Source organism: Candidatus Methylomirabilota bacterium, from assembly GCA_035315345.1.
GTDB lineage: Bacteria > Methylomirabilota > Methylomirabilia > Rokubacteriales > CSP1-6 > CAMLFJ01.
On the sequence record DATFYA010000212.1, the window covers coordinates 1 to 42,839 of the forward strand.

Here is a 42,839-nt window from a genome sequence, read left to right on the forward strand (position 1 = left end):
GTCGAGCAGCTTGGCCAGCTCGTCATCGTACTTCGTCCGGCCCACGCCGGGCACCACCGCGTAGTCCCGACAGGTGGTATCCGCGGCCGTCTGCAGCGCGGTGGTCGCCGTCTTGGGCAGCGGGTCGAGCAGGCGCACCACGTCGAACTGGTCGACGTGGGTGAGCGGTCCCTTCGTCAGCTGGATCTGGGTGGTGCCGCGAAAGAGCTGGATCGCGCCGCTGTCGATCAGCACCGGTATCTGCCACTCGACGAGGCCGCGCCCGCGCAGCGCATGCCGCAGCGAGCTGGGCTTCTGGATCCGCCAGTCCGGCACGTGACGCTAGGCGGTCGGCATGGTCTCGTCGAACGCGATGTCCAGCGCGCTCGTCGGCGTGTACTCGTACCATTGGCCGATCAACGACGCCTCCGCCCAGCTGGTGATGTCGGCAGCCTCGCCCTCCCCGTCGGGCTCGCCGTCGGAGCCCAGCGTGAACAACTCGAAGTCGGTGTAGGCGCCGGGGCTGCGGTACTGGTACGGACGGCCCCATGGGTCGGCCGGCGGCACCGGCCCCAACGGGGCCAGCGCGGCGAGCCCCTGAGCGGTGGTCGGGTAGCCCCCGTTGTTTTGCTTGAAGCGCTCCAGCAGCGCGATGATGCCCTGCATCTCGTCCCACGCCTTCAGTTGCAGCGGCGTGAGCAGCGGGCGGGCATTGTCCACCGTGTTGGCGGAACGAATGCCCGGGTAGTTGGTATTGGCATAGGCCTGCATCTCGGTGGCGATGGTCATGTACGGGTGCGTGTCGGGCAGGCCGTCGAGGGTGCCGGTCTCGAGGAACGAGACGAAATCGCGCTCGAAGCCGGGCCGGATCGTCAGCACCACCCGGGCGCTGCCCGACTTGAGGAACACGCGGTGCAGGAAATCCGGGTGGTCCAGATACTTCTTGAACTCCCAGCGCGCCGTGTGTGACCAGAAGTACGGGTACAAGAAGAACAGCATGTTCTCCCACTCGATGGCCTGGTGCAGGAACTTGATGACCTCGCCGTGGGCGAGCACCAGGCCCCACAGCGACGCGTCCAGCACCGCGCCGTTCGGTCCGTAGAGATCGGGCGGCAGGCCCGGCGGCACGAAGGTGAAGGTCGGGCCGAAGAGCCAGCGCAGGACGTGCTTCATCACTTCCTCGCGCTCGATCTTGCGCAGGCTCAGCGCGTCCTGCGCGCTCAGCTCCTCCTGTAGCTGGGCGAGGCGGTCCTTCAGCATGGTCCGGTTCTGCTCGTAGCGGGCCTGCGCCGCCTCGCGCAGCGTTCCCCACACGCGCTGGCGCCAGGCGTCGTACGCGGCCCCGCTGAGGCCGAACCAGAGCTTCAGCTGGATGTCGAAGGCCGAGACCCACTTGGTGCCCACCGACATGGTCAGCGCGCCGCCCACCCCGAGCCACGTGTTCAGATCCGGCCGGATCTCGAAGTGGTAGTCCTCGTCCGTCCACGCCCACCACCGCCAGTTATTGGACCAGCCACGCACCACGTAGCCGTCGGGCACCGCGACCTCGAAGGTGGTGTAGTCGCTGTCGTTGGACGAGTCCTTGTTGGGCCAGTTGCGGGTGAAGGCCTTCGTGACCGGGATCTCATCGGCCGGCGGCGGCTCGACCGGCACGCCGTACTGCGCGGCCAGATCGAGGTAGTTGTCGCGGGTGATCTGCTTCGGGGTCAGGTCGAAGCGCGCCCAGGGCAGGCTCGCGGTCGACTCCCCGAACCCTTCCTGGAGCGCCGCCGTCACCGCCTTCAGCTCGACGAGCTTGGAGAGGATGTCGGAGCCCGGCTCGGGGATGGTCAGGTCGTACGTCATGCGCAGGCCGTAGCGGTAGAGATCCACCCGCCACTTGCGCACCAGCTGGTAGTAGTCCACGCGGGTGGTACGGTCGTCGAACGGGTTCTTGATCAGGCGCACCGCCTGATCCTCCGTCCCCGAGGCGGAGGCCACCTTGAACGAGGTCTTGTGCTCCTTCTTGGAGCGCGAGGACGCCTTGCGGGTCAGCTCGTTGCTCTGGTTGCGCGCGGTCTGCTGCGAGACGCTGGCGCTGTTCGAGACGTTGTAGTTCGCGGTGGTCGAGATGCTGACCGGCCCCCACCCGCCCGAGGCGGTGACCCCGAGGTCGAACCCGCTGGTGTGCTGCTGCTGGTTCGTGGTCGACTGGGTCAGCTCGCTCTTCTCGGTGACGCCCTCCTCGCTGAAGGCCTCGATGAAGTCGGTGACGATGCGCTCGAACTCCTCGGAGGTGTTCGACCACTCCTTGTGGGTGATGTTCACCTGCTCGCCCGGAGACAGCGGCACCGAGTACTTCAGCTCGCCGCGCTCGATGCCGGCCGGGATGAAGGAGAGGCGCTCGAGGTGCAGCATGCCCACCGGCTCGATCTGCAGCCGCTGCTCGAAGGCGTAGTTGGCGTCCTTCGTCGCGGTCACCAGGGCGAGGGCCGACGCGCGGAACTGGGCCAGCGTATAGGTGGCCGCGCCCGGCCCGATGCGCGCGGCCAGCGCCATCGTGTGCTCGGCCTGCGCCTTCTGCACGTCGTTGGCGGCGGCCCAGGCCATCAGCCGTCCGACCGCGATCGGCGGCGCCATGGGGGCGACCGCCGGCTCCGGCTTCGCCGGCGGCTGCACCACGAAGGCCCCCGCCGTCGCGATCTGGCCGATCGAGTCGGCGGCGGCGCGCGCCCGCCTGGCCGCCGTGCGGGCGGCTGGGCCGGTGAGGGCCGCGGGCTGACTCTCGTAGCGGTACACCTGGGCGCCGGGCGCGCCGGGCAGCACCATCTGCGGGTCCAGCGTGTACTCGCGCGGGATGGTGGACTGCGCGCCGGGCCGCGTGCCGCCGCTCGGGCCGGTCGTGGCCTCGTAGCGAGCGAGAATCGCGGCGTGGCTGCCGATGGTCTGCTCGACGGCTTGCTGGCGGACGGCCTGCAGCTCGGCCCCGAAGCGCAGCAGCAGGCGCGCGGGCACTGCGGCCATGCGCTCCATCATGGACAGCGGCAGCGAGGCGCTCGGCGACTCGGGCGACTCGGCGACGACGGCCTGGATGGTCTCCAGGTGCACGCGGTCGGGCTCGGGCAGCGGCGGCTCGCCGGTGGTCAGCCGCCGGATGACGACCGCCATCTCCTGTACCGTCGGGCGCAGCGCGGCCAGGTAGGCCCACTTGTCGAGCGCGCGCCCGGGCTCGTGCACGGGTGGGCGCGGGGTCTTGATCGGCGTGTACGTGGCCCGTGGCAGGCTGCGCTTGGAATGCTCGAGATCGGCCATGGCTCTCTCTCCGCGAGCGTCCCCATCGAGCACGACGCCCGCCCCGCCGTCGATACTGCGCCGGCTCCGACGCGGGCGTCAAGGCGGCAGGTGGCCCGCGTTGCTTGACTCCGCCTCCGCCCTCGACTAGGCTCGCCAGCATTCCCGGACCGAGGACACGCCGACCATGTCCGCCGACGAGCATCGCTCTGCCGCCACGCCACGACGCGCCGCCAAGCTCGTCGGCGTCGACGTGGGCGGCACCTTCACCGACCTGGTGCTGGTCGACGAGACCACCGGCGAGGTACGGGTGGCCAAGGTCCCGACCACGGTGGCCAACCAGGCCGGCGGGGTGCAGGCGGCGCTGGCCTCCGTCGACACGCGGGCCGCCGACATCGAAGTGATCGTGCACGGGACGACCACCGCCACCAACGCCCTGCTCGAGCGGAAAGGCGCGCGCACCGGGCTCATCACCACGCGCGGCTTCCGCGACGTGCTGGAGCTGGGACGCCGCACCCGGCCGACGCCCTACGGGCTCAAGGGCACGTTCGAGGCGCTGATCCCGCGCGACCTGCGCCTGGAAGTCGACGAGCGCGTGGACGCCGAGGGGCTGGTGGTCACGCCGCTGGCCCTCGACCAGGTGCGCGAGGCCGTCGCCACGCTGCGCGCGCGGGGCGTCGAGGCGCTCGTCATCCACTTCATGCACTCCTATCTCAACGACGCGCACGAGCGGCAGGCGCGCGAGGCCGCGGCGGCGCTCTGGCCCAACGCCTACCTCACCGCCGGGGCCGCGCTGCTGCCCGAGTACCGCGAGTTCGAGCGCGGAACGACCGCGGCCATCAACGGCTTCGTGCAGCCGGTGATCGACCGGTACCTGCGCACCCTGGCCGGCGAGCTGGCGCGGCAGGGCTACCGGCGCGAGCTGCTGGTCATGCAGGGCAACGGCGGCACCATGTCGGTGGACGTGGCCGCGCGGCACGCGGTCAGCACGCTGATGTCGGGGCCCGCGGCGGGCGTGAAGGCGGCCGCCTACACCGCGCTGGCCGCCGGGCACCGGAACATCATCAGCTGCGACATGGGCGGAACCAGCTTCGACGTGGGGGTGATCCGCGACGGTCGTCCCGCGCTCACCGCGGACAAGGAGATGGGCTACGGGCTGCCGGTGCGCGTGCCGATGATCGACATCCACACCATCGGCGCCGGCGGCGGCTCGATCGCCCGGGTGAACTCGGCGGGCATCCTGCAGGTGGGACCGGAGAGCGCGGGCGCCGATCCGGGCTCCATCTGCTACGGGCGCGGTGGCGAGGAGCCGACCATCACCGACGCGAACCTGCTGCTGGGCCGCCTGAACCCGACCGGGCTGCTCGGTGTGCAGCAGGCGGCACGCCTGGACCGCATCCGCGACATCTTCGACAAGAAGATCGGCGCGCATCTGGGGCTCCATCCGGACGAGGTGGCCGCCGCGATCGTGCGCGTGGCCAACGACAAGATGGCCGGCGCGATCCGGCTGGTGTCGCTGCAGCGCGGCCACGATCCGCGCGACTTCGTGCTGTTCGCCTTCGGGGGCGCGGGCCCCCTGCACGCCGTGGCCCTGGCCCGCGAGCTGGCCATCCCGCGCGTGCTGGTGCCGGCGCGACCGGGCATCACCTCGGCGCTGGGCTGCCTGGTCGCCGACGTGCGCCACGACTTCGTGAGGACGATCAACCAGGGCGTGCTGCGGATGGACGTGGAGGCGGCGCATCGGATCCTGGCCGACCAGGTGGCCGAGGGCCGGCGGCTGCTGGCCACCGAGGGCGTCGAGGTCGAAACGGTGAGCGTCCAGCACGAGGCCGACATGCAGTTCGTGGGGCAGACGCACGTGCTCACCGTCGCCATCCCGCGGACCGACTTCGCGCGCGAAGAGCTGATGAGCGCGTTCGAGAAGGCCTACTGGGAGCGCTTCGAGGTCGAGCTGCGCGAGATGCGCGCCCAGGTGGTGAGCCTGCGCACCGCGGTGATCGGCCGCCGCCGGCCGGTGTCGCTCGAGGGGCTGATCGCGCTGGACCGCGGCGGCGCGGCCGCGCCGGCCGGGCGGCGGCGCGTGTGGTTCGACGCGGGCTGGCAGGAGACGCCGGTGTACCGGCGCGAGCAGCTCGGCGCCGGCGCCGCGCTGGTCGGGCCGGCCATCGTGGAGCAGCTCGATTCCACCACCGTGATCGAGCCGGGGGATCGCCTGCGCGTGGACGCGCTGGGGAATCTGGAGATCACGGTGCGGGGGGTGGAAGCTGGCCCCTCACCCTGCCCTCTCCCCGGGGGGGAGAGGGGGAGAGAATGATGATGGACGCGATCGATCCGGTGACGCTGGTCGTGGTGCAGAACGGGCTGCAGCAGGTGGCGAGCGAGATGGACCTCACCTTCGAGCGCGCCGCCTTCTCGCCGGTGATCTCGGAGGGCTTCGACCGCTCCGACGGCATCTACGCGCGCGACAACGGCGAGGTCATCGCGCAGGGCGAGCTGGGGCTGCCCATCTTCGTGGGGGTCATGCAGTTCACCACCCGCGCGGTGATCGACCATGTGAGCGCGGGCGCCGAGCCGCTGCGGCCCGGCGACATCTTCATCGTCAACGACCCGTACTGCGGCGGCACGCATCTGATGGACGTGAAGATGGTGAAGCCGTACTTCTACCGGGGCCAGCTCTGGGCCTATCTCTCGAATACCGGGCACTGGCCGGACACCGGCGGCTCGGTGCCCGGCGGCTTCTCCACGCGGGCCACCGAGGTGCAGCAGGAGGGCCTGCGGCTGCCCCCGGTGAAGCTCTTCCGCGAGGGCGTGATGCAGCCCGACATCCTCAGCATCATCCTCGCCAACATCCGGGTGCCCGAGGAGCGCATCGGCGACATCAAGGCGCAGGTGGCCGCGCTCACCGTGGGCGAGAAGCGCCTCACCGCCCTGCTCGACCGCTACGGCGAGCCCACCGTGACCGCGTGCATCGCCGAATTGCGCCGCCGCTCCGACCGCATGATGCGGGCGCACATCGCCAAGATCCCCGACGGCGTCTACTCCGGCGAGGCCTTCGTGGACTCGGACGGCGTCGATCCCGACCCGCTGGCCGTCCGGCTCCGGATCAAGAAGGAGGCCACGGACCTGCACTTCGACTTCTCTCAGTCGAGCGGGCCGTGCCGCGGGCCGCTGAACAGCGTGATCGCCACCACCAAGGCCGCGGTGTACCTGGCCATCAAGCACATCTTCCCGGATGTGCCGATCAACGCGGGATGCTTCGAGCCGCTGCACGTGGCCGACCCGCACGGCACGTTCCTCTACGCGCGCTACCCGCGCCCGGTCTCGGGCTGCGCGGCCGAGGTCAGCTCGCGCATCGCCGAGTCGGTCTTCAGCACGCTGGCCCACGCGATCCCGGACGATCTCTTCGCGGCGCCCGCGGGCACCAGCGGCAACCTCACGCTCGGCGGTCACGACCCCTTGAAAGAGCGGCACTACATCATGTACGTCTTCAGCGGCGGCGGCTACGGGGGCAGCGCCGAGGACGACGGGCTCACCAACGGCTGCTCGACCATCGGCATCTCGAAGACGCAGCCCACCGAGGTGCTGGAGCAGCACTACCCGGTGCTGTTCGAGCGCTACGCCCTGCGCGAGCGCTCGGGCGGCGCGGGCAAGACGCGCGGCGGGTTCGGAGTGGACTACAAGATCCGGGTGCGGCGCGGCGAAGCGCTGCTGTCGTTCCTGATGGACCACGGCCGCTTCGGGCCGCCCGGGCTCTTCGGCGGCCGCGATGGGGCGCCCAACGAGGTGATCGTGCACCGGGAAGGGGGCGACTACGTCTCGCCGCACCTGTCGAAGGACGAGGACATCCGGCTGGTCGCCGGCGACAGCATCACGGTGCGCACGCCGGGCGGTGGCGGCTACGGCGATCCCCGGCGGCGCGATCCCGCTCTGGTGGCGCGGGACGTGGCGCGGGGATATCTGACGGCAGAGGATGCGGCGCGGGACTACGCGGTCGTCGTGACCGCGGCGGATCCCCCGGCCCTGGATCGCGCCGCGACCGACGCGCTCCGACGCCGCGGCTGAGCCTCATCCGCCGACCGCTGCCGGGCGGGCGCCCGGCAGCCGGCCGCGGAACTCCGGCTAGAACGTCTTCTTGAAGAACTCCTTGATGTTCTCGCCGCTGAACTTCGCCCCCTCGACGATGGTGTTGCCGATGCCCTTGGCCGTCTCCTTCACGCCCGGGCCCACCTTGCCATCGCCCATCTGCTTGGCGCCGCTCTCCACCTGCTTGGTCGCCTGGTCCACCTTCGTCTTGTCGGCGGCTCCGGCCACGCCGCTGGTCATCACCACCGCGGCGAAGAACGCCGGCGCCATCCACCACGCACGCGCTTTCATGACCGCCCTCCTCTCGTGATCAGCCATCCGTGGTCAGTCATTCAACGATCGCACCCGCCGGATTTTCGGCTCAACGAAAACCGAGGTATCCGAGAATGGCGAGCACGACCACTACCACCCCGATGATGTAGAAGACGTTGTACATCGTCAGTCCTCCCAGCCGTTTCCGGCTCCGATTCCCGTTTAAAGCCTCGTCCCCCGACGCCGCACACACAGCATCCCCCGTGCCAGGAGTCGAATCGCCCGCTCAACGCACGGATTCGTCCGGGCCGCGAGCCCGGACGCGACCGGGGCGAGCGCCGTCGGAAGTAACTACCGCGTCGTGGGACGACCCGGGCCGAGAGTTTCGGTGGCGGAGCCGAGAGGGCGTCGGGGCGCGGGCCGCCCCTTGACTTGCCGTCACCGGCGGCGGATTCTCGGCCCACCGAACGGCGGCTCGAACGTGGCCCGAGACGCGAGCACGGGGGAACGGCATGGCGCAGATCACGCTCGGCATCGGCAGCTCGCACAGCCCGATGCTGAGCACGCCCTACGAGGCGTTTGCCGGGCTCGGCGACCTCGATCGCGCGCGCCTGCGCGAGTTCGCGGCGAAGGCGCGCGAGTGCGCCGGGCGGATCGATCGCGAGCTGCGCCCCGAGGTCACCCGGGCCCGACACGACGCGACGCAGGCCGCGGTCCGGCAGCTCGGCGAGGTGCTGGCCGAGGAGGCACCCGACGCGGTGGTCGTCATCGGCGACGACCAGAACGAGTGGTTCGGCCCCGACCACCGCCCGGCCCTCTGCATCTACTGGGGCGAGTCGGTCGAGAACCTCCCGCCGCCGCGGGCGAGCGTGCCGCCGCTGCGGCAGCTCTCCTACTGGGGGCTCTACGGTGACGGGGCCAACCGCGCGTTTCCGGTGGACGCCGCGCTCGGCCGGCACCTCATCGAGACGCTCACGCACGACTTCGACTTCGACGTCGCGCACCTGCGCGTGCAGCCGCGCCACGGTCCGTTCGGCCACGCGTGGAGCTTCGTGCACCAGCGGCTGATGGGCGAGCGCATCGTTCCGATCGTGCCGGTGCTGCTCAACACCTACTATCCGCCGAACCAGCCGACGCCGCGGCGCTGCCATCAGCTGGGACGGGCGATCCGGCAGGCGATCGAGGACTGGCCCGCCCGCAAGCGCGTGGCCGTCCTGGCCTCGGGCGGGCTCAGCCACTTCTTCGTCGACGAGGAGCTGGACCGGCACGTGCTCGACCTGCTCGCCAAGAGGGACGGCGACGCGCTGAGCGCCCTGCCCCCGGCGCAGCTCGAGTCCGGCAACTCGGAGATCCGCAACTGGATCGCCACCGCCGGTGCGACCGAGCACCTGGCGATGCGCCTCGTCGACTACGTCCCGAGCTACCGGTCGGCGGCCGGGTCCGGAGTCGGCATGGCCTTCGCGGTCTGGCAATAGGCGGTCGCGCCACAGGAGGGAGCCGATGCTCTCGCACGAGGACAACGAGCTGCTGTGCCGGGTCGGCCGCGGCACGCCCATGGGCGAGCTGCTGCGCCACTACTGGATGCCGTGCCTGCCGTCCTTCGAGCTGCCCGCGCCCGATTGCCCGCCGAAGAAGGTACGCCTGCTCGGCGAGGACCTGGTCGCGTTCCGCGACAGCCGCGGCGAGGTCGGGTTGCTGGCCGCCAACTGCCCGCACCGCGGCGCCTCGCTCTTCTTCGGCCGCAACGAGGAGTGCGGGCTGCGCTGCTCCTATCACGGCTGGAAGTACGACGTGACCGGCCGCTGCGTGGACATGCCGAACGAGCCGGAGGAGTCCACCTTCAAGGACAAGGTGCGCGCCCGCGCGTACCCCTGCCGCGACGTCAACGGGGTGATCTGGACGTACCTGGGCCCGCGCGAGCGCACGCCGCCTCTGCCCGCGTTCGAGATCAACACGCTGCCCGCCGCGCAGGTGTACCCGCCGCTTCTGATGCTGGAGGAGTGCAACTGGGTCCAGGCGCTCGAGGGCGACATCGACTCCTCTCACATCGACTTCGTGCACGCCAAGCGCTCGCCCGACAGCCGACAGCGCGGCACGTTCCATCGCGACAAGCGGCCGCGCCTCGAGGTGCTGCCCACCGATTACGGCGCCTGCTACTCCGCGCGCCGGCGCTCGGACACCGAAGGGCTCTACTGGCACCGCATCACCCAGTTCATCCTGCCCTTCTACTCGATGATCGCGGCGAGCGACCCCCACATCGTCTCCGCGCGGGCCTGGGTGCCGCTCGACGACCACTACAACCTCCAGGTCGTGATGCGCGCGCGGCTCGATCGGCCGGTGACCGAGGAGGAGGCGCGGCAGGTGCGCGATCCCTTCGCGTCGTGGGGCGGCTACGTCGACTCCGGCGGCGACCCGTACCGCCGCTTCTACACCGCGGCCAACATCCACAACGACTACCGGCAGGACCACGCCTTGCTGAAGGACCTGACCATCGGCATCCCGTTCCTCGGCAACCTCCAGGATCGGGCGATGACCGAGACGATGGGGCCGATCTACGACCGGACGCAGGAGCACCTCGGGACCACCGACGCGATGGTGATCCTGGTGCGGCGCCGATTGATCGACGCGGCCCGCGCGCTGCGCGACCGCGGCGTGCTACCCGCGAACGTCGACGACCCCACGCTCTGCCGGGTGCGGCCGGCCTCGGCGCTCTTGCCCGAGGGCGAGAGCTGGATCGGCGCGACCGAGAAGGCGCGGCAGTCCGACGCCGGCGTGCCGATCGCGTGGGTGCCCTTCGTCTGATGCCCGACGCGCTCGCGGACGCCGCGGCGGCCGAGAGCGGGCGGCCGCTCGCCTACTACGAGGCGGTGCCCTACCTGCTGGTGCTCGAGTCGATCGAGCGCGGCGGCGAGTGGCTTCGTCGCGCCGAGCATCCCGAGCTGCCGGGCTGCGTGGCCGAGGCCCCTTCGGCGCTGGAGGCGCTCGACCGGCTGGACGGCGAGCGGCGACGGGTGCTGCGCGCGATGTGGGAGCGCGGCGCGCCGATCCCGGTGCCGCGGCCGCCGCTGCGCGAGCCGGGCGTCTCCTAGAGTCCCGCGGATCGCCCGCATGCGTCGCGGCCGATGCGCTCGGACGCGAACGGAGGTATTGTACCCCTCGCGATGATCATCGATTGCGACGGGCACATCCTCGAGCCGCCCGATCTGTGGGAGCAATACCTCGAGGCGCGCTACAAGGCCCGCGCCATCCGGATCCGGGTCGGCGACGATGGCTACGAGTACCTGGAGATCGACGGCCGGCGGGCCACCCTGCCCCGTCCCGGCCAGCTCGGCACGCTGGGCGGCATGGGCAAGCGCGTGGACGAGGCGCGGGAGCTGCGCGAGCGCGCCCTGCGCGGCGAGATCCGGCCCGAGGAGATGCGTGGCATCCGCCCGGGACCGGAGCAGACCTATCTCCGCGGCGCCGCCTTCGGCACGATGGACATGAAGGAGCGCGTCCAGCTGCTGGACCGCGAGGGCATGGCGAAGGCGGTCCTCTACCCGACGCTCGGCCTGCTCTGGGAAGCCGAGCTGATGGACGCCGAGCTGTCGGGCGCGTACTGCCGCGCCTACAACCGCTGGATCGCCGACTTCTGCCGCGACTCCGGCGGCCGGTTGATTCCCATCGCGCATCTGTCGCTGGGCGATCCCGCCGAGGCAGCGCGCGAGCTCGAGCGCGCGGTGCGCGACGGCTGCCGCGGCGCGTTCGTCTGCCCCTTCACGATCACGCGCGTGCCCCACGGCGCCCCCGCGCACGACGCGGTGTTCGCGGCCGCGCAGGATCTCGACGTGCCGCTGGCCATCCATCCCACCTTCGAGCCGCCCGCCTGGAACGTGCACCACCGCTACGACAAGTTCGGCTGGGCGGTGTGGTACTTCGACCTCTTCGCCGGCCACGGCGTGATGCAGGCCTTCGCCACCTTCTTCCAGCTGGGCGTGTTCGACCGCTTCCCGCGCCTGCGGGTGGTGGTGCTGGAATCGCAGGCCGGCTGGATCGGCTACTTCCTCGACCGTGCCGACGCCATCTTCGGCGGGACGACGCTGGGCGCGACCGTGCGGCTCCGCGAGACGCCGTCGTACTACTTCAAGCGCCAGTGCTTCATCTCCGCCGACCCGGACGAGCGGACGATCCCCGCCATGATGCAGCTGGTCGGCGAGGACCGCTTCTTCTGGGCCAGCGACTATCCGCATCCCGATCATCCCGGCAACTACCTCGAGGAGCTGAAGGAGATGGTGGCGCCGATGCCGGACTCGGCCCGGCACGCCATCCTGGGCGGCAACGTCGCCCGCGCCTACCACCTCTCCTGATCGGAGGTCCCATGAGCTACAACCGGATCCCGGCGGATGGCCATCTCGATGTGATCTGGCTGCCCCCCGACCTCTTCGTCTCGGAGGCGCCCGCCGCCCTGAAGGACCGCATGCCCTACGTGGCCGACGGGCCCGAACCGGCGGCGCCGGCGGGAGCGCGCGCATGATCACGACCTTCGGCAGCCTCTTCGCGGGCCACGTGGATCTCGACGACGAAGGGCTCGAGGGGACCGCGGCCAACGACCGCTGGCTCTCCGACGAGCGGCTGGCCACCGTCTTCCCCAAGAGCGAGGCCATCGCCCGTCTGATGGACCGGACCGGCTACGACATCTTCTGGCTGGCCGAGCACCACTTCCAGCGCGAGGGGTACGAGTGCATCCCCAACGTGCTGATGCTGGCCCTGCACCTCTGTCATCTCACGAAGAACATCCGGGTCGGCTGCGGCTTCAACATCGCGCCGATGTGGCACCCGATCCGGATGGCCGAGGACTTCGCCACCGTCGACTGGCTCACCAACGGCCGCGTGGTGTTCGGGGTCGGGCGCGGCTACCACACCCGCGAGGTCGAGGCCTTCGGGGCGCCGCTGCTCGATCAGAACGCCAATCGCGAGCTGTTCGAGGAGCAGGTCGAGATCATCATGAAGTCGTTCAACCAGCGGGCCTTCTCGCACCGGGGCAAGCACTACACGATCCCGCCGCGCGTGCCCTACCGCGGCTACGAGCTGGAGGAGATCACGCTGGTGCCGCGGCCCAAGACGCTGCCGGTGGAGTGCTGGCAGCCGGTGGTCAGCGCGAGCCCGCGTGCGCTCGACTTCATGGCGAAGCACGACATCCGCGGCATCATCGGGGGCGGCGCCGCGCCGGGCGGGGCCAACGAGAAGGTGGTCCACGCCTTCCGCGAGGCGCGCGCCCGCGCCGGGCACGAAGGCGAGCCGGGCGAGGGTCTCTGCATCGGCTTCTCGTTCCACATCGCCGACAGCATGGAGCAGGGCATCCGGGAGGCCACGCCCTTCTTCGAGGAGAACATCAAGATGTTCGCCCCGCTCGGCTTCGTGCCCGGGCTCACTCCCGAGCAGATCGAGGCGGTGGCCGACCCGAAGCGGGCGCGCGGAGCCAACCTGCCGACGCTGCGCCAGGCCATCAAGGCGGGCTCGTGGTTGATCGGGCCGGCCGAGCAGATCACCGAGCAGCTCATGGAGATCCAGCACAAGTACCCGGGCCTCGAGGTCGTCAACGTGGGTCAGCCGGTCGGCACCCCGCAGGCGGTGATCCTCGACCAGCTCGAGCGCTTCTCGACGCAGGTGATGCCGGCCTTCAAGCGCCGCTGACCCGCCGGCCGCCCCGCGCTCGCGTGAGCCCGCTCCCGCCGTTCTTCGCCGCCGACGGGGAGCGCTTCGTTCCGTCCGTGTCGGCACGCGGCCCGTGGAGCCCTCGGCATCAGCACGGCGGTCCGCCCGCCGCGCTCCTCGCGCGCGCCTTCGCGGGCCTGGCCGGGGCCGGTGGGCAGATCGCGCGGCTCACCTTCGACTTCCTGCGTCCGGTTCCCCTCGAGCCCCTGACCGTCGCGACGCGCGTCGTGCGCGCCGGCGCGAAGGTCCAGCGCCTCGCCGGCTCACTCCTCACCGAGGACGACGCCGTCGTGATCGAGGCCACCTGCCTCGTCATGCGCGTGGCCGCCGGCAGCGTGACCGTGCTCCCGGAGCCGCGAACGCCGCCCGTGCCGCCGGCCGAGAGCACGCCATTCGAGCTGCCGCTCATGAGCGGGGACCAGGGCTATCACCGAGCGATGGAGTGGCGACTCGCCAAGGGCGCCCTGGGCCGCGGGCCGACCGCGGCCTGGCTGAGGCCTCGCGTCGCGCTCGTCGCCGGCGAGACGCCGACGCCGCTCGAGTGCCTCGTCACGGCGGCCGACTCGGCGAGCGGCGTGGCGCTGGCCGTCGATCCTCGCACCACCACGTTCGTCAACGGCGACCTGACGATCGCCCTGCATCGCGCTCCCACCGGCGAGTGGACCTGCCTCGACGCCGCCACCAGCGGCGAACGCCACGGCATCGGGCTCGCGCGGGCGCGGCTGTGGGACACGGCGGGCCTGGTGGGTCGCTCGCTCCAGACGCTGCTGCTGGAGCCGCGAGCGGACCGCTAGCTCGCCCTCGCGGCCTGGAGGGCACTATAATCCGGTTCCGGAGGACCACCATGGCGACAACTCCCGTGAAGGCACCGCAGGCGCTGGCCGAGACGAGACGCTGGGCCGCGCCGGGATCGAAGTCGGCCGCGCTCTTCGCGCAGGCCCAGGGCGTGATGCCGGGCGGCAACACGCGCACCACCGTCTACATGGCGCCCTACCCGCCCTACGCGGCGTCGGGCGACGGCTGCTGGATCACCGACGTGGAGGGCGATCGCCGGCTCGACTGCCTGAACAACTACACCGCGCTGATCCACGGTCACGCGCATCCCGCCATCGTGGAGGCGGCGACGCGGCGCCTCGCCCTGGGCTCCTCGTTCCCCCTGCCCACCCCGGAGGAGGTGGAGCTGGCCGCGCTCCTCTGCGAGCGTGTGCCCTCGGCCGAGCGCGTGCGCTTCACCAACTCGGGCAGCGAGGCGGTGATGATGGCGATCAAGGGCGCGCGGGCCTGGACCGGCCGGCCGAAGATCGCCAAGTTCGAGGGCGCCTACCACGGCTCCTACGACTACGCGGAGGTGAGCCTCGCCTCGTCGCCTCAGCACTGGGGTAGCCTGGCCGCGCCGGCCAGCACGCCGTATTCCAGGGGCGTGCCGCCGGCGGTCCTCGACGACGTGGTGGTGCTGCCGTTCAACCACGCCGAGCTGGCGGTGGCGCGCATCGAGCGCGAGGCCCGGCACCTCGCGGCGGTGCTGGTCGACCCCATCCCGAACCGCGTGGGCCTGATCCCGGCGCAGCGCGACTTCCTGCGCGCGCTGCGCGAGGTGACGTCGCGGCACGGCATCGCGCTCATCTTCGACGAGGTGATCACCTTCCGGGTCGGCTATCACGGAGCGCAGGGGGTGTTCGGCGTCACCCCGGATCTCACCACGCTCGGCAAGATCATCGGCGGCGGCTTCCCGGTGGGTGCGGTGGTCGGCCGGGCCGACGTGATGGCGGTGTTCGATCCGACCGGCGGCAAGCCGGCGGCGCCGCACGGCGGCACCTTCAACGCCAACCCGGTGACGATGGCCGCCGGGCTGGCCGGCATGCGGCTGCTGACGCCCGACGCCTTCGGCCGGCTCGACGAGCTGGGGGCGAAGCTCCGCGCGAGCCTCGAAGCCTGCTTCAAGCGCGCCGGCGTGCCCGGCGCGGTCACGGGAATGGGCTCGCTCTTCCGCCTGCATCCGACCGATCGCGAGCTGATCGACTACCGCAGCACGCGCACGACGCCGGAGGAAGACGCGCGCCTGCACCGCATGGTGCGCGGGCTCATGGAGCGCGGCGTGCTGATGTCGATCACCGGGCTCGGCTGCCTCTCCTCGCCGATGGGCGACGCGGAGCTGGAGAGCCTGGTCGAGACGTTCGCGGCGGTGCTGGCCGCCGAGAGCGCCCCCGGGAACGGAGGATGATCCAGACCGACGCGCTCACGCTGGCCCGCCGGATCCGCACCAAGGAGATCTCGCCGGTCTCGGTGGTCGAGGCGGTGCTGCAGCGGATCGAGGCGCTCCAGCCCACGGTGAACGCCTTCGTCACCGTGACCGCGGACGAGGCGCGGGAGGCCGCCCGCCGGGCCGAGGCGGCGGTGATGGCCGGCGAGCGGCTCGGCCCGCTCCACGGCGTGCCGTTCTCGGTGAAGGACCTGCTCTTCACCAGGGGCACGCGGACGACGATGGGCTCGCTCATCTTCGCCGACCAGGTGCCGACCGAGGACGCGGTGCCGGTGCGGCGGCTGCGGGAGGCCGGCGCGATCCTGATCGGCAAGACGACCACGCCCGAGTTCGGCCACAAGCCCTTCACCGACAGCCCGCTGTTCGGGGCGACCCGCAATCCGTGGGACCTGTCGCGCACCGCGGGCGGCTCGTCGGGCGGCGCCGCCGCGGCGGTGGCCACCGGGCAGGGGCCGCTGGCCCTCGGCACCGACGGCGGCGGCTCGGTGCGCCTGCCCGCGTCCTGCTGCGGCATCGTCGGGCTCAAGCCCACGCTCGGACGCGTGCCGCACGTGCACCAGGCCGATCTCTTCTCCTCCACGTCCTACATCGGCCCGATGGCGCGGACGGTGGCGGAGGCCACCGCGTGCTTCGACGTCATCGTCGGCTTCGATCCGCGCGATCCGTACTCGCGGCCGGAGCCGTCCGACGACCCGCGCGAGGTCACGGTGCGCGGGCTGCGGATCGGCTGGCTTCCGCGCGTGGGCAACCACCTGGTCGATCCGGAGGTGCTCGGAGAATGCGAGGGCGTGGTGGGCTACCTGGAGGGCCAGGGCGCTCACGTCGAGACCATCGAGGAGGACCTCTCCGCGTTCGAGCGCACGTTCCTGATCGGGCTGCAGGCCGGCCTCGCCGCGCGGGTGGGCCCGCACATGGCGACGTTCGGCGACAAGGTCGCGCCGAGCCTGCGCGAGTCCATCGAGCGCGGGGCGCAGTGGACCGCGGTGGACTGGGTGAACGCGCTGGGCCAGCGGACCGCGATGTACCGGCGCGCGCACGGCTGGCTGCAGCGCTTCGACTTCCTGGTCTCGCCCACGCTCTCCCGCCCCGCCCTCCCCGTCGATCACGACGCCTTCCGTCCGATCTCCATCGCCGGGCAGGTCGCCGGCTCGATCCGCGGCGCCTGGTATCCGTATCTCTGGCCGTTCAATCTGTCGGGCCACCCGGCGGTGTCGCTGCCGTGCGGCTGGTCGTCCGACGGCCTGCCCATCGGCCTGCAGATCGTCGGCCCCTGGTACGGAGATCGCCGCGTGCTCGCCCTCGCCGGCCACCTCGAGCGCGAGCGCCCGTGCGCGCGCCCGATGCCGCTCTAACCCGCTCGCTCCGGAGGCACGTCATGCCGCTCTCGCCCAAGGGCTTCCCGGTCCTGCTCAGCTTCGACATCGACGCCGAGACCATGTGGACAGCCCGCGACCCCAAGAACGCCGAGCGCCCCATCGTGATGAGCCAGGGCGCCTACGGCTGGAAGGTCGGCATGCCGCGCATCCTCGACCTGCTCGCCCGCTACGGGCTGCGGGTGACGTTCTTCGTGCCGGGCCTCGTGATGGAGCAGCGGCCGGCCATGGTGGAGGCGATCCTCAAGGCCGGCCACGAGATCGCGCACCACTCGTGGTCGCACGCCTGGATCGTCAACCTCACGCTCGAGCAGGAGCGCGAGGAGATGGACCGGGGCATCGAGATCATCCAGCGCATGACCGGGCGGCAGCCGGTCGGCTACCGCTCGCCCGCCGCCGAGTTCAGCCCGCACACGTTGACGATGCTCGCCGAGTACGGGTTCGGCTATTCCTCGAACTACTTCGACGACGACTCGCCCTACCTGCATCGCATCGACGGCCGGCTGACCGACATCGTGGAGTTCCCGTTCGCCTGGGTGCTCGACGACGCGCCGTTCTTCCAGTACTCGATCACGCTGCCCGGGCGCACCATGCAGGCGCCGTCGGCGGTGTTCGAGGCCTGGCGGCGCGAGTTCGACGTGCTCTACCGCGAGGACCGCTACTTCTGCCTCGCCATGCACCCGCAGATCATCGGCCGGCCCTCGCGCATCACCCTGCTGGAAGAGCTGATCAAGTACATCCTCGGGCACTCCGGGGTATGGCTGGCCCGCTGCGACGAGGTGGCCGACGCGCTCCGCCCGGTGCTGCGCGCGGAGGCGCGCGCGTGAGGCTCCGCGGGCGCCGGGTGCTCGTGACCGGCGCCGCCTCGGGCATCGGGCTGGCGATCACGCGGCTCTTCCGGGCGGAAGGCGCTCGCGTGGCCATGCTCGATCGCGACGCGGCGGGGCTCGAGAAGGCGCATGCGGACGGCGCGGTCACCGCGACCTGCGACGTGGCCGACGAGCGCCAGGTGCGGGACGCCGTCGCGCGGGCGGTGACCACGCTGGGCGGGCTCGACGGGGTCGTCAACAGCGCGGGGATCGATCTGATGCGGCCGTTCGAGCAGATGACCGCGGCGGAATGGGCGCGCATCCTGGCGGTGGACCTCACGGGGCCGATGCTCGTGTGCCACGCCGCGCTGCCCGCGCTCAAGCGGGCTGGCCGCGGGACCATCGTGAACATCGCCTCCGGCGCGGCGCTGCGCCCGCTCGAGCAGCGGACGGCCTACTGCGCGGCGAAGGCGGGGCTCGTCATGTTCGGCAAGACGCTGGCGGTGGACCTGGCCGCCGACCGCATCCGGGTCAACGCCATCTGCCCGGGCATCATCGACACCCCGCTGTTCCGGTCATCGTGGGAAGGCGCGGCCGATCCGGAGGCCGAGCTGGCGCGCATCCTCGACCGCTACGTGATCAAGCGGCCGGGCCAGCCCGAGGAGATCGCGCAGGCCGCGCTCTATCTCACCAGCGACGAGTCGTCGTTCGTGACCGGCGCCGCGCTGGCCGTCGACGGCGGGCGCACGTTTCACTGAGCCAGATCACCCGACGAATACGCCCCCCGACGGGTGCAGGATCTCCCCCGTGAAGAACGCCGCGTCGTCGGAGGCCAGGAACAGCGCGGTGGCCGCGACCTCGTCCACCGTGCCGTAGCGGCCCATCGGCGTGAGGCCCATGGCCCAGCGGCTGCGGTCGGCGTCCGAGCGCAACGGCGCGGTCATCGGCGTCTCGATGAAGCCGGGGCCGATGGCGTTGACGCGGATCCCGTTCCGCGCCAGCTCCTGCGCCAGGCATTTCGTCGCCATCCACACGCCGGCCTTGCTGATGCTGTAGGCGCCGCCCGCCGACGGCATCCGCGACATGATCGAGCCCAGGTTGATCAGGCTGCCGCCCCGCCGGTTGGCGACCATCCAGCGGGCCGCCGCGCGGTTCGAGAAGATCACCCCGTAGAGATTCACGTCGATCACCGAGCGGAAGCGGTCGATCGGCATGTCGAGCATGGTGAACGGCTTGGTGGACGCCGCGTCCGGCCGCGGGCTCCCCACGCCGGCGGCGGCCACCAGCACGTCCACCGCGCCGAACGCCTGCACGCAGGCCGCGATCATCGCGTCGTTGGCCGCCTCCGCGGTGATGTCGGTCTGAAGCGCCAGGGCCTTGCGGCCCAACGCCTCGACGCAACGCGCGGTCTCCTCCGCACCGCCTTTGTCGAGGTCGGCGACGCACACCGTCGCGCCCTCCGAGGCGAAGCGGAGCGCGCAGGCGCGGCCGATGCCGCTGCCGCCACCGGTGATGACTGCGATCCTGCCTTCGAGCCGTCCGGGCATCTCGTCCTCCTTGGGATTCGGGGGCCTTACGCTTCCCCCTCACCCTGCCCTCTCCCCAGGGGGAGAGGGTAAGTGACCTCGCCTGCCCTCTCCCCAGGGGGGAGAGGGTAAGTGGCGGGTCAGATCATCCAGCGGCCGCCATCGATCAGGATCGACTGGCCGGTGATGTAGCGCGCGTCGTCGCTGGCCAGGAAGGCGACCACGCCGGCCACGTCCTCGGGCTCGGCCACGTAGCCCATCGGCACGCTGTTCCGCACCCGGTCGATCACCTCGCGCGGCAGCCGGTCGTGGGCGCGCGTGCGGATGGCCCCGGGGCACACCGCATTGACGTTGACCTGGAACGGGGCCAGCTCGCGGGCCAGCGAGCGAGTGAACCCGACCACCCCCATCTTGGCCGCCGAGTAGTCCACGAAGCCGACGTCGCCGTAGAACGCCGACTCGGTGGACATGTTGACGATGCGCCCGCTGCGACGCGCGCGCATCTCCTCGACGGCCAGACGGGTGGCCCGCATGGTCGCGAGCAGCGAGACCTCGATGACGAAGCGCCACGTCGCTTCCTCGGAGGCGTGGAACTCGCTGGCCCGCTCGCGGGCGGACTGGCCGACGTTGTTGAACAGGACGTCGATGCGGCCGAAGCGCCGGCGGATGGCCGCAAAGGCCTCGGCCACCGCGCGCTGATCGGTCCAGTCCGCGGTGATCGGCAGCACCTGCCGCCCGGCGGCCTCGATCTCCCGGGCCACGCTCAGGAGCGCGTCGCCCTCCCGATCGACCACCACCAGGTCGGCGCCCTCGCGGGCGAGGCGCAGCGCGCTGGCCCGGCCGATGCCGTTGGCCGCGCCGGAGACGACCGCGATCCGGCCGGTGAACCGCATTTCCCTCAAAGCTGCCATGATGGACCCTCTCCTCGGGAATCAGACGAAGCGGTGGAAGCCGATCCAGCGCTCGGCCACCGCCAGCCCGAGCCCGGTGACGACGATCAGCAGGGTCGAGACCGCGGCGATCGACGGATCGACCCCGTACTCGATGGCGGTGAAGATCTTCACCGGCAGGGTCATCTGGCCGGCGCCGAGCAGGAAGATCGACACCGGCACGTTGTCGAACGACACGATGAACGAGAACAGCGCGCCCGCCGCCACCCCCGGCCGGATGAGGGGCAGGGTGACCGTGAAGAATGCCACCGGCCCGCTCGCGCCCAGAACCCGCGCCGCGTTCTCCAGCTCGGGGTCGATGCCCTGCAGGCTCGCGGTCACCGCCCGCACCACGTACGGCACCGTGATGACCATGTGGGCGAGCGCCAGCCCGACGAAGGTGCCGTTGACATGGATCAGCGCGAAGAACTGCAGCAAGGCCACCCCGACCACCACGCCGGGGAACACGAGCGGCGCGTTCAGCAGCGCGGCGACGCCGGCGCCGCCCGTCACCCGGCGCCGGATGAGGGCGAAGGACGCGGCGATCCCGGCCCCGAGCGATCCCGCGGTGGCCACGAGCGCGAGCAGGACGCTCCAGACGATGGCGTGCACGTACTCCGGGTCGCTCAGGACCTTGGTGAACCAGCTCAGGGTCAGGCCGCGCGGCGGGACGGTCAGGTAGGAGGTCCGGCTGAGCGAGGCGAGCACGATCACCACCACCGGCAGCATGAGGAAGGCGAAGACGAGGGTGACCCACGCCCGCAGCAGCCACGTCCGCGCGCGGGCCGCGGTCACACGCGCGCTCCCGTGCGCCGGGCGAGGCGGCCCGACAGATAGACCAGCGCCAGCACCATCACGGTGAGCAGCAGCGACTGGGCCGAGCCGGCCGGCCAGTTCAGGCGCGAGAGGAACTCGTCGTAGATGAGCGTCGACATGACCTGGTAGGTCGGCCCCCCGAGCAGGCGCGGCGTCACCAGCGCGCTGATGGTCAGCACGAAGACCAGGATCGAGCCCGACAGGATGCCGGGCGCCGACAGCGGCAGCGTGACCCGGAGGAAGGCGCTGCCCCAGGAGGCGCCCAGCACGCGCGCGGCGTCCTCGACGTCGCGCGGGATGTTCTGGATGGCGCCGATCAGCACCAGCACCATGAACGGCAGGAAGATGTGGGTCAGGCCGATGAGGAGCCCGGCGAAGTTGAAGATCAGCTTCACCGGCGACTCCACCAGCCCCAGCGCCTGGAGCGCCTGGTTCACGAGACCGTTCTGGGCGAGCAGCGCGATCCAGCCGAACGTGCGCACCACCAGGTTCAGCAGGAGCGGAAAGACCACGAGGATCGTGAGCCAGTTGCGCCAGCGCGAGGACGTGCGCGCGAGGAAGAAGGCCAGCGGATAGCCGACGATCAGCGTCGAGCACGTGACGGTGAGCCCGAGCGCGAGGGTGCGACCGATGATCTCGAGGTAGTAGGAGTCGGTCAACAGCTTGACGTAGTGGCGGGCGGTGAAGCCGCTCGTGATGCCGACCAGCGGCACGTACGGCCGCACGCTGGTCGGCACCAGCATGGCCACCGGCACCACGAACGCGACGGTCAGCAGCACGAGCGCCGGCGCGAGCAGCCGCCCCCCGCCCCCGCGCGTCATCGCGACCCTCCCGGACCTGCGCCCGGCAGCAGGATCACGTCCTCCGGGCTCCACTCGACGCGCGCGCGAGACCCGCGCGGGAGCGGCCGCGCCGAGCCGGGTGCCGCGATCTCCATCTCGCGCCCGCCGGCCAGCTGAATGACGTAGTGGTGCGCCTGCCCCGCGAAGGCGTGGAACACCACCGTGACCGCGAACTGGTTGGCGCGCCCGACCGGCATGGCCTCGCCCTCGGCGGACTCGATGCGAATCGCCTCCTGCCGGAGGGCCACGCTGACCGGCGCGCCCACCGCCAGGCCGGCCCGGGCGGCCGCCACCACCGAGAGGCCGCCGCCGTCGAGCCGCACCACCGTGCCCGCCGCGTCGGTCCCGGCCACCGTGCCGGCGAGGAAGTTTGCGCGCCCGAGGAACCGCGCGACGAACGCGGTGGCGGGCCGGCGATAGACCTCCTCCGGCCGGCCCACCTGCTCCACGCGCCCGGCCTCCATCACCACCACGCGGTCGGACAGGATGAGCGCCTCCGCCTGGTCGTGAGTGACGAAGATCATCGTGGTGCCGAGGCGCTCCTGCAGCCGCTTCAGCTCCACGCGCATCTCGTCGCGCAGCAGCGCGTCGAGGTTGGACAGCGGCTCGTCGAGGAGCAGCACGCGCGGCTCGGTGACGAGCGCCCGGGCCAGCGCCACGCGCTGCTGCTGGCCGCCCGACAGCTCGCGCGGGTGCCGCGCCCCGAGCGGGCCCAGGCGCACCAGCTCCAGCATGCGCTCGACGCGCGGCGCCAGGTCGGCGGCGCCGACGCCGCGCCGGCGGAGGCCGAAGGCCACGTTCTCGAACACGGTCATGTGCGGGAAGAGCGCGTACGACTGGAAGACGAGCCCGAGGTTGCGGCGGTGGACGGCCACCTGCGTGATGTCCTCGCCGGCCAGCACGATCCGGCCGGCGTCCGGCTCGACGAGCCCGGCGACCATGCGGAGCAGGGTGGACTTGCCGCAACCGGAGGGGCCCAGGAGGGATACGAACTCGCCGGGCGCGGTGTCGAGCGATACGTCGTCCACCGCGACCACCGCGCCGAACGACTTGCGCAGCCCGCGCAGCGCGAGCGCCGGCGCGGCGCCGCTCACCGGAGACGGCGCGCGCGCCGCCGCGTCAACGCGCGATCTCGCGCCCCCAGCGCTCCGACCACTCCGGGAACTTCCGGGCCACCAGATCGGTGTCGGGGAAGAACATGCGCTGCACCAGCGGGCCGTAGGGCACGAGCTTGGCCAGGTCGGGCGGCAGCTGCACCTTCTTGTTGGTCGGTCCGGCGAACTGCGACTGCCCGAAGCAGAGCTGGCCCTCCGGCGCGAGCAGCGTCGCGATGTACTTCTGCGCGAGGTCCCGCTTCGTGCTCGCCTTGGGCACCGACACCGTCGGCACGATGCCGATCGCGCCCTCGCTCGGGTACGCGGCGGCCACCGGCACGCCCTTCAGCGCGGCGGCGCCGGTCCGGTCCGTGTACCAGACGGCCAGAGCGATGTCGCCCCGCTCGAACAGCGGGATGATCTGGTCCGGCTGCGTGTACATCATCTGCACGTTGGGCTTGAGCTTCTTGATGGCCTCGAAGCCCGGGTCGATGTTCTCCACCGAGCCGCCGTTGAGCCGCGCCGCCGCCATCAGGAACTGCTGGCCGGAGGTGCCCGAGATGTCCGGGATCGCCAGCTTGCCCTTCCACTCGGGCTTCCAGAGATCCGCCCACGAGGTGGGCGGCGTCTTCACCAGGTTCGTGTTGTAGGTGATGATCGTTCCCGCGAACATCATCGAGACCCAGTACCCGTCCTTGTCCCGCGAGGCGTCGTAGAGATCGTTCCAGTGCTCGATCCTGGCGGGCTCGAGCGGCTGCAGCAGGCCTTCCGCCTTCACCTGCTTGACGATCTGGCTGTCCATGTACGCCACGTCGAACTCGGCCCGCGAGCCGGCCGCGCGCATCTTCGCGGCGGTCTGCACCGAGCTGCCCAGCACGTACTTGACGGTGGAGCCGGTGGCCTTCTCGAAGGCGGCGGCGTGGCACTTCTTCGAGTTGTCGACGAAGGTGCCGCCGAAGGTCGCCACCACCAGCTCGTCGGCGGACGCCGGTCCGGCGAGCGCAGCGGCGAGCAGGCACACCAGCATGATCAGGCGCGAGACGGTCATGGTCGAGGCTCCTCCCGGGCGTGTGGGTGGCGCGATTATTCGCCAGCCGCGGCGGACAAGTCAACCGCCGATCGCCCGCGCCGCCGACGCTCACGCTTGACGCGGTCGGCTCCGGGGAGGAGGATGGCGCGACGCGGGCCGGCCTCGCGCGGGCGGGCCGGACGTCTCGACGGCACCTCACGGCAACCTCTGACCCGGAGGGCGGCATGACCGACCGCAGCGAGCACCCGATCGATTCCCCGGCCCACCCGACCCGGCGCGCATTCCTCGAAGCGGGCGCGATCGCCCTGCTCGGGCTCGCCGCGCCGCCGCTCGCGGGGCCGGCCGCCGCCCAGAATCCCAAGCGCGGCGGCACGCTCGTCGTCGCCGCCGACGTCAGCCCGCCCGGCCTCGACCCGCAGAAGTCCGCGGCGGCCCACAGCTGGATGATCGCGGAGCACGTCTACGGGAATCTGCTGCGCCGGGACGCCAGGATGAACATCGTGGGCGACCTGGCCGAGTCGTGGCAGGTGGTCAACGACACGACCTACGTGTTCAAGCTCCGCAAGGGCGTGACGTGGCACCACGGCCGCGACCTCGTGGCCGAGGACGTGAAGTACTCGTTCGAGCGCATGCTCGACGAGAAGACCGCGTCGCCCTGGCGCTCGAACTGGCAGATCATCCAGCGCGTCGAGGCCCCGGATCGCTCGACGGTGCGCTTCGTCATCAAGCGACCGTTCGCCCCGCTCCTGTCGTACCTGGCCACCCCGCACTACTCGGCGATCGTCCCGCGCGACATCGTCGAGAACCGGGGTGACCTCCAGAAGGAGGCCTCGGGCACCGGGCCTTTCATGCTCGAGCGCTTCGTGCCCGACAACACCGTCGTGCTCAAGCGGAACCCGAAATACTTCGACGCGGGCCTGCCCTACCTCGACGGGCTGGAGTACCGGATCATCCCGGACGAGGCGGCTCGACTGGCCGCGCTGCGGGCCGGCACCGTCCACTACCTCTGGTCGGTGGATCCGCTGATCGATCGCCAGCTGCAGGGCGCCGCCGGCGTGACGCTTCGCGAGCCCGACGGCTATTGCGCCCAGCACGGCATGGCCTTCAACCAAACCAAGGCGCCCTTCACCGACGCGCGCGTGCGGCGCGCGGTGAGCGTGGGCATCAATCGAAAAGAGATCATCGCCAGCGTCCTGCGCGGGCACGGGGCGATCACCACGAAGATCCCACCGTGCGACGCTCCGTTCGGCTACAACGGCGACGAGAAGGGCCTGCCGTACTACGTCCACGACCCGGCGCAGGCCCGGCGTCTGCTCGGCGAGGCCGGCCTCGGCGGCGGGCTCGACACCACCCTCGAGGTGTCCCCGCGCTTCCCCCAGACCATCCGCACCGCCGAGGTGATGAAGGAGCAGCTGGCGGCGTCCGGCATCCGCGTGACGCTCAAGCAGGTGGAGTGGGGCGCCGCGCTGAAGAACTTCGTCCGCACCGAGTACGACGGCATGAGCATGATCCCGCTGGTGTGGCAGCCCGACCCGGACGCCCACGTGTACGACATCTTCCACAGCGGGTCGCACATCAACCTCGGCAAGTTCAAGGATGCGCGGGTGGATCAGCTCCTCGAGCAGGGCCGCACCACGCTCGATCGCGACAAGCGCGTGGCGATCTACCGCGACCTGCAGCGCCACATGGCCGAGGAGGCGTATCTGATCTTCCCCTACGCGTCGGGCGCGACGGAGGCGCTGAGCGACTCCGTGAAGGGCTACATCTCGCTGCCCGGGGCGCAGCCGGGCAGCCGGAGCCGACAGTTCTTCAAGCAGACGTGGCTCGACCGCTGAGGCGCGGGGCCGGGCCCCGCTGATCGCATGGCCACCTACGTCGGCAAGCGGCTCCTGCTGCTGATCCCGACGCTGCTCGGGGTGTCGGTGGTGGCCTTCCTGCTGATTCACCTGATCCCGGGCGACCTCGTCACGATCCTGCTCGGGATCACCGCGGGCCAGAACGAGCAGACGCGTCAGACCCTGATCCACGCGCTGCATCTCGATCGCCCTCTCGCGATGCAGTACCTCCTGTGGCTGGGCGACGTGCTGCGCGGCGACCTCGGCCACTCGCTGGTGTCCGGGTTCTCGGTGCGCGACGAGCTGGCCCGGAGCTATCCGGTGACGCTCCAGCTGGCCCTGATGGCGATGACCATCGCCCTCGCGGTCGGCATCCCGCTCGGCATCCTCGCGGCCACCCGGGCCGGCCGCGCCCTCGACGCCTCCACCCGGGTGTTCTCGCTGCTCTTCATCTCGGCGCCCGCCTTCTTCATCGGCACGGTGCTGATCATCGCGGGCGCGCGATACGCGCCCTGGCTGCCCACGCTCGGCCACGTCCCGTTCGCCGAGAGCCCGCTCCGGAGCCTGGTGACCATGCTGCCGGCGGCCGCCTCGCTCGGCCTCGCCATCTCCGCGATCATCGCGCGCTTCACCCGCAGCAGCATGCTGGAGGTGCTCGGCCAGGACTTCGTGCGCACCGCGCGCGCCAAGGGCGTGGCCGACGCGGTCGTGGTCTACAAGCACACCCTGCGCAACGCGCTCATCCCGGTGGTCGCGATGGCCGGCACCCAGTTCGTGTACCTCATCGGCGGCGCGGTCATCATCGAGGAGGTCTTCGCGCTGCCCGGCATGGGACGCCTGGTCGTCAACGCGATCTACCAGCGCGACTACACGATGATCCAGGGCGCGGTGCTGCTGCTCACGTCGGCCGCGGTGCTGGTCAACCTGGGCGTCGATCTGCTCTACCACGTGATCGACCGCCGGATCCTCTACGCGTGAGCCACCGCGCCGGCACCACCACCCCACGGCTCGCGCGCCGGGCCCTGCGCAGCGGATCGCTGCTGGTCGGCGGACTCATCGTGGTCGTCCTCCTGGCCGCCGCGCTCTTCGCGCCGTGGCTGGCGCCGTACGCGCCCACCCGGATCTTCCCGGGCGCGGAGATCCGGCCGCCCGGCCCCGAGTTCCTGCTCGGCACCGACGAGGTCGGCCGCGACATCCTGAGCCGCGTGCTGCACGGCGCGCGCGTGTCGCTCGGCGTGGCGATCCCATCGGTCGCGCTGGCGGTGGTCGGCGGCACCACGGTAGGCGTCAGTCTCGGCTACTGGGGCGGCGCGCCCGATCTGCTCGCCATGCGCCTCTTCGACATCCTCTTCGCGTTTCCCCCGATCCTCCTGGCCATCGCGCTGGTCGCGGCCCTCGGCCCGAGCCCCGTCAACCTCGTGCTCACCATCGCGGTGCTGACGCTGCCCCAGTTCGCGGTGCTCGCGCGCGGCGCCACCCTGGCGCTCACGCCGCAGGACTTCGTCCAGGCCGCGCGCGCCCTCGGCGCCTCGCACGCCCGGATCCTCGGCCGGCACGTGCTGCCCAATCTCGCGGCCACCCTCGCGGTGCAGGCGAGCCTGAGCCTCTCGATCGTGATCCTGGTGGAGGCGGCGCTGTCCTTCCTTGGCCTGGGCACCCAGCCGCCCGCGCCGAGCTGGGGCGGCATGCTGAGCCGCGGCCGCCAGTACATGACCATCGCGCCGTGGCTGGTGCTGGCGCCGGGGCTCGCCATCATGCTCGCGGTGCTCGGCTTCAACCTGCTCGGCGACGCCCAGCGCGATCTGCTGGATCCGCGGCGCGCGGGAGCGCGCGGGAGGAGCGCATGAGCCCATCCGTCCGGATCGCCGCGGTGCAGGCCCGCCCGGTGTCCGATCTCTTCGACGACATGTGGAACGGCGGCGACGTGGCCCGCGCGGTCGAGCTGCTCGAAGCCGCGGCGCGCGGCGGCGCCGGCTGCGTGTGCTTCCCCGAGCTGTACCCGCGCGTCGGCGCGGCCGAGGTGTGCGCGGCGGCGCGGCGGCTGGGCGTCTTCGTGGTGGCCGGGCTGATCGAGGGCACGCGCGAGCGCTGGCACAACACCGCGACCCTGATCGGCCCCGACGGCCGCATCCTCGCCCGGCAGCCCAAATGCTTCCCGACGCAGAACGAGATCGACAACGGGGTCGTGGCCGGCCAGGGCTACCAGGTCGTCGAGACCGACATCGGCCGGCTGGGCTCGGTGATCTGCGCCGACTTCGCCTTCTTCTCCGACGGGGCCGAGGCCCTCGTCGAGCAGCGCGCGGACATCATCTTCAACCCGTCGTGGTGGTTCGCGCTCGGCGAGGCCTATCCCGGCACCGTCATCGGCCGCCACATGCAGTACGGCAAGCCGGTGATCGGCGTGGACATCGCGGCGTGCGCGCTGCGGCTCCGCGGCGCCGACGGCCGGCCGGTGGAGCGCTTCCCGCGCGCCGGCGGCTACAGCACGGTATGCGTGACGCCGCCCATCGCCTCGCTCGACGAGCTGGCCGCCTGGTTCCGGACCAAGCCGGGCGGGACCAATTCCGCGCACGGCTTCGTCCAGACGCTCGGGGAGGACGAGGGCATCCTCTACGCAGACGTCGACATCGACGCGGCCCGGCGATTCCCGGGCTACTTCTACCGTCAGACCGCTGCCGACCTTCGCTAGCTGCCGACAACCGCTCGAGCCCGTCCGGCACCTCGGACCAGCCGTGTGGCCGCCACATGCCCACCCGAGCGCGCGCGGTTGTCCCCCTTGCCGGTGCCCCGCCTTGACCACCCGCGGCCGGCGGCGCATCATGCAGCCGAGGCTGGACTCGCTGGTCACATCGTCACTCCAGTGGGAGGGATCACCATGAAGACCGTCGGCATCGACCGCACGCGCCCCCTCCATGCCGAACCCAAGACGGGTCACAACCGCTGGCACCCGGACATTCCGCCCGCGGTCGAGGTGGACGAGGGCGAGGAGGTCGCGCTCGAGACGCGGGACGGCATCGACGGACATCTCAACGCGAAGTCGACCGAAACCGACTTCGCCTCGCTCCGGGTCGGGGCGATCCATCCCCTGACCGGTCCGGTGCTCGTCAAGGGGGCGCGGGCCGGTGATCTGCTGGAGGTCGAGTTCGTCGACATCGTGCCGCAGCGCTGGGCCTTCACCGCCATCATTCCCGGGCTCGGCTTCCTTCGCGATGTCATGACCACGCCGTTCCTGGTCCACTGGGACATCGCCGACGGCTGGGCGACCTCGCGCCAGCTGCCGCGGGTGCGCATCCCGGAGGGCTCGTTCATGGGCGTCTCCGGTGTCGCGCCCTCGCACGCACAGGTCGACGCGTGGGCCCGACGCGAGGCCGAGCTGCTCGCCCGGGGCGGCCTCGTGTTCCCGCCCGACGCCGGCGGCGCCGTTCCGGCTTCCGGCCCCGCCGCGACTCACGGACTTCGCACGCTGCCGCCCCGCGAGAACGGCGGCAACTTCGACGTCAAGCAGCTGACCAAGGGCTCGCGGCTGCTGCTGCCGGTGGCGGTCGACGGCGCGCTGTTCTCCACCGGCGACGGCCACTTCGCCCAGGGCGACGGCGAGGTCTGCGTGACCGCGGTGGAGATGGGCGCGACGTGCGTGGTGCGCTTCCGCGTGCATCGCGGTGAAGCGGAGCGGAAGGGCATCCGCTGGCCGCGCTTCCAGCACGGTGAGTACTTCCTCGATCCCCGCTTCGCCGTCCCTCAGAAGTTCAGCGCCACCATGGGCATGCCGGTGGACGACACGGGGGTCAACCAGGGCGAGAACCTCACGCTGGCGTGCCGCAATGCCCTGCTCAACATGATCGCCCTGCTCCAGGAGCGCGGCTACACGCGGGAGCAGGCCTACTGCATCTGCAGCGTCGCGGTGGATCTGCGCGTCAGCAACGTGGTGGACGTGCCGAACTACGTCGTCTCCGCGCTACTGCCCGAGGACATCTTCCAGGCCTGATCGGACCCGGAGGTACGCGATGGCCATCCAGCTCGATCACGTCATCGTCCCGTCCCGCGAGCCCATCGCGGCGGCGCGGGCGCTCGCGCGGCTGCTCGACGTGCCCTGGCGCGAGTCGCAGGGCCCGTTCACGCCGGTCTACGTCAACGAGGCGCTCACCTTCGACTTCGCCGACCGCGAGCAGTTCGAGGCGCATCACTACTGCTTCCGGGTGAGCGACGCGGAGTTCGACGCCATCTTCGGGCGGATCGAGGCGGCGAAGATCCCGTACCGCAGCTCGCCGCTGGGACAGACCGACATGCAGATCAACCGCCGGCTCGGCGGCAAGAATCTCTACTGGCAGGACGGCGACGGCCACCTCTGGGAGATCCTCACCATCAGCTACGCGCGGGCGGACTCGCCGCCGCTCCACGCGAGCGGAAGCCCGATCTCCTAGTCGAGCGGCCCCTGCCGCGTTGCGCTACCCGCGTCCGGGCGCGCGCTTGACGACATGCCGGCCGAAGTGCAGACTCCGCCCATCTCGAGCGGTGGAGGCATCGCGGTGATCAAGACGCAGGTGGTCTGGGCCGTCTCCCTCGCGCTCCTGGCGAGCGTCGCGCTCGCCCCCCTGCCCGCGCTCGCGCAGCGCGGCGGCGGCATGTCGCGCGGCGGGATCGGCGGGGGCGCGGGTCAGACGGCCGGCGGCGGGGCCTTCGTGGCCGGCCGTGGGCGGGGCGGCGGAACGTTCGTGGCCGGCCGTGGGCCGGGCGGCCGCGCCTTCGTCGCCGGCCAGCCGGGCGCCCGCGGGTTCGTCCACGGGCGAGACGGCTTCCACCGCCACCCGTTCTTTCATCGCGGCTTCGGCTCGTTCGGCACCGTCGTCGTGTACGGCGCGCCGTTCGGCTACTGGCCGTACTACGACACCCCGCTCTACAATCCCCCGCTGGCCTATTCCCCGCCGCCCACGTACGTCGTCCCGTACGCCCCGCCGGTGAACGGCACGCTCTCGCTGACCCCGCCTGCTCCTCCGACGCCGAGCGTGGTGGAGTTTCCGACCGGACGTTACGAGCTGCGTGGCGACGGCATCACGGAGCCCTACCGCTGGGTGTGGATCCCGAAGCCCCCTTCGACTCCTCCCGCGGAGCCGCCGTCGCCCGTGCCGCCGACGTCAGGGGATCCGGCACCGACGCGTCACGCCCCGCTGTACCGCTGGACCGACGAGCAGGGAACCGTTCACTACACCGACCGCTGGACGGCCGTTCCGGATCGGTACCGCACCCAGACCAGGCGAGACGAGTCCTCCTGATCCCGACGGGACGCGGAGGAGCGTAGCCGGGCGCGCGCGAGGAGACGTGATCTGTCGGCTCGCCTGACACGTTCCGCCTGACACTGTCCCCGGCGAGGGGCGCGCGCCGCGGCACGAGCCCCCGCTGCATTGTGAACTTCGGCACTTGCATGGTTCGCATCCGCATGGCATCCGGCTTGCCACTGCACGCGCCGGATGAAGCGCTCGCGTCGCTGCTCTCCCCTCGATCGGTCCACCGCATCGGCCAGCCCACACCGCCGGAGCCGGGCCGGGGCCCTGCACGGCGCAAATCGTTCGCATCGCCACGCGGTCCCCGGCCGCTACCTGATCGTCAACGCGGACGACTTCGGCGCGGACGACGGGACCACGCGAGGCATCATCGAGGCGCACGAGCGCGGCATCGTCACCAGCACGAGCCTCATGGTCGACATGCCGGGGGCGCGGGCCGCGGTCGGCGCCGCGCGGGCACATCCGCGGCTGGGCCTCGGCCTGCACGTGAATTTCACCGCGGGCACTCACATCCCCGACCCCGACGACCTGGGCGCGCAGCGGCGGGAGCTGGAGCGGCAGTTCGACCTCTTCTCCGATCTGACCGGCCGCGTGCCGACGCACATCGACTCGCACCACCACATCCATCGCAAGGCGGAGGTCGCCCCGGCTTTCGTCGAGTTCTGCCGGGCTCGCTCCATCCCGCTCCGCGGCTTCGGTGGCGTCGCCTACGTCGGGAACTTCTATGGCCAGTGGACGGTCGGCACCACGGACCTTCGGCACATCAGCCCCGAGTACCTGATGTCGCTCCTGGCCGGTCTCGCGCCCGGCGTCTCCGAGCTGGCCTGTCACCCGGGGGATGCCGACGCCCGCTTCGATCCGGCCTACGACTGGCAGCGGCGCATCGAGCTGGACTCGCTCACCGACCCCCGGGTGCGGCGGACCGCCGCGCGGGAAGGCATCCGGCTGATCAGCTTCGCCGATTGCGCCGACCTCGCTGGCGCCTCACGCGCCGGCGACGCCCGACCCGTGTCGGCCTGACGCCGCCGCGCCTGCATCCCGCTTCGCCGATCCGCGCCGATCCCCTGGCTACTTGACCGCTCCGCATTCGGCGTACTGTAATCGGCGCCATGGAGGGCCGGCTCGAGCTGTTGGGTCAGAGTGCAGCCATGGCGACGGTCCGCGAGACGATCCGTCGGATCGTGGCGCGGCAGCAGGCGGGCCGGCGGCTGCCGTCGATCCTGATCCAGGGCGAGACGGGAACCGGCAAGGGCCTGATCGCCCACCTGATCCACCAGCTCGGACCTCGCGCGCGCGGCGCCTTCGTCGACGTCAACTGCGCGGCCATTCCCGACACGCTGCTGGAGGCCGAGCTGTTCGGCTACGAGCGGGGGGCCTTCACGGATGCCCGGCGCGCCAAGCCGGGCCTGTTCCAGACCGCCCACCAGGGCACGCTCTTCCTCGACGAGATCGGGCTGTTTCCGGAGGCGCTGCAGGCCAAGCTCCTCACCGTGATCGAAGAGCGGGCGGTGCGCCGCCTCGGGGGCACGCACCCCGAGCCGGCGGATGCCTGGATCGTCAGCGCGACCAACGCCGATCTGCCGACCGCGATCAAGGAACACCACTTCCGCGAGGACCTCTACCATCGACTCGCGGTGCTCACCATCAAGCTGCCGCCGCTGCGGGAGCGGGACGGCGACATCCTGCTGCTCGCCGAGCACTATCTCGCGAGCGCCTGCGCCGAGTACGGGCTGCCGCCGAAGACGCTCGCTCCCGACGCGCGCGAGCGGCTCGCCGCCTACTCCTGGCCGGGGAACGTGCGCGAGCTGGGCAACGTGATCGAGCGGGCCGCCCTGCTCGCCGACGGCTCGACGGTGGCCGCGCGCCATCTCGAGCTGCGAGAGGAGGCGCAGCTCGCGTCGGCGCCGGTCCGGAGCCGAGACGCGGCCGGTGCCGGCGGCATCACGATGGGCGACGCCATGCGCGAGCACCTGCGGAGCACGCTCGAGCGGACCGGCTGGAACATCTCGCGGACCGCCGCCATGCTGCAGATCTCGCGGAACACCCTGCGGGCCCGCATCGAGAAGCTGGGGCTGCGCAGCGGGGCCGACGCGCCGGGGACCGCGAGCCGCGCGGAGCGCACGCCGCCGCTCTCGCCGACCGTCGGCGGCTCGGTGCCCGACGGGGCGCTCACCCCGGGCCGGGTCGCCGGCGCTCCATTGCCGGAGGCGCCTCCGCTGCCGCCGATTCGCTGGCAGCGACGGCGCGTCACCTTGCTGCGGGCGTCGCTCGCGGTCGCCCCCGCGGAGGACGACCTCGCCGAGACCAGCCGGGCCCTCGAGCTGCTGGTCGACAAGATCCACACCTTCGGCGGGCGGGTGGAGGAGCTGGGCCAGACCGGGCTCGACGCCTCGTTCGGCCTCGAGCCGATCGAGGATGCGCCCCGCCGGGCCGCCAACGCGGCCATGGCGATCCTCAAGGCGGCCGAGCGCGCGCGCGAGCGGCGCGGCGAGATCCTGCCCGTCCGCATCGGCCTGCACACCGCGCCCTACATGATCGGGCAGATCAGCGGCGCGCCGCAGATCGATCAGGCGGCCAAGCGCCAGGCGGGCGCGATCCTCGACGCGCTCGTGGAGGTGGCCGAGCCGGACTCGGCCGTGGTGAGCGGCGCCACCGTGCCGTTCCTGGAGCGGCGCTTCGCGCTGACCCCGGCGGGGCCCCCCGGCGGACCGGCCGGCCGGATCCACCGGCTGATGGGGCGAGAGCCCGACGGCTTCGGCCCCCTGGCACGCATGGGCCGGTTCGTCGGCCGCGGCTCCGAGCAGGAGCTGCTCCAGAACCGCTGGGCCTCGGCCCTCCGCGGGCGCGGCCAGCTCGTCGGCGTGGTGGGCGAGCCCGGCGTCGGCAAGTCGCGGCTCGTCCGCGAGTTCATCAATGCGCTCGGCGACGGCGAGGCGCTGGTGCTGGAGGCCTCGTCCATCGCGCTCGGCAATCCGGCGCCCTACCTGCCCATCGTCGAGCTGCTCCGCGGCTACTTCCAGCTCGACGTCGGCGAGGAGGCCGACGTCATCCGCGGCAAGGTCACCGACACGATCCGCGGCCTGGACGACAATCTCCTGCCCGCCCTGTCCGCCCTGCTGACCCTGCTGGACGTGCCGGTCCTGGACCCGGCCTGGCAGAGCCTGGCCCCCGTGCAGCGCCGCCAGCGTACCTTCGACGGGGTCAAGCGCCTCCTGCTGCGCGAGACGCGCCGACGGCCGCTGCTGCTCGTGTTCGAGGACGCGCACTGGATCGACGCCGAGACGCAAGCGCTGCTGGACAGCTTCGTCGACGGTCTCCCCGCCGCGCACGGGCTGGTGCTGCTCACCTACCGGCCGGAGTACAGCCACAGCTGGAGCGGCAAGAGCTTCTACACGCAGCTGCGCGTCGATCCGCTCCAGCCGGAGACGGCCGCGGAGCTGCTCGGCGATCTGCTGGGCACGCATGCGTCGCTCCGTCCGCTCACCTCGCGGCTGATCGAGTGGACGGAGGGCAACCCGTTCTTCCTCGAGGAGAGCGTCCGGGCCCTGGTCGAAACCGGCGCGCTGGCCGGCGAGCCCGGCGCCTATCGGCTCACCATGCCGATCGCGAATATCCAGGTGCCGGCGACGGTGGAGGAAGTCCTCGCGGTCCGCATCGACCGCCTCTCCGCCGAGCAATGCCGGCTGCTGCAGTCGGCCGCGGTCATCGGCAAGGACGTGCCGTATCCCATCCTGGCCGCGATCGCCGAGCTGTCCGAGGAGGCCATCGGGGAGAACCTGCATCAGCTCCAGGCCGCCGAGTTCCTCTACGAGACGAGCCCGGCGCCCGAGCTCGAGTACACCTTCAAGCACGCGCTGACGCGCGAGGTGGCCTACGCGAGCCTCGCGCAGGGCAAGCGCACGCTCCACGCCCGGATCCTCGCGGTGATGGAGACGATCTACGCCGACCGGCTCGAGGAGCACATCGACCGCCTCGCGCACCACGCCTTCCAGGGCCACGTGTGGGACAAGGCGGTGGACTACCTGCGGCGGGCCGGCGCCCGGGCCTCGGCGCGATCGGCCAACCGCGATGCGGTCGGCTACTTCGACCAGGCCTTCGCCGCGCTCGCGCACCTGCCGAGCACGCCGGACACGCGGGAGCTGGAGCTCGATCTGCACTTCGAGATTCGCAACGTGCTCCAGACGCTCGGCGAGTTCGGGCCCATGCTCGCGCACCTGCAGAAGGCCGAGGCCCTGGCCCGGTCCCTGGCCGACGATCGAAAGCTGGGGTGGGTCTCGGCCTATCTCACCGACTACTTCCGGCTGACCGGCGATCAGGACCGCGCCATCGAGGCGGGCGAGCGCGGGCGGCGGATCGCCGAGTCGCTCCAGGATTTCCCGCTCCAGGTGGCGACCAACACCTGGCTCGGCCAGGCGCTGTACGGACGGGGCGAGTACCGGCGCGCGGCGACGCTCTTCACCCGGAACGTGGAGAGCCTGGTGGGGAGCCGGCTGACCGAGCGCTTCGGCGCGCCGCAGCCGCGATCCATTCATTCGCGCACCTGCCTGGTCTGGTGCCTGGCCGAGCTGGGCGAGTTCCGCGAGGCCGCGCGTCGGGGCGAGGAAGCCCTGCAGATCGCCCAGCCCCTCGAGCACCCGCAGAGCCTCACCACCGCCTGCGCGGGACTCGGCTATCTCTATCTGCGGCAGGGCCAGGTGGCGAAGGCCATCGCGCTGCTCGAGCGCGGGCTCGAGGCCACGCGCGCCGGCAACATCCCGCTGTGGTTCCCTCGCGTGGCCTCGACGCTCGGGCTGGCCTATGCGCGTGCCGGGCGAACCCGAGAGGGCCTGGCCCTCCTGGAAGACGCGGTGGATCAGGGGCTGGCCATGAAGATGATGGGGGCTCACTCGCTGCTGCTGGTCAGCCTCGGCGAGGGCTACCTGCTCGCCGGCCGCGTCGAGGACGCCGCCGTCGTCGCGGAGCGCGCGCTGAGGCTCGCCCGCGAGCACGTCGAGCGTGGCCACGAGGCGCGAGCCCTCCTGCTCATGGCCGACGTCGCGCTGCGCGCCGACCCGCCGGATCCGGGGCGCGCCGGTGAGCACGCCGCGGCCGCCATGGCCCTGGCCGAGGAGCTCGAGCTCCGGCCCCTCGCCGCCCATTGCCACCTGACGCGGGGGCGGGTCGGCCGCCTCGCCGGCCAGACCGACAGCGCACGCCGCCACATCTCCACGGCCGCCACGCTCTTCCGCGAGATGGACATGGCGCGCTGGCTCGCGGAAGCGGAGAGCGAGCTTCAGCGGACCGGCTGACGCCTCTCCGCGCCCGCCGGCTCCGGATCCGTCCGACCCTCCCGGCCGACCTGGCCCACCCGCGGCCCTCGACCGCTACCGATCCATCATCTCTGCGTCCACGCGTCGCAGGACGATTCCGTGCCCCGCCGCGAGCCGGTGGATCTCCACCCGCAGCGCTTCGAGGGCGTAGGCGTCCAGCCGCGCGGTGAACGCCACGGTGGGCAGGCGGCCGGCGGGTCGGCCCCGTGACGGCGCCCACGGGGCCGACCCTCTGCCTACGAGCTCTTCTTTTTGCGACGGCGGCGCTTCGGCACGACCTTTCCGCGGACGGTCTTGACCACCCGCTTGAGGTCCTTGTGAAATTTGGCCAGCTTTTCCTTGGTCACCGGACCCCTGACTTCCACGACGACCCGGTGCGTTCTCCCTCTCTGAACGGGCTCGCTCGGCATGACGTCCTCCTTTTCGTGGTGTCGCTGGCCGCGATGACGGCCGCTTACGCGCGGGCATCGTGCACCTCGTCGAACAGGGCGGCGACGGGGACGATCCGGGGATGCTCGTCCACGCTGCGCACCATGTAGTGGTCAGCCGACGCGTCGTACACCTCCTCGATGGCGACGGCTTGCCCCACCCCGAGCTTCACGTACGTCGCGGCCATGTTGTGCGCGCCCGTGAAGTCGAGCAGGTTGGTGCCGGCCAGGAATCGGCCGGCGTTGATCTCGGTGACACACGCCTCTCCCCGGGCATTCTCCTTGAGGTCGACGCCGAAGACTCCGGAGGCGCGCGGATCCACGGCGCGGACGGTCCGGACCGCCACGTCCACCACGCGCGGCTCGGTCACGGTGCGCGCCAGCGCCGCGGCCGACGACATGCCGCTCGGATTGCCCCCGACCGTGATGTAGGCCAGCCGCTCGAAGACCTTCACCAGCACGAGCCGGCCCTGCCGCCAGAGGCTCTGGCAGGCGAAATCCCGGCCCGGGAGATATTCGGACAGCGTGAAGCTGGACGCGGGGACGCCGCGCATCGTCTGCCAGTACGCGATCCAGCTCCGCGCTTGCTCCGCGGTGGCCACGGGCACCGCGCCCGACGCATTGGTTCCGCGTCGCATTCGGCACCAGGCGCGCGCCGGACGGCCGAGCCGTCGATAGGCTTCGCCCACGGAGCGAACGCCGGAGAGGGCCAGCGTCCGCGGCACGGGTACGCCGCGCGCTTCGAGATGGCGGGCCAGCACGTACTTGTCCTGGCACAGGGCCACCGTCCGGGCCCTCGGGAGAAACAGGCGACCGCGCCACCGCCTCCGCGCCGACGACAAACGAGCGACCTCGGCGTCGGCGGTGGGGATCAGCAGATCCACTCGCTCGCGGACGGCCAGCCGGCGGAGCGCTCCGACGAAGCCCGCGTGATCGGCGGGCGGGATCAGGAAGCTGCGATCCGCGGCGGACCGCGTCAGCGCGAAGCGATCGTGGTGGGCGCCCAGGATGGGCCAGCCGCCCTCGGCGGCACGCAGGCTGCGGATGAGGTTGTTGGCGGCCCCGGTACCCGCTCCGACCACGAGCACGCGCGCCGGCTTCGCCCGTCTCATCGGGACACGGCGATGCCCCGCGCGCGAAACAGGCGGCGGATGAGGGCGACGTGGGCCCCGCGGTTGAGTCGTCGGTCCTGGGCGATGAGGTTCGCCACCACCCGTCGGAACGTGAGGCCGTGAGGCGAGGTCGCATCCCAGGTCCGAGCCAGGAGGCGGCCGAGGGTGTCGCGAGCGTCCAGGAGCGCGTCCTTGAAGCCGGCTTCCGCCTGCGAGTAGCCGCGCGCGAACGCCCGGGTCACGGCGCGGGCGTCGCTACGGGCGCGGCGGGAGCGCCGGCCGAGCGACGCGGGAATGAGCCGCCGGCGCACCAGGTTGCCCTCGTAGAGCTCGACGAGCAGATCGAACAGCGCGCCGGCGAAGGGCACGCCATAGCGGTGAGGGGCGCGGCCCTCGACCGCCATCGTGGCTCGGGCGCTCGCCAGGGTCTCGCGATTGAAGAGCGTGCGGACCTCGCGCTCGGTCGACGAGCGTGGAATGCGCAGCTCACCGAAGCGCGACAGGGTGTTCGCGCCGAAGAGATTGCCGTGGGTCCGCGCGAGGAGCTGGTCGACGACGGAATCGAAATACAGCGAGCTGAGCGTGGCGATGAGGTCGGCGCCGGCTTCCTCGTGGGCGCGGTACTCGAAGGGCTTCCGATGCGGAAAGGGATCGCCGATGAGGGTCTTCAGGATGATGTGCCCGGTCTCGTGGGCCACGATGTCGAAGTTGTCGGAGAGCGGGTCTCGCCGGTCCGGCCGACCCTCGATCGGCGGAAAGCCGCACTCGATGAACCCCACCCCCGACCATCCCACCTGCGAGTTGTTCCGCGGAATGACCTCGAGCCGCGGATAGGTGTAGCGGAACCACCAATCGAGCGGCCCGCCCATGTGATGCTCCCACACCGCCCGGATGTAGCGCACGGTCGCGAACATGGAAGTGGCCGAGAACTCCCGCGTCCCGGGGCGAACGTAGTCGAAATGCCCGTCGGGGTCCGGGGGGACGGGAGGGCGGACCAGCCCGCGGTACGGCGGATACGCGCGGTATTCCCCGGTGTCATCGTCCCGATACGGGTCCTTGTCCACCGCATCGACGACCTGAACGATGTCGTCCTGCGGGCCGGGCCGGATGGGTCCGTGAGACGCAGCGATCAGCAGGACTTCGGGCACGCGGAACCCGCGTGCGGCGCGCGACTGCGCGAACACGCGGAAGCGAATCCCCGCGCCCTGGGGCAGCAGTCTCGCGGTGCGAGGCATGTCGGCCGGAGCCTAGGTGTGGTCGTCGGGTCGGTCAGGAGCACCTCGCGGGCCGGCGCCGACAACGAGGACGCGTGAGCCCATTTCCTCCTGCCGGCAGGCCGACCGTGACGGACGATGCACGCGCACCCCGTCGGCGAGTGCAGCGACGCGATACTAGGCGGCACCCACCGGCTTGTCAACCGATCCGTGCGCTGACTGAGTGCGTGACCCATCGCGCGTCGATCAGCGCCGATCCACCACGCGCACCGCCTTGCCCGGCGCGCGCGGGATCTCGCCCGCCTTCAGCAGCGTGATCTCCGGGCTCAGGCTGAGCCGCTCGCGCAGCGCGTGGCGCAGTCGCGGCAGGCCGCTCTCCGCGAAGCCCTCGCCGGCCTCGAGGAGCAGGGCCAGCCGGTCGCGGCCGCCCGCGGTGCGATCGAGCACGATCTGGTACTCGGGGCCGGCGCCGGGCTGCTGGAGCAGCAGCGATTCGATCTGCCGCGGATAGAAGTTGACGCCGCGGAAGATCACCATGTCGTCGGTCCGCCCGTGCAGCCGGTCCAGGCGCAGGTGGGTGCGCCCGCACGCGCACGGCGCGCGGCTCAGCACGCGCGTCAGGTCGTGGGTGCGGTAGCGGATCAGGGGCAGGCCCTCGCGGGTGAGCGTGCTCACGATCAGCTCGCCCTCCTCGCCGTCGGGGCGCGGCCGCCCGGTGGCCGGGTCCACCACCTCGCAGAAGTAGTGATCCTCCCACACGTGAATGCCCGCGCGCGCGGCGCAGTCGATGCCGAGCCCGGGGCCGCCCGTCTCGGTCATGCCGATGATGTCGAAGGTGGTGACGCCCAGCTCGCGCTCGATGAGACCGCGCAGGTCGTCGGACCACATCTCGGAGCCCAGGACGGCCACGCGGAGGCGCAGCGAAGCCAGGTCGAAGCGCTCCTCGCGGGCGACCTCGAGGATGCGGAGCGGATAGGTCGAGATGCCGGTGAGCACGGTGGTGCCGAGATCGCGCATCAGCGAGAGCTGCAGCGCGGTCCGCCCGGCCCCGATCGGCACCACGGTCGCCCCGATCCGCTCGGCCCCGTAGTGGAAGCCGAAGCCCCCGGTGAAGAGGCCGAACGACGGGGTGATCTGGACGACGTCGCGCGCGCCCACGCCGGCCGCCACGTAGCAGCGCGCCATCACCGAGCCCCACTGCTCCACGTCGGATCGCGTGTAGGGGTTGAGCACCGGGTTGCCGGTGGTGCCCGACGACATGTGCACGCGCAGCACGCGATCGCGCTCCACGCAGGCCAATCCGAAGGGATAGGCGTCGCGCAGCTCGTCCTTGGTGAGGAACGGCAGGCGCGACCAGTCGGCGGCCGCGCGCACGTCGCCCGGCTCCACGCCGGGCAGCCGCCTCCGCCAGGCCTCGTGGCCGAGGGCGTGGGCGAGCGTGCGCCGCATGCCCGCGACGGTCTCGCGCTCGAGCGCGTCGCGCGGCCGAGTCTCGGCCGGCGCCTCCCACATGGGCGCGGTCCCCGACGCCGCCGTCACCGCGCCGGCCGCGAGGCGAGCGCCCGGAACACCCGCTCGGGCGTCATCGGCAGCCTCGTCAGCCGCACGCCCACCGCGTCCTTCACCGCGTTGGCCACCGCGGCGGCCACCGGGATCACGCCCGACTCGCCGAGGCCCTTGGCCCCGAACGGGCCGGCCTCGTCGACCGTCTCGATCAGGTGGATGACGATCTCGGGCATGGCGGCGGGGCCGAGCAGCGCGTACTCCATGAACTGCGGATTCAGCACGCGGCCGTCCTGGATGCACAGCTCCTCGGAGAGCGCGTAGCCCAGGCCCATGTGGATGCCGCCGTGGATCTGGCCCTCGGCGGCCAGCGGATTCAGCGCGCGTCCCACGTCGTGGGCGGAGGCGACTTTCACCACGCGCACCTCGCCGGTCGCCTCGCTCACCTCGACCAGCGCGCCCTGGGCCGCGAAGCCGTAGGCGGCCGAGACGTTGCCGCGCAGGTCCTTGGACAGCATCTCGTTGGGCGGATCGTAGAAGGCCTCGGCCACCAGCGTGCGGCCGCCCTCGCGGAAATGGCCGGCGCGCACCACCCGGTCGTACTCCAGGCTGCGCTCGGGGTGCCCCGTCACCCGCACGTGCCCGTCGGCCAGCTCGAGGTCGTCGGCGCGCTCGTCCATCACCGAGGCGGCCAGGGCCAGCAGCTTGCCCTTGAGCGCGCGGGCGGCCAGGAGCGCGGCGTTCCCGGCGATGAAGGTGGTGCGGCTGGCGTGCACGCCCACGTCCCACGGCTTCACCGCCGTGTCGCTGTTGACGACCTCCACGCGCCCGAGCGGCACGCCCAGCTCCTCGGCCACGATCATGGCCAGCACCGTCTCGGAGCCCTGGCCGATCTCGCTGGCTCCGGTGAGCAGCGAGACTCGGCCGAAGTCGTCGAGCTTGAGGATGGCCCCGCAGCCGTCGGAGCGGTACACGCGCGCGCCGCCGCCCACGTGGAACATCGCGGCGTACCCCACCCCGCGCCGCCAGCCGGCCGGCGGCGGCGCACCCGCGGGCTCGCGCATCTCCCGCTCGACCGCGTCCAGGCATTCGGTCATCGCGCAGGAGGTGATGACGTTGCCCTGCGGATTGACGTCCCCGGACCGGGTGGCGTTGCGGCGGCGGATCTCGACGCGGTCGAGGCCGAGGCGCTCGGCCAGGTCGTCCATCTGGGCCTCGATCGCGAACGTGCTCTCGAGGTTGCCGTAGCCGCGCATCGAGCCGGAGTACGGGTTGTTGGTATACACGATCGTGGTGTCGAAGCGCACCGCGGGCACGCGGTAGAGCCCGGCGGTGGTGGAGAGCATCACGTACGGCGTCGTCGAGCCCCAGGAGACGTAGGCCCCGTTGTCGATCACCACGCGCGCGTCGCGGGCGAGCAGACGGCCGTGGCGATCGGCGGCGGTGCGGAGGTGGATCACGCACGGCTCACGGGTCGGGCTCGCGATGAACTCCTCGATGCGGTCGAAGGCGATCTTCACCGGCCGCCCCGCGCGGCGGGCCAGCAGCGCCGCGATGATGTCGATCGGGTAGAGATCGAGCCCGCGGCCGAAGTTGCCGCCCACCGGAGGCTGGATCACGCGCACCCGATCGCCGGTGATGCCGAGGGCCTCCGCGAGGTCGCGCTGGTAGAGGAACGGCACCTGGGTGGTGCTCCACATGGTGAGCGTGGCGTCGGCGCCCTCCGCCGGCGTCCAGGCCGCGATGGCGACCATCGTGCCCATGCACGCCGTCGTGACGTAGCTGAGGCGATACTCGCCCTCCACGACGACGTCGGCCCCCGCGAAGGCCGAATCGACGTCGCCGTGCCCGAACTGGTAGCGCAGGTTGACCAGGTTGCTCCCCCGCTCGTCGTGCACGAGGGGGGCGTCCGGGCGGAGCGCCGCGTCCGGATCGAACACCGCGGGCAATTCCTCGTAGTCCACCCGGATGAGCCGCACCGCCTCCCGGGCGATCTCCTCGGTCTGCGCGGCCACCGCGGCGACCTCGTCGCGGATGCAGCGCACCTTGGCGCCGTCGGCCGCGCCGCCCTTCAGCGCCAGGTGATCCTTGGCGAAGCCGAACGGACGCTGCTCCACCCGGTCGGCGGTGATCACCGCGAGCACGCCCGGCAGCGCCTCGGCCGCACCCGTGTCGATGGCCCGCACCCGCGCGTGCGGGTAC

Annotated in this window: 37 protein-coding genes; 22 read left to right on the top strand and 15 right to left on the bottom strand. The window is 71.7% G+C overall.

The features are described from left to right. Together VKN16_27075 and VKN16_27080 are read right to left on the bottom strand one after the other, a co-directional pair. On the bottom strand, positions 1 to 315 hold a 315-nt coding region (locus VKN16_27075; protein HME97882.1), incomplete at its 3' end, for a hypothetical protein. Between the two features lie 6 nt (positions 316 to 321). Further along, positions 322 to 3,270, bottom strand: coding sequence for a type II secretion system protein GspG (locus tag VKN16_27080; GenBank protein ID HME97883.1), 2,949 nt, complete (start codon positions 3,268 to 3,270; stop codon positions 322 to 324). Positions 3,271 to 3,436: 166 nt separating this feature from the next. On the opposite strand from VKN16_27080, the gene VKN16_27085 reads away from it, so the two are divergent. Both VKN16_27085 and VKN16_27090 read left to right on the top strand, forming a co-directional pair. Continuing rightward, positions 3,437 to 5,563, top strand: coding sequence for a hydantoinase/oxoprolinase family protein (locus tag VKN16_27085; GenBank protein HME97884.1), 2,127 nt, complete (start codon positions 3,437 to 3,439; stop codon positions 5,561 to 5,563). Between the two features lie 2 nt (positions 5,564 to 5,565). Then, positions 5,566 to 7,311 carry a hydantoinase B/oxoprolinase family protein gene (locus VKN16_27090; GenBank protein ID HME97885.1) on the top strand — a complete coding sequence of 582 codons (1,746 nt, stop codon included), beginning with the start codon at positions 5,566 to 5,568 and terminating at the stop codon, positions 7,309 to 7,311. 57 nt (positions 7,312 to 7,368) lie between these two features. On the opposite strand, the gene VKN16_27095 is transcribed toward VKN16_27090, so the two are convergent. Further along, positions 7,369 to 7,623 carry a hypothetical protein gene (locus VKN16_27095; GenBank protein HME97886.1) on the bottom strand — a complete coding sequence of 85 codons (255 nt, stop codon included), beginning with the start codon at positions 7,621 to 7,623 and terminating at the stop codon, positions 7,369 to 7,371. Positions 7,624 to 8,096: 473 nt separating this feature from the next. Between VKN16_27095 and VKN16_27100 the strand changes: the two genes are divergently transcribed. The 11 genes from VKN16_27100 (at position 8,097) to VKN16_27150 (ending at position 18,478) form a co-directional block, all read left to right on the top strand. Beyond that, positions 8,097 to 9,059, top strand: a complete 963-nt coding sequence (locus VKN16_27100) for an extradiol ring-cleavage dioxygenase (GenBank protein ID HME97887.1) — start codon at positions 8,097 to 8,099, stop codon at positions 9,057 to 9,059. A gap of 25 nt (positions 9,060 to 9,084) precedes the next feature. After that, positions 9,085 to 10,386 (top strand): Rieske 2Fe-2S domain-containing protein, encoded by a 1,302-nt coding sequence (locus VKN16_27105; protein HME97888.1) that lies wholly within the window; start codon positions 9,085 to 9,087, stop codon positions 10,384 to 10,386. Continuing rightward, positions 10,386 to 10,673 (top strand): hypothetical protein, encoded by a 288-nt coding sequence (locus VKN16_27110; GenBank protein HME97889.1) that lies wholly within the window; start codon positions 10,386 to 10,388, stop codon positions 10,671 to 10,673. The genes VKN16_27105 and VKN16_27110 overlap by 1 nt, the downstream gene beginning before the upstream one ends. A 72-nt stretch (positions 10,674 to 10,745) precedes the next feature. Then, positions 10,746 to 11,930 (top strand): amidohydrolase family protein, encoded by a 1,185-nt coding sequence (locus VKN16_27115; GenBank protein ID HME97890.1) that lies wholly within the window; start codon positions 10,746 to 10,748, stop codon positions 11,928 to 11,930. An 11-nt stretch (positions 11,931 to 11,941) separates the two neighbouring features. After that, positions 11,942 to 12,097: a hypothetical protein gene (locus VKN16_27120; GenBank protein HME97891.1), complete on the top strand. Its 156-nt coding sequence runs from the start codon at positions 11,942 to 11,944 to the stop codon at positions 12,095 to 12,097. Then, entirely contained in the window at positions 12,094 to 13,257 is a 1,164-nt protein-coding gene (locus tag VKN16_27125; protein HME97892.1) for an LLM class flavin-dependent oxidoreductase, read from the top strand. Before VKN16_27120 ends, VKN16_27125 begins: the two co-directional genes overlap by 4 nt. Before the next feature lie 23 nt (positions 13,258 to 13,280). Then, the gene (locus tag VKN16_27130; GenBank protein ID HME97893.1) at positions 13,281 to 14,072 is read left to right on the top strand and encodes a thioesterase family protein; all 792 of its coding nucleotides are present in this window, start codon (positions 13,281 to 13,283) and stop codon (positions 14,070 to 14,072) included. A gap of 50 nt (positions 14,073 to 14,122) precedes the next feature. Continuing rightward, complete coding sequence (locus tag VKN16_27135; protein HME97894.1) at positions 14,123 to 15,499, top strand: aspartate aminotransferase family protein; 1,377 nt, start codon at positions 14,123 to 14,125, stop codon at positions 15,497 to 15,499. After that, positions 15,496 to 16,890: an amidase family protein gene (locus VKN16_27140; GenBank protein HME97895.1), complete on the top strand. Its 1,395-nt coding sequence runs from the start codon at positions 15,496 to 15,498 to the stop codon at positions 16,888 to 16,890. Before VKN16_27135 ends, VKN16_27140 begins: the two co-directional genes overlap by 4 nt. 23 nt (positions 16,891 to 16,913) lie before the next feature. Next, the gene (locus VKN16_27145; protein ID HME97896.1) at positions 16,914 to 17,738 is read left to right on the top strand and encodes a polysaccharide deacetylase; all 825 of its coding nucleotides are present in this window, start codon (positions 16,914 to 16,916) and stop codon (positions 17,736 to 17,738) included. Beyond that, complete coding sequence (locus VKN16_27150) at positions 17,735 to 18,478, top strand: SDR family NAD(P)-dependent oxidoreductase (protein HME97897.1); 744 nt, start codon at positions 17,735 to 17,737, stop codon at positions 18,476 to 18,478. Before VKN16_27145 ends, VKN16_27150 begins: the two co-directional genes overlap by 4 nt. Positions 18,479 to 18,484: 6 nt before the next feature. Here the strand turns inward: VKN16_27150 and VKN16_27155 are convergent, their stop codons facing one another. The 6 genes from VKN16_27155 to VKN16_27180 all read right to left on the bottom strand — a co-directional run bounded on the left by VKN16_27155 (position 18,485) and on the right by VKN16_27180 (position 23,975). After that, positions 18,485 to 19,267: an SDR family NAD(P)-dependent oxidoreductase gene (locus VKN16_27155; GenBank protein HME97898.1), complete on the bottom strand. Its 783-nt coding sequence runs from the start codon at positions 19,265 to 19,267 to the stop codon at positions 18,485 to 18,487. 119 nt (positions 19,268 to 19,386) lie between these two features. Beyond that, entirely contained in the window at positions 19,387 to 20,157 is a 771-nt protein-coding gene (locus VKN16_27160) for an SDR family NAD(P)-dependent oxidoreductase (protein HME97899.1), read from the bottom strand. Positions 20,158 to 20,178: 21 nt separating this feature from the next. Then, positions 20,179 to 20,970, bottom strand: coding sequence for an ABC transporter permease (locus VKN16_27165; GenBank protein ID HME97900.1), 792 nt, complete (start codon positions 20,968 to 20,970; stop codon positions 20,179 to 20,181). After that, positions 20,967 to 21,812, bottom strand: coding sequence for an ABC transporter permease (locus VKN16_27170; protein HME97901.1), 846 nt, complete (start codon positions 21,810 to 21,812; stop codon positions 20,967 to 20,969). Before VKN16_27170 ends, VKN16_27165 begins: the two co-directional genes overlap by 4 nt. Further along, on the bottom strand, positions 21,809 to 22,927 hold the full coding sequence (locus tag VKN16_27175; protein HME97902.1) for an ABC transporter ATP-binding protein: 1,119 nt from the start codon (positions 22,925 to 22,927) through the stop codon (positions 21,809 to 21,811). The genes VKN16_27170 and VKN16_27175 overlap by 4 nt, the downstream gene beginning before the upstream one ends. Before the next feature lie 25 nt (positions 22,928 to 22,952). Continuing rightward, entirely contained in the window at positions 22,953 to 23,975 is a 1,023-nt protein-coding gene (locus VKN16_27180; protein HME97903.1) for an ABC transporter substrate-binding protein, read from the bottom strand. Between the two features lie 206 nt (positions 23,976 to 24,181). On the opposite strand from VKN16_27180, the gene VKN16_27185 reads away from it, so the two are divergent. From VKN16_27185 to VKN16_27225, 9 genes are all read left to right on the top strand, one after another. After that, positions 24,182 to 25,792, top strand: a complete 1,611-nt coding sequence (locus VKN16_27185; GenBank protein HME97904.1) for an ABC transporter substrate-binding protein — start codon at positions 24,182 to 24,184, stop codon at positions 25,790 to 25,792. A 27-nt stretch (positions 25,793 to 25,819) separates the two neighbouring features. After that, positions 25,820 to 26,770: an ABC transporter permease gene (locus VKN16_27190; GenBank protein HME97905.1), complete on the top strand. Its 951-nt coding sequence runs from the start codon at positions 25,820 to 25,822 to the stop codon at positions 26,768 to 26,770. After that, positions 26,767 to 27,639, top strand: coding sequence for an ABC transporter permease (locus tag VKN16_27195; GenBank protein ID HME97906.1), 873 nt, complete (start codon positions 26,767 to 26,769; stop codon positions 27,637 to 27,639). The genes VKN16_27190 and VKN16_27195 overlap by 4 nt, the downstream gene beginning before the upstream one ends. Next, the gene (locus VKN16_27200; protein HME97907.1) at positions 27,636 to 28,481 is read left to right on the top strand and encodes a carbon-nitrogen hydrolase family protein; all 846 of its coding nucleotides are present in this window, start codon (positions 27,636 to 27,638) and stop codon (positions 28,479 to 28,481) included. The genes VKN16_27195 and VKN16_27200 overlap by 4 nt, the downstream gene beginning before the upstream one ends. Before the next feature lie 186 nt (positions 28,482 to 28,667). Continuing rightward, positions 28,668 to 29,777 carry an acetamidase/formamidase family protein gene (locus VKN16_27205; protein HME97908.1) on the top strand — a complete coding sequence of 370 codons (1,110 nt, stop codon included), beginning with the start codon at positions 28,668 to 28,670 and terminating at the stop codon, positions 29,775 to 29,777. Positions 29,778 to 29,796: 19 nt separating this feature from the next. Continuing rightward, on the top strand, positions 29,797 to 30,213 hold the full coding sequence (locus VKN16_27210; GenBank protein ID HME97909.1) for a VOC family protein: 417 nt from the start codon (positions 29,797 to 29,799) through the stop codon (positions 30,211 to 30,213). Positions 30,214 to 30,267: 54 nt separating this feature from the next. Continuing rightward, entirely contained in the window at positions 30,268 to 31,062 is a 795-nt protein-coding gene (locus VKN16_27215) for a DUF4124 domain-containing protein (protein HME97910.1), read from the top strand. A gap of 195 nt (positions 31,063 to 31,257) precedes the next feature. Continuing rightward, entirely contained in the window at positions 31,258 to 32,091 is an 834-nt protein-coding gene (locus VKN16_27220) for a ChbG/HpnK family deacetylase (protein ID HME97911.1), read from the top strand. 89 nt (positions 32,092 to 32,180) lie between these two features. Further along, positions 32,181 to 36,359, top strand: coding sequence for a sigma 54-interacting transcriptional regulator (locus VKN16_27225; GenBank protein HME97912.1), 4,179 nt, complete (start codon positions 32,181 to 32,183; stop codon positions 36,357 to 36,359). Between the two features lie 75 nt (positions 36,360 to 36,434). Here VKN16_27225 and VKN16_27230 read toward each other — a convergent pair whose 3' ends face one another. The 6 genes from VKN16_27230 to VKN16_27255 all read right to left on the bottom strand — a co-directional run. Continuing rightward, positions 36,435 to 36,557, bottom strand: a complete 123-nt coding sequence (locus VKN16_27230) for a hypothetical protein (GenBank protein ID HME97913.1) — start codon at positions 36,555 to 36,557, stop codon at positions 36,435 to 36,437. Positions 36,558 to 36,616: 59 nt separating this feature from the next. Further along, complete coding sequence (locus VKN16_27235) at positions 36,617 to 36,790, bottom strand: hypothetical protein (protein HME97914.1); 174 nt, start codon at positions 36,788 to 36,790, stop codon at positions 36,617 to 36,619. 44 nt (positions 36,791 to 36,834) lie between these two features. Further along, positions 36,835 to 37,920, bottom strand: a complete 1,086-nt coding sequence (locus tag VKN16_27240) for a hypothetical protein (GenBank protein ID HME97915.1) — start codon at positions 37,918 to 37,920, stop codon at positions 36,835 to 36,837. Then, entirely contained in the window at positions 37,917 to 39,155 is a 1,239-nt protein-coding gene (locus VKN16_27245) for a hypothetical protein (protein ID HME97916.1), read from the bottom strand. Before VKN16_27245 ends, VKN16_27240 begins: the two co-directional genes overlap by 4 nt. A gap of 225 nt (positions 39,156 to 39,380) precedes the next feature. Next, positions 39,381 to 40,646 (bottom strand): phenylacetate--CoA ligase, encoded by a 1,266-nt coding sequence (locus tag VKN16_27250; GenBank protein HME97917.1) that lies wholly within the window; start codon positions 40,644 to 40,646, stop codon positions 39,381 to 39,383. Between the two features lie 23 nt (positions 40,647 to 40,669). After that, positions 40,670 to 42,839, bottom strand: a 2,170-nt coding sequence (locus VKN16_27255) for a xanthine dehydrogenase family protein molybdopterin-binding subunit (protein ID HME97918.1), incomplete at its 5' end; no start/stop codon positions are given.

Bases quoted from the DNA above. Each gene is read 5' to 3' on its own strand.
- VKN16_27080 (HME97883.1), bottom strand. From the start codon at position 3,270: ATGGCCGATCTCGAGCATTCCAAGCGCAGCCTGCCACGGGCCACGTAC.
- VKN16_27085 (HME97884.1), top strand. From the start codon at position 3,437: ATGTCCGCCGACGAGCATCGCTCTGCCGCCACGCCACGACGCGCCGCC.
- VKN16_27090 (HME97885.1), top strand. From the start codon at position 5,566: ATGGACGCGATCGATCCGGTGACGCTGGTCGTGGTGCAGAACGGGCTG.
- VKN16_27095 (HME97886.1), bottom strand. From the start codon at position 7,623: ATGAAAGCGCGTGCGTGGTGGATGGCGCCGGCGTTCTTCGCCGCGGTG.
- VKN16_27100 (HME97887.1), top strand. From the start codon at position 8,097: ATGGCGCAGATCACGCTCGGCATCGGCAGCTCGCACAGCCCGATGCTG.
- VKN16_27105 (HME97888.1), top strand. From the start codon at position 9,085: ATGCTCTCGCACGAGGACAACGAGCTGCTGTGCCGGGTCGGCCGCGGC.
- VKN16_27110 (HME97889.1), top strand. From the start codon at position 10,386: ATGCCCGACGCGCTCGCGGACGCCGCGGCGGCCGAGAGCGGGCGGCCG.
- VKN16_27115 (HME97890.1), top strand. From the start codon at position 10,746: ATGATCATCGATTGCGACGGGCACATCCTCGAGCCGCCCGATCTGTGG.
- VKN16_27120 (HME97891.1), top strand. From the start codon at position 11,942: ATGAGCTACAACCGGATCCCGGCGGATGGCCATCTCGATGTGATCTGG.
- VKN16_27125 (HME97892.1), top strand. From the start codon at position 12,094: ATGATCACGACCTTCGGCAGCCTCTTCGCGGGCCACGTGGATCTCGAC.
- VKN16_27135 (HME97894.1), top strand. From the start codon at position 14,123: ATGGCGACAACTCCCGTGAAGGCACCGCAGGCGCTGGCCGAGACGAGA.
- VKN16_27140 (HME97895.1), top strand. From the start codon at position 15,496: ATGATCCAGACCGACGCGCTCACGCTGGCCCGCCGGATCCGCACCAAG.
- VKN16_27145 (HME97896.1), top strand. From the start codon at position 16,914: ATGCCGCTCTCGCCCAAGGGCTTCCCGGTCCTGCTCAGCTTCGACATC.
- VKN16_27155 (HME97898.1), bottom strand. From the start codon at position 19,267: ATGCCCGGACGGCTCGAAGGCAGGATCGCAGTCATCACCGGTGGCGGC.
- VKN16_27160 (HME97899.1), bottom strand. From the start codon at position 20,157: ATGGCAGCTTTGAGGGAAATGCGGTTCACCGGCCGGATCGCGGTCGTC.
- VKN16_27170 (HME97901.1), bottom strand. From the start codon at position 21,812: ATGACGCGCGGGGGCGGGGGGCGGCTGCTCGCGCCGGCGCTCGTGCTG.
- VKN16_27180 (HME97903.1), bottom strand. From the start codon at position 23,975: ATGACCGTCTCGCGCCTGATCATGCTGGTGTGCCTGCTCGCCGCTGCG.
- VKN16_27185 (HME97904.1), top strand. From the start codon at position 24,182: ATGACCGACCGCAGCGAGCACCCGATCGATTCCCCGGCCCACCCGACC.
- VKN16_27190 (HME97905.1), top strand. From the start codon at position 25,820: ATGGCCACCTACGTCGGCAAGCGGCTCCTGCTGCTGATCCCGACGCTG.
- VKN16_27200 (HME97907.1), top strand. From the start codon at position 27,636: ATGAGCCCATCCGTCCGGATCGCCGCGGTGCAGGCCCGCCCGGTGTCC.
- VKN16_27205 (HME97908.1), top strand. From the start codon at position 28,668: ATGAAGACCGTCGGCATCGACCGCACGCGCCCCCTCCATGCCGAACCC.
- VKN16_27210 (HME97909.1), top strand. From the start codon at position 29,797: ATGGCCATCCAGCTCGATCACGTCATCGTCCCGTCCCGCGAGCCCATC.
- VKN16_27215 (HME97910.1), top strand. From the start codon at position 30,268: ATGCCGGCCGAAGTGCAGACTCCGCCCATCTCGAGCGGTGGAGGCATC.
- VKN16_27220 (HME97911.1), top strand. From the start codon at position 31,258: ATGAAGCGCTCGCGTCGCTGCTCTCCCCTCGATCGGTCCACCGCATCG.
- VKN16_27225 (HME97912.1), top strand. From the start codon at position 32,181: ATGGAGGGCCGGCTCGAGCTGTTGGGTCAGAGTGCAGCCATGGCGACG.
- VKN16_27235 (HME97914.1), bottom strand. From the start codon at position 36,790: ATGCCGAGCGAGCCCGTTCAGAGAGGGAGAACGCACCGGGTCGTCGTG.
- VKN16_27240 (HME97915.1), bottom strand. From the start codon at position 37,920: ATGAGACGGGCGAAGCCGGCGCGCGTGCTCGTGGTCGGAGCGGGTACC.
- VKN16_27245 (HME97916.1), bottom strand. From the start codon at position 39,155: ATGCCTCGCACCGCGAGACTGCTGCCCCAGGGCGCGGGGATTCGCTTC.
- VKN16_27250 (HME97917.1), bottom strand. From the start codon at position 40,646: ATGTGGGAGGCGCCGGCCGAGACTCGGCCGCGCGACGCGCTCGAGCGC.